Source organism: Caballeronia zhejiangensis (assembly GCF_022879815.1).
GTDB lineage: Bacteria > Pseudomonadota > Gammaproteobacteria > Burkholderiales > Burkholderiaceae > Caballeronia > Caballeronia zhejiangensis.
This window is the reverse complement of the sequence record NZ_CP084283.1, coordinates 1635782-1693084: the sequence shown is the minus strand read 5'-3', so window position 1 is coordinate 1693084 and position 57303 is coordinate 1635782. Positions and strand designations below refer to the sequence as shown.

The window sequence follows — 57303 nt, the reverse complement described above, 5'->3', positions numbered from 1 at the left end:
GACATGCGCCGGCCTTTCCATCGCCGGATTCGTGCTGCGCTGGATCTGGATGCTGACGAATTCGCGCCTCCTCGCCGCGCGCGCGACGAAAATCCTGCCGCATATCGTCGATACGCTTTTGCTCGCGAGCGCCATCGCGCTGGTCGCGATCATCGGCTTTTCGGCGAACGCTGCGTGGCTCGGCGCGAAAATCGCGGGGCTCGTCGTCTATATCGTGCTCGGCACGTTCGCGCTCAAGCGCGGCCGCACGAAGGGCGCGCGCGCCGTTTATGGCGTGCTGGCGATCGTCGTGTTCGCGTTCATCGCGTCGGTGGCGCGCACGCACGATCCGCTCGGCTTCCTGCACGCGTTGGCATGATCCGCGAGGCCGTCGCCCGCGCTCCGATAAAATCTCAGTTTTCACCGATACAGCAGCACCGCTCCCATGACTCAAGACGAACTCAAGCAACTGGTCGGTCAGGCCGCCGCCGACTACGTGAACGCGAACGTGCCGGAAGGCGCGATCATCGGCGTCGGCACCGGATCGACGGCGAACTGCTTCATCGACGCCATCGCGAAGTCCAAGGCGCGTTATCGCGGCGCGGTGTCGAGTTCGCTCGCGACCACGGCGCGGCTCGAATCGCACGGTTTCAAGGTGTTCGATCTGAACGACATCGAAACGCTGTCCATTTACGTCGACGGCGCCGATGAAATCGACGCGAGCGGCGCGATGATCAAGGGCGGCGGCGGCGCGCTCACGCGCGAGAAAATCGTCGCGTCGGTGGCGGACGTGTTCGTGTGCATCGCCGACGCGAGCAAGCGCGTCCCGGTGATGGGCACGTTCCCGCTGCCCGTCGAAGTCGTGCCGATGGCGCGCACGGCGATCGGCCGCAAGCTCGCGGCGCTCGGCGGCGTGCCGATCGTGCGCGTGACGAAGGACGGCTCGCCGTTCATCACGGACAACGGCAACGAAATCCTCGACGTGAAGGGCCTGTCGATCACCGATCCGCGTGCGCTCGAAGCGCAGATCAACGCCTGGCCGGGCGTCGTGACGGTCGGTCTGTTCGCGGCGCGCGGCGCGAATATCTGTCTGCTCGGCACGGAGAACGGCGTCGAGCGCATCGACTACAAGTAAGTCACGCGCGCACCAAGCGAAAGGCCCGGCGATCCGAAAATCGCCGGGCCTTTCGCGTTTTTACGCCGATCAATACGCGTTGCGTCCGATGAATCCCTTGAACATCGTCATCGCGACGATCTTGATGTCGAACCAGAACGACCAGTTGTGAATGTAGAAGAGGTCGAACTTCACGCGGCTTTGCATCTTCTCGACCTTTTCCGTCGCGCCGCGATAGCCGTTCACCTGCGCCCAGCCGGTAATGCCGGGCTTGATGCGGTAGCGGAACATGTAGCCGTAGACGAGATCCTTGTACAGATCGTCGTGCTCGATCGCGTGCGGGCGCGGACCGACCACCGACATATGCCCGAACAGCACGTTCAGGAACTGCGGCAGCTCGTCGAGGCTCGTGCGCCGCAGGAACGCGCCGACCTTCGTCACGCGCGGATCGTTGCGCGTCGCCTGCGTCACTTGACCGTGCTCGCGATGCACGCCCATCGAACGGAACTTGTAGATGCGAAACGGCCGTCCGTCCGCGCCCTTGCGATGCTGCGTGAAGAACACCGGACCCTTCGAGGTCGTCTTCACGGCGATCGCGATCGCGATCATCAGCGGCGAGAGCGCGAGCAGCGCGGCCGCCGCGAACAGGCGGTCGAAGAGCATCTTCGGCCACATCTGCAGCGTGCTGATCGGAGACGTCGTCAGGTTGATGGTCGCGAGCCCGGCGACATCCGTCATCGAATGATTGAAGAGCGAAATGCTGCGCGTGTCCGGAATCAGCCGCAGATTCACGAAATCGTGCCGCAGCGCATGCACGAAGCGGTAGATCGTGTGCTCCTGCGACAGCGGCAGCGCGAGCCACACTTCGTTGATTTCCTCGGCGCGCACCTTTTCGACGAGTTCGTCGAAATCGTTCAGCACCGGCAAACGATTGCCGCCCATGCCGATCGCGGTCGTCGGCGTGGGCATGCCGCTGATGCCGCTCGCGTGCAGTTCCTCGTCGCCGGTCGTATCGAGAATGCACACCGGAGTAAAGCCCTGTTCGGGCGTGCTGCACAGGTGCGCGAGCAAGGTCCGCGAGAAACCCTGCGCGCCGACGATCGCCACGGTGCGCTGATTCAGGCCGCGGCCGCGCATCAGGCGCAAGGCCGAGTACACGATCAGCTTCGAAGCGATGATGAGCGCGCCGGAAATGAGCGTCGAATACGCGAACCAGAGTCGCGACACCGTATCCATGCGATGTAGCGTGAAGGCGAGCAGCAGGGCGCCCGCGACGACCGCCATCCACGCCAAAGTGACGCGCGCCAGCATCATGGCGAACGGCTTGCCGCGCCAGGTTTCATACACGCCGAAAGCAGGGAAGAGCAGGAGGGCGAGTGCGGAGTTGAACGCGATCAGAAGCCTTTCGATATCGCTGACGAAATCCAGCGACGAAAAGCGTACGTCATGCGCGATCAATCCGCCCGCGATGATGAGACAGACATCCAGAACACGCGCCAGCCATGAGAACAGATCGAGGTTTTTTTCTTGCATTAATCCTAGCCGTTAGACACTTGAGGCCGATATCGCCTCGGTTGCACGAAGACGCGGAAGTAGTCGGTCGAACTCCCGCTTGACGAGCCCGTAGCACTCGCATGCGCGTGCTTCCAGACCCTCGCGATCCACGACCTTGATGCAGCCGCGGCTGTGATGAATGAGACCCGCGTCGTGAAGCTTGCCCGCCGCTTCGGTCACGCCTTCGCGGCGCACGCCCAGCATGTCCGCGATCAGTTGCTGCGTGACCTGCAATTCGTTCGACGCCGTGCGATCGATTTCGATCAGCAGCCAGCGGCAAAGTTGCTTGTTCAGCGAGTGATGCCGGTTGCATGCCGCCGTCTGCGCGACCTGCGTGAGCAGCGCCTGCATATAGAGCAGCATCAGGCGGCGCAGGAAGTCCGAGCGGCCGAACTGCTCGCGCAACGCTTGCGCGCTCATGCGATACGCGAAGCCCGGGCATTGCACCTGCACGCGGGTCGGCATCGTTTCGCCGCCGGTCAGAACCGGCACGCCAGTCATGCCTTCGCGTCCCACCGCGGCAATCTCGACCGAACCGCCGTCTTCCATCGTGTGCAGCAGCGAGATGATCGCGGTCGTCGGGAAGTAGACGTGGTGAATCCGTTGGCCGGAGTCGCACAGCAGTTGCTCGGTGCGCAATTGCACGAGTTCCAGATGCGGCGTGAGCGCCTGCCATTCGTGCGCAGGAAGCGCGCCAAGCAGATGATTGCCGTGCAGGTCGGACTGGAGGGTCAGCATGATTGTTCTCTCTCGTAACTTTCGCGCGTTGCGCTTCAATTTTTATTTACTGATGTGACCGTTTTCGAAGATTGCCGCTTGCGCCGGTTCCTCGAGGAAGGATGACATCAGCCCCGTAGCCGCCCGTTTCGTACTTGAATTGCTTTTGGTTGATCGCACTGGTCTGGGTTGCGTGCTTCTATTAGCGAGGACTGTGCCAATGCGGGCAATCGCAATGCTGGCGGGGCCTCATAACTCGTGCACTTTTTGTGATGCAGCGCAGCGCTGCGTTTTTGTTTCAGTCTTGAACATCGGTGGTCTTAGGAATACGTGCGTGCCCCGATGAGTTTCATCAGCGCATACCCCTCGAGTGGCGGTTGAGGATTTTTTGACCACGGTGCGACAGGCCTCACGGGTCGACATCCCTTCGACATACCACCTTCTTTCGTAGGGACAATGGAAAATGATTCATCCGTGTTCCATCGGCTCCGTGGGCTGGCGAACGCGTGTTTATCCGAGCGCTGTTTGATTCCCCACGAAGCCTTGCCGGATAAGGCTTTGCCGGCATCGGGAAAAGTCTTCCGCGCGGCGTTGCGTGAAGCGGAAACGTTGCGCCCGTTGCACGAAGTGAAATCTGCGTGTGCGATTCCTCGCGCATAAGCGCCTCAATAGCGCGGCTTTCGGCGAGGAGTAGCCCACATAGGCCTTGTAGCGGCCCTCTCGCGAGTTCGGCACGCGACTAGCCGCCGTGAAACGTTTGCGCGTCATTCATCGGATTCATGGTCGGGCGCAGCGCATTTCAGTCGTGCACGCGATGCCCTGAAATGTTTCATCGAGGACAATCTCATGCGGAACTCATTAACGCGGAGAAACCGGCGCGCAGAAATTCTCGCGGCGACATCACGAGGTCATAAAAACCCGCATAAGACGCGAACGTAAGCGAGTGAAAAAACCCTTGAAACAAGGGTTGAAATGTGTCTTTTTAAACAGTCGCTGCCGAGATGAAAGCGCGTGCGAATCGCGGTTCGACATCAACGTTCAGCACACGATATCCGCAAGCGGAGGAATCACGCGTTCGTACGCATCCTCGATCACGTCGAACGATGTCTCGCACAGCTCTCGTCGTCCGCGCGAAAGGGCGCGCGCGAGGCGGCACTGCATCACCATGGTTTCGCTCGCGATCTTGCGCGCGCCCGCATACGTCTGCACGGGAATGTCGAAGCCTTGTTCGCGCATCCACTGCAGATAATGCGCGAGCAATTCGAAGTTCGCGCCGAGTTGCCTCATCACGTTGAACGCGTAATGACGCGCATACGATTCGCCGCGCGCAATCATCGTATCGAGATGCTCGGGAAACGCCGCGCGCCAACGCGTGATCGGATTGTGCATCGGACGCCGCAACAGATGCGCGCACAGCAGATCCGCCGATACTTCCGCGAGCGGCGTGCCCGACAGCGGCTCGCGCACGCGCTTGACAAACTCGACGTGCGGAAAAAGCGCCGGCTCGGGCGTCGCATTCGAGCGCAGCACGCCGTCGTAGTCTTCGCCGTCGAGAAGGTGATAACCCGTGTGATGAAAGTAGCCGAGACGCCGCGCATCGCGATCGATCACATCGATGCCGATGGTCGTCTTCGCATGTTCGCGGCGATACGAAGCCGTGCGCGTGTCCGGCAGATAGAATGCATCGACTTCGACGAGCACGATATTCGCGCGGCGCGTCTGCACGAGCGCGCGCTCTTCGAGCGAATCGAACACGGAAAGCTCCTGCACTTGCAGGCCGTAGAGTTTTTCGATGTCTTCGAACGGCAGCTTGCCGAGCGTGAACTGATCGGCTTCGAAGTCCTGAGCGACGGCGAACGCGAGCGCAGCGCGCGGTTCGAGCCCGTTGCCGTGCAGAATTTCGATCCACAGATCGACGGGCGCGACCGCTTCACGCCAGATGCGCTCGCCGCGATGCAGCGCGTGCGCGTGATGCCGCCGCGCACGCATGCGCAAGGGATCGAGTGACACGACGCGGGAACGACTTGCTCCTGAATCCGTCACACCGCTCGTATGGAACGCGCTCATGCCGTGACCTCGGGCCGGAAAGGCCGGCGTTCGATACCGCGTGCGCAATGGAGCGAATGTGCTTTTAATCGTGCGTCTCTATCGCGTTCGATGGCGGTATGCATTGTGATTTTCCCATGAAGGTGCCGTATTACGCGAGTGCTATCGACGCCATGCGACGCGCGCGCGGCAGCCCGCAACCCGGGCTGCAGCGCGGTCGCATTGATCGTCGGAAAGGCGTCTTTTTCCCCGGGACGCCTTTGTGCGTGTGGTCGAGCTTATTTGAAAGGCGCGCGCGTCATGGGTCGGTGCGATGGCGCACTGAATTCAGGCGGGTCGGCACGTAACGTTCAATCGTCGCAACGCCGGTAATTGCCGGTAAAGCATGGAGATAATCGATGAACTGGAAAACGCTGGATTTCGAACAACTCACTGCGCGGGAGCTTTATCTGATTTTGCGCGCGCGCAGTGCGGTGTTCGTCGTCGAACAGTCGCATGTCCATCTCGACCCGGATGGTCGCGATGAAACCGGCACGCACGTATTCGCCGCCGAGGACATGAGCCGTTCGATGCCCGTGCTCGCCTATGCACGCATCAACGAGGGCGACGCGGATGATCCGGAAGTCGTGGTGGACAAGATCTTGACGAGCCCGCTGCGTCGCGGCGACGGCACCGCGCACGCCCTGATCGAACGCGTGCTCGCGGTGACCGCCGAGCGTTGGCCCGGCCGCCGCGTGCGGCTGACCGCGCCGGTGAGCCTGCGCGGTTTCTACGAGGCGTTCGGCTTTCGCAAGACCGAAGGGCCGTTTCTCGAGCACGGCATGCCGTACATCGGTCTGACGAGAAAGGGCCGGCAATCGCGCGAAGCATCGGGCGCGAGCAAGGCTCCGTTCGCCGCGAGCGACAACGCCACGACGTACGAGTTGCTGTAAGCGCCACCAGAGACGCGCAGCGTGCGCCGCAACCGCGCGCGCGGCGAAAGAACCAACGCGGCAGTCAGCAGCATCGAAGGCGTGGACCGTCCGGGCATCGAGGCAATAACAAAGCGATAACAACGCGATAACAACGCGATCGGCGCGGCGCAGGCCGCTTCGAGACGCGTCCTCGAAACAATAAGATCGACGCCGCCGGCATGGGCCGGCGAGCGCACAAACAGCCTATCTCATGCGAATAGTCCATCTCGCCAATCACGCGCAGACGATCGGCAACGGCACCGTCAACATGATGGTCGATCTCGCCTGCATGCAGGCGCGCATGGGGCAGGACGTCGTGGTCGCATCGTCGGGCGGCGGCTTCGAGCCGCTTTTGCGTCGCCACGGCATCACGCATGTTTCGCTGCAGCAGTCGCGGCAACCGTGGCGCGTGCCGTCGATGATCGCGGGATTCAATCGTCTCATCGATCGTTTCGATCCCGACATCGTGCACGCGCACATGATGACCGGCGCGCTCATTTCGCGTTTCGGCAGCATGCGGCGGCGCTTCGCGCTCGTCACCACGGTGCATCACGAACTGCAGAAAAGCGCGGCGCTGGTGCGCGTGGGCGATCGCATGGTGGCCGTGAGCCGCGCGCTGGCGCTCGATCTGGAGGCGCGCGGCATCGGGCCGGCGCGGTTGTCGACCGTGCTCAACGGCGCCGTCGGCGCGCCGCGGCTCATCACGCGGCCGCCCGCGAAACCGGTGCGGCTCAAGCATCCGAATATCGTCTGCGTGGCGGGGATGTATCGCAGGAAAGGGATTGCGGATCTTCTGCAGGCGTTCGCGCAGGTGCGCGAGCAGTCCGCGAGCGAGCGCGAATTCATGGCGGAGCCGCATCTGTATCTCGTCGGCGAAGGCCCCGATCGCGGATCGATGGAAGCGCTGGCAGCCGAGCTCGGCATCGCGGAGAACGCGCACTTCACGGGTTTCGTCGCCGATACACGGCCGTATTTCGCGAGCGCCGATGTATTCGCGCTGCTCTCGCGCCAGGACCCGAGTCCGCTCGTGATCGCGGAGGCGCGCGAGGCCGGCTGCGCGATCGTCGCGACGCGCGTGGGCGGTATCCCCGAAATGCTCGACGACGGCGCTGCGGGTCTGCTCGTGCCTGCCGGCGACATCGGGCAGGCAGCGGCAAAACTGCGCTGGCTTCTGCTCGACCGGCAGGCGCGTGGGCAACTGGCGGCGCGCGCGCGTCACGGCCTGCACCAGCTTTCCGTCGAAAGAGTCTGCGACGAGTACCTCGCGGTGTATCAGCAAGCGCTTACGGAGCGCGAAGCATTGAAGCGCCGGCAGATCGATCTCGACGCGCGCACACCCCGAACGACAGATGGCGCGATTTAAGCATAGGGCTGACAAATCGCCCCGCTTGCACCGCGCCACGGTACTTTCGTCCAAACCATCCGATCATACAAAAGGCAAAAGCGAGCCGGCTTCCGTTCGCGTTCGCACAGAAAGCCTACGAGATGCTTGCTCAAATGGGTGCATGATCGGTCCGATGGCAACAGCGGGCCGCGAAAGAACGCACACGCCGCGACGCGACGCAGCCATTCTTCAGTTTCCCTGATGAATGCCTGCGCGCGCGCGGCGCGAGCGCAAGAGATGCACGTGAAGCGGTAAGAAGTAAAAAACGAAACAGTGACGTCGAAGCCAGAGGGATTACCCTGTCAGGAAATTCCCAACTGGCATTCGAAGCAACGAAGACGCAACGTATCAAGCACGACGAATGGACCTGTCGGGAACCCGTCGTGCCTTTCGCAGCCCGGGAAGCGAAAGCGATGCGCTCATACACACGGCTACGGAACAGGCGAGAAGGGGAGAAGCGAGATGGATGACAACAAAGAGCGATCGCTGGTGGCGAAGGTCATGGACGGACTCGTCTCAGGGATCGTCGAGCAAAAATATGGCGCGATACTGCCACCGCAGGACATCCTCTCGAAGGAGTTCGACGTGAGCCGCACCGTCATGCGCGAGGCGCTCTCGATGCTGCTCGCGCGGCACATGCTGGACGTGCGGCCGAAAACCGGCACGCGCATTCGTCCGATGAGCGACTGGCGTCTCATCGACGAGGACGTGGTGAGCTGGCGCTTTCGCGCCAAGCCGGATCAGACGTTTTTACGCGATGTAATCGAATTCCGCATGCTGATCGAGCCGCGCGCCGCAGCGCTCGCCGCCGCGCGCGCGACGCCCGACGAAATCGCCGGGATTCGCGATGCATTCGACACGCTGTCGCGTCTGCAGGTCGGCGAGCCGGAATATCAGGCGGCTGACGAAGTGCTGCATACGCGCATCGTGGCGGCGAGCGGCAACCAGTTCTTTCGTCAGATGACGGCGATCGTGCGCGGCGCGCTGGTGACGGTCAATCCGATCGTCGACGGCATCGAGTCCGTGCGCGAAGCGACGCTCGCGGCGCAGAAGAGCGTCGTCGAGGCGATCGAGGCGAAAGATCCCGCCGCCGCCGAAGCCGCGACGCGCGCGCTCGTCGACCTGGCCGCGGAAGAAGTCGGCCGCGCGTTCTCGCTGGAGCGCGTGAACAGTCAGCCTGCGTCGCCGAACGTGAACGCGTCCGCGGGTGCGTAGCGGGTCCTCGAACGCATCGGACGATCGAATGTATCGAGCCGGGACATGTCCCGGCTTTTTGCCGTCTGAGCCCGCCGCGCGCAGTCGTCATGCGACGCAATCAGGCACAATGCGTCGCACGACGAATCTGGCGCACGGAGGCAGGCTTGAGCAATACGAATATCGATGAAAAGACGATCCGCTGGGGCATCGTCGGCGCGGGACGCATCGCGCGGCGCTTCGCCGACAGTCTCACGCACGTCGAAGGCGCGCGGCTCTCGGGCGTGTGGTCGCGCCGCGAAGAACCGGCGCGCGCATTGGCCGATGCATTCGATGCCCGCGCATTCACCGATTTCGACGCGCTGCTCGCCAACATCGACGCGCTCTACATCGCGACCTTGCAGGACAGCCATCCGGGGTACGCGTTGCGCGCGTTCGCGGCGGGCAAGCCCGTGCTGTGCGAAAAGCCCGCGGCCGTGAATGCGCGCGAGCTGCAACGCATGATCGACGCGGCGCGCGCGGCGAACGTGTTGTTCATGGAAGCGATGAAGCCGCCGTTCTATCCGCTGTATCGCCGCTTGCGCGAGCATGTGCAAAGCGATCCGATCGGTGAAATCGGTCTCGTTCGGGCCGGCTGCTCGATGGCGAACGTGCCGCTCGATCATCCGTCGTTCTCGCTGGACGCGGGCGGCGGCGCGCTGCTCGATATCGGCATTTACGAGGCGTTTCTCGCGGTCGACTGGCTCGGCGAGGCGCTCGCCGTGCAGACCATCGGACGGCTCGGCGCGACCGGCGTCGACGTCTTCGCGAGCCTGAACGTGCGCCACGAACGCGGCATCGCGCAACTTTTCTGCGGACTCGATCTGCAAGGCCGCGGCGATGCGCTCATCGGCGGCACGCTCGGCACGGTGACGATCCACGAGAACTGGTGGAATCCATCGCGCGCGACGATCGCTTATACGGACGGAAGAAAGGCCGAACTCGACGAGCCGTTCTCGGGCGGCGGCCTCAACTACGAAACCGCGCATTTCTGCGAGCTGCTGCGCGCCGGCGAAACCGAGAGCCCGGTCATGCCGCACGCAACGTCGATGCGGATGATCGCGATCATCGACGCCGCGCGGCGCGATTTGAATCTCAGGTTTCCGTTCGAAACCGACTAATGCGAAAAAGCCGCTTTTCAGCGGCCTGTTTGCGATCAGTGCCGCCCCGGCAGCGCGAGACGCCGCTCGAAAATCCGCTGCACGAATTCGAGCACGCTGCAAAGAATCCAGTAGACGAACGCCGCCGCGAGATAAAGCGGCAACGGCTGATAGGTCGCCGCGATCACTTCCTGCGCGCTGCGCAACAGTTCGGTCACCGTGATGACCGACACGAGCGATGTGTCCTTGATCAGACTGATGAGACTGTTCGACAGGCTCGGCACCGCGATGCGCAGTGCCTGCGGCCCGATCACGTAACGCAGCGTCTGCGCGCGCGACAGTCCCAGGCTATAGGACGCGAGCCACTGCCCGGCGTGGATGCCGAGAATCGCGCCGCGCATGCTTTCCGACAGATACGCGGCCACGTTCGCCGACAGCGCGATCACGCCCGCGGGCGTCGGTTCGAGGGAGATGCCGAGGCTCGGCAGGCCGTAGTAGATGACGAAGATCTGCACGAGCAGCGGCGTGCCGCGCATCACGCTGACATAGCAGCGTCCGATCGCCACGAGCGCGCGGTTCTGGCTGATGCCCATCAACGCCAGTACGACGGCCGCGATGAGGCCGAAGAACATCGAGTAGAGCGCGAACTTGATCGTCAGCAGCGCGCCTTGCGCCAGCACGGGCGCCGATTGAACGAGCAGGGATGTCGTGGACATTTAAGAGACGCGTTGACTGAAACGGTGCTGAAGTGAAACAAACCGGCACATATTAAACCGAGCCGGCAAAAGAGAAGGGCGGCACCGTTACGATGCCGCCCTCGCGACGCCGGAAACGGCGCGTCTTATTTCGCCGGCTTCGTCACGTCGATGCCGAACCACTTGTCCGAAATCTTCGAGAACGTGCCATCGGCTTCGAGCTGGGTCATGGCGTCGTCGATCGCCTTGGCGAACTTCGGATTGCCCTTCTTGAACGGAATGCCGGACGGGTTGCCCGCGCCGACATTCGCGCCGGTGCGCAGCGGCAATTGCGAATTCTTCAGCAAGTACGCGAGCATCAGGCGGTCGTTGAGCGCGGCGTCCAGACGCCCGGCGGCGAGATCACGCAGATACTCGGGCGCGCCCGGATACGTCTTCACGTCGATGCCCGGCACCGACTTCGCCATGTCCATATAGTTCGTGCCGAGGCCGACGCCGAGCTTCTTGCCCTTCAGTTCTTCGAGCGACTTGAACTCGCGCTTGTCGTCGCTGCGCTGGATGAGTTGCGCGTTCGAGTACGTGTAGGCGGGCGAGAAATCGAGCGTCTGCTTGCGCGCATCGGTGATGCCGACCTGGTTGACGATCACGTCGAACTTGCCCGCCTGCAGGCCCGCGATGATGCCGCTCCATTCGGTCGTGACGAACTCGGGCTTCACGCCGAGCTTGGCCGCGACGGCCTTGGCGATATCGACGTCGAAGCCGACCAGTTCACCGTTCGGCGCTTTCGAGTTGAACGGCGGGAAGGTGCCTTCGAGACCGACGCGCAGCGTGCCGCGCTGCTTGACCTGATCGAGCAGATCTTCGGCGTGGGCGGCGGTCGTGACGGCCGTGAATGCCGCGCCGATCAGGCTGGCGGCGACGAGCTTCTTGAGCGTGGACAGTTTCATCGTGTTGTTTTCCTCTTGATGGGCACAGCGTCTTTTTTCGATGCGGCGATCATAGTGAAAACGCAATCGCTGCGTAATATCGTTTGCTTATGTCTATATGCCGGATTGGGGCGTCACGCGAGCGCTTCGACGCACTCTTTCACGAGCGCGGGACCGCGATAGATCAGCCCCGTATAAATCTGCACCAGCGACGCGCCCGCCGCGAGCTTCGCGCGCGCGTCGTCGCCCGAGAAAATTCCGCCTACGCCGATGATCGGCACGTCGGTCCCGACCTCCGCGCGCAGCTTGCGGATGACCTCGTTCGACGCGTCGAAGACCGGACGCCCGGACAGGCCGCCCGTTTCGTCGCCGTGCTTCATGCCGGTCACGGCGGTGCGGGAAAGCGTGGTGTTGGTCGCGATCACGCCGTCGATCTTGTGAGCCAGCAACGTGCCCGCGATCGACTTGATCTGCTCGTCGTCGAGATCGGGTGCGATCTTCAGCGCGAGCGGCACGAGCTTGCCGTGCAGATCGGACAGCCGCGCCTGCTTTTCCTTGAGCGCGCCGAGCAGCGAATCGAGTTCGCCCGCGCCCTGGAGCTGCCGCAGGTTCTTCGTGTTCGGCGACGAAATGTTGATCGTCACATAGCTCGCGAACGGATAGACGCGCTCGAGGCAATACAGATAGTCCTCGGCGGCGCGTTCGATCGGCGTATCGGCGTTCTTGCCGATGTTCAGTCCCAGCACGCCGCGATAATGCGCGGCCTTGACGTTCGCGACGAACTGATCGACGCCGCGATTGTTGAAGCCCATCCGGTTGATGAGCGCGTTCGCCTCGGGCAGCCGGAAGATGCGCGGGCGCGGATTGCCCGGTTGCGCGCGCGGCGTCACGGTGCCCACTTCGATGAAGCCGAAGCCGAGCGCCGCGAGCCCGTCGATGCACGCGCCGTCTTTGTCGAGCCCCGCCGCGAGTCCGACCGGATTGCGGAACGTGATGCCCATGACGGTGCGGGGCGAATCGGGGCCGCGCTTGGCGAGCATGCCGGCGAGCCCGGTGCGGCCAGCCGCGCCGAGCATGCGCAGCGTCAGATGATGAGCGTCTTCCGCGTCCATCTTGAAGAGATGCGAACGCGCGATCGGATAGAGGGAACTGAACACGAAATGAAAGCCGGCGACGGCGAATTTTTTTAAGACCGCTATTTTAGCCGTTTCGGACGGCGTGCCGGTCCGGGCGCGCGGGAGGGACTTCGGCGGCTATTTCGGCTGGCTCGGGCCGTTGATGCGCCCGGGCATCGGCAGCGCGCCCGCGGAGTGAGTGTTCGCGGGATCGAGCAGCGTCCAGCGGCCGTCGATCAGACCTTCCAGCGGCCGGAAATTGGCCTTGTACGCCATTTTTTCGCTTTCGCGGATCCAGTAGCCGAGGTAGACGTGCGGCAAGTCGAGACTCTTCGCCTGCTCGATCTGCCAGAGGATGTTGAAGGTGCCGTAGCTCGTCTTCGGCAGATCGGGTTCGAAGAACGTGTACACGGACGACAAGCCGTCGCCGAGTATGTCGATCATGCTGATCATGCGCAGTTCGCCGGGCTCGTCCGGATGTCCCGGATGCGCGGGTTCGCGAAACTCGACGAGCCGCGAATTGATCCGGCTTTGCAGCAGGAACTGCTCGTACTGATCGCGGCTGTCGCGGTCCATGCCGCCGCCCGCGTGACGCGCCGACTGATAGCGCATGTAAAGCGCGTAATGCTCTTCGTCGTAATGCAGCGGCGCGACGCTCGCGATCAGATTGCCGTGCAGCTTCCAGACGCGCCGCTGCGCCCGGTTCGGCACGAAGCGCGCGACCGGCACGCGCACCGGCACGCAGGCGCGGCAGCCGTCGCAATACGGTCGATACGTGAAGACGCCCGAGCGCCGGAAGCCGGCCTTGACGAGTTCGGTGTAGACGTCGGAGTTGATGAGATGGCTCGGCGTGGCCACCTGCGAGCGCGCAACACGCCCTTCCAGATAGCTGCAAGGGTAGGGCGCTGTTGCATAGAATTGCAGCGCGGAAAGCGGTGACAGCGGCAGCTCGTTCGGATGTGTCACGTTGGCGGCTCTCGCAGGCGTCGTCTCGTCGTTGCCGGCCGGCGCGCGAGATCGTCTTCAGGCGCGCGGCGGCTGCATTGCATGTGTCGCTCGGGCATCACGCGCGTAACGTTTAGCGTGCCAGCACGTCGAGAAGGACGGATTTGTCGAAGCGCCAGCCGATCGCCGGTTCCGCCGTCGCCCGTCTCAGATGCGCGACGAACGCGCGGCGCGCGATCTCGCGGCCGCCCAGCGACGCCAGATGCGACGTGTTCTGCTGGCAGTCTATCATCTCAATTTGATTGCGGCGCAAGTGTCCGACGAGCGCCGCAAGCGCGATTTTCGACGCGTCGGTCTTGTGCGCGAACATCGACTCGCCGAAGAACATGCGCCCGAACGACACGCCGTACAGTCCGCCCACGCGCACGCCGTCGAACCACGTCTCGACGCTGTGCGCGTTGCCTGCGCGATGCAAGGTCGTGTAGGCATCCACGATATCCGACGTGATCCACGTTCCGCGCTGGCCGTCGCGTGGCGTGTCGGCGCAGGCGCGCATCACGGCGGGAAAATCGTCGTCGACGCGGATCTCCCAGACCGGATCGCGCACCACGCGCTTCAAGGTCTTGCGCAGCGAATCCGACACCTTGAACTCGGCCGGAAACAGCACCATGCGCGGATCGGGACTCCACCACAGCACGGGCTGGCCGTCGGAATACCACGGGAAGATGCCGCGCCCGTAAGCATCGATGAGCCGCGACGGCAGAAGATCGGCGCTCGCGGCGAGCAGGCCCGGCGCGCCGCTCGCCGCGCCGAGCGCGCGCTCGACGGGCGGGAAGGGATCGTCGTCGGCGAGCCAGGGAACCATGTTCTCGGGAGGGCGGCGTTCAGTGAGATTCGTCGGACAGCGGCGGAATCAGCCGTCGCGCAGCGTGCGGAAGATGTCGCCCGTATGCAGCGTGAAGTTGCCGGCGGCGCGATCGGCGAAGAAGAATCGCAGCGTCTGTCCGACCGTCGGAAAGGCGATCTCGTCCCACGGAATCTCGCTTTCCTCGAAGAGCTTCACTTCCAGACTCTCCTCGCCGGGATCGACTTCGATATCGAGCAGCCGCGCCAGATAGAACAGATGCACCTGATGCACGTGCGGCACGTTGAGCAGCGTGAAGAGACTTTGAATCTCCACGCGCGCGCCCGCTTCCTCGAGCGTCTCGCGCGCGGCGCCTTCGCTCGTCGTTTCCTGCATTTCCATGAAGCCCGCGGGCAGCGTCCAGTAGCCGTAACGCGGCTCGATCGCGCGACGGCACAGCAGCACCTTGTCGTCCCACACCGGCACGGTGCCCACGACATTGCGCGGATTCTGATAGTGAACGGTGCCGCAGTTGTTGCAGACGAAGCGCTCGCGGTTGTCGCCGGGCGGAATGGCGAGACCGACCTCGTGGCCGCAGAGGGAACAGAATTTCATGGAAATGGACGTGGGAAGTGTGCTGCGAGTGTATCACCGCACCGCCGCGGCTTTGAGGCGCGCGAATGGATTGCGGTATCGGTCGCGGCGCATGTCCGGCGTGCCCGGCGGCGAAGGTGCGACGCCTGCCTTCTCGCTACAATAGTTGACCGGAATTGCAATGTCCCTTTCACGATCAGGCCGCCGCGCGCGTCCCAACCGAACGCCATGTCATCCACGCCAGCCGCTTCAAGCCGTCCTCCGATGCTCGCCACCGCCGACGCGCTCGGCCGTCTGCTCGACGCCGCGCGTCAGGTCGACGCCCGCGAGCGCGTCGACACGCTCGATGCGCTGAACCGCGTGCTCGCCGCCGACGTGACCTCGCCGCTCGACGTCCCGCCGATGCACACCAGTTCGATGGATGGCTACGCGGTTCGCATCGCCGATCTCGCTGGCGCGAGCGAAGGCGCGCCGGTCACGTTGCGGGTGTCGCAGCGCATCCCGGCGGGGCACGCGGCCGAGCCGCTCGCGGCGGGTACGGCCGCGCGCATCTTCACCGGCGCGACGGTGCCGCCCGGCGCGGATGCCGTCGTCATGCAGGAAATGGCCCAAGCGTCGGACGACGGGCGCGTCGCGTTCGGGCAGGCGCCCACGGCGGGCGAGTGGATCACGCAACAAGGCGCGGATATCCGGCGCGGCTCGGTGATCCTGCCCGCGGGCACGCGCCTGACGCCGCAGGCGCTCGGGCTCGCGGCGTCGGTCGGATGTGCGCAGCTCGAGGTCGTGCGGCGCGTGCGCGTCGCGATCTTCTTCACCGGCGACGAACTGCGCATGCCGGGCGAGCCGCTCGAACCCGGCGCGATCTACAACTCGAACCGCTTCACGCTGCGCGCGCTGCTCGCGAAGCTCGGCTGCGAGGTGACGGATCTCGGCATCGTGCCGGACCGGCTCGATGCGACGCGCGAAACCTTGCGGCGCGCGGCGGCGGATCACGATCTCATCCTGACGTGCGGCGGCGTGTCGGTCGGCGAGGAAGATCACGTGAAGCCGGCGGTCGAGGCCGAAGGACGCATTTCGATGTGGCAGATCGCGATGAAGCCGGGCAAGCCGCTCGCGTTCGGCGCGGTGCGGCGCGGCGGCGCGGTTGGCGATGAGGCGTTTTTCATCGGCTTGCCGGGCAATCCGGTTTCGAGTTTCTGCACGTTCCTGCTGTTCGTGCGGCCGTTTCTGCTGCGGCTCGCGGGCGTGACGAACGTCGCGCCGCGCGTCTATTCGATGCGCGCCGACTTCAGCCAGAAAAAAGGCGATCGCCGCAACGAATTCCTGCGCGCGCGCGTGAACGCGTCGGGCGGCCTCGATCTCTTCGAGAATCAGAGCTCGGCCGTGCTGACATCGACCGTCTGGGGCGATGGTCTCATCGACAATCCGCCGAATCATGCGATCGGCGCGGGCGAGATCGTGCGCTTCATCCCATTTTCAGAACTGACGCGGTAGAGAAATGAAGATCGATTTGAGATTTTTTGCGAGCGTGCGCGAGGCGCTGGGCGTCGCGAACGAGACGGTCAGCGTGCCGGACACGGTGGTCAATGTCGGCGACGTGCGCGCGTGGCTGCGCATGCGCGGCGGCGTGTGGGAAGAGACGCTCGCGGAAGGCCGTGCATTGCGCATGGCCTGCAATCACGTGATGACGAGTCCGTCACAGCGCATCACCGAGGGTTGCGAAGTGGCGTTCTTTCCGCCTGTGACGGGTGGCTGAGATGAACACGCGTTCGAAAATCCGCGTGCAGGAAGCCGATTTCGACATCAGCGCGGAAGTGGCCGCGTTGCGCGCCGACAATCCGAAAGTGGGCGCGGTCGCGTGTTTCGTCGGCACGGTGCGCGATCTGAACGAAGGCAGCGCCGTCGAGACGATGGAACTCGAGCATTACCCCGGCATGACGGAAAAATCGCTCGAAGCGATCGCCGATCAGGCGCGCGAGCGCTGGCGCGGCTCGGACGTGCTGATCGTGCATCGCGTGGGCAAACTCAAGCCGCTCGATCAGATCGTGCTCGTCGCGACGACGGCGATGCATCGCGCGGAGGCGTTCGAATCCTGCGCCTTCGTGATGGACTATCTCAAGACGCAGGCGCCGTTCTGGAAGAAAGAGAAGACCGAAGCGGGCGAACGCTGGGTCGACGCGCGCGAGTCCGACGATACGGCGCTCGCGCGCTGGCAGACCTGACCGGCGTCATTTTTCGTCGGCCGACTTGCCGATGAACTTCGCGGGAAACGGCTCGGCGTCGGGACGCTCGGGGAAGCGCGGCTCGGGCGCGCCGCCCGTGCGCTGCCGCTTCAGCGCCGCGAGGAGTTCCTGCTGCTCGACGGGAATCTCGTAGTCCCAGCCGAACTTGCTCAACTGCAAGCTCTGCGCGATGCGCAGCGCGGGTTCCATGAACTGCACGGCCGCGGCCGGCTCATAGCGCGACTCGACCGTGTTGAGAAACAGCGACAGCCAGCGCGCGAAGTGTTGCGGCTCGATATCGTCGATCGGGCGATGCGCTTCCTGCACGTTGCCGCGATATTGCTTCGATCCGAGCACGAGACTCGACCAGAAGGTGGTCATTTTGGCGAGATGCTCGTCCCAGCGGCCGGCGAGCGCGCGCGAAAAGATCGGCCCGAGGAGCGCATCGTCATCGACGCGCCGATAGAAGGCTTCTACCAGCGCGCGGACATTGGCTTCGCTGGGTGCGCGTTCGCGAGGGGCATCGGCGGAAAGGTGTTCGGTGTTCGTCATCTTTGAAACAGTGAAGGCGGATCAGATATTTTCCGGCGAAGAATGTAAAGATGCCGCAAAATGGCGCATCCATGCGGCCGATTCGTCGACGCGCGTCTCAAGCCGTACGAAAAGCACGCTTGTACGGATTCCGTGCATTTTGGTACGACGCGGGCGAGCGGTGCGCCGATGGTAAGTCAGCCACGTCCGCTCGTGTCATCGTCCCTCGTCTTGACGCGGACTCCTTGACGATACGCGCGTTTCGTCGAAATCCCGAGGCGCTTTTGCATCCACTTTCTCCGCGCGAGATCATGCGACTCACCGATTACACCGATTATTCGCTGCGCGTCCTGCTCTATCTCTCGGTTCGACCTTCCGGCCTTTCGACGATTCAGGAAATCTCGGATGCATATGGCATTTCGAAGAACCATCTGATGAAAATCGTCCAGCAGCTTGGCGAACTCGGGTGGGTCGAGACCGTGCGCGGCCGCAACGGCGGACTGAAACTTTCATCGCGGACGAACGACCTCACGATCGGCGACATCGTGCGCAGAACCGAAAGCGATTTCGCGCTCGTGGGCTGCCTCGTGAATCAGCCGGCGGATCGGCAAGCCTCGTCGCACGCGCGCTGCGTCATTCAGCCGGCCTGCCGGTTGCGCGGCGTGCTGGCAGCCGCGCGCGACGCCTTTCTCGCCGAACTCGACAAGCACACGGTCGGCGAGCTCGCTCAACCCGCGAACGATCTGGCGGCTCTGCTCGGCATCGTCAGCATCGCGCCGATTGCGGTGGGTGCGCCCGGGGCGCTTCGCGCGCCTTCGTGATTCCAGCCGGCACGCGTTGAACGAAACCCGGACGCCGTAGGTCAATTCAGAGCCTGGGCGGTTGGCTGCCGCCATTGTCGAAGAGCAAAAAGAGCACTTTCCGGCCCAAACGATGCTTGAAAGTGACAAAAAGCGCCTCATTTTGGTCGTATTCAGAATCGGAGCTTTTAAAAAATGAGAATCGACAAACTCACCACCAAATTTCAGGAAGCGCTGTCCGACGCGCAGAGCCTCGCGGTCGGGCGCGACAACCAGTACATCGAACCGGTGCATTTGCTGGCCGCGCTCATCGCGCAGCAGGACGGCTCCGCGCGCTCGCTGCTGTCGCACGCGGGCGTGCAGGTTCAGGCGCTGCAAACGGCGCTCAACGAAGCGATCAACCGTCTGCCGCAAGTCCAGGGCACCGACGGCAATGTTCAAGTCAGCCGCGAACTCGCGGGCCTGCTCAACGCCGCCGACAAGGAAGCGCAGAAGCTCAACGACACGTACATCGCGAGCGAGATGTTCCTGATCGCCGTCGCGGATGACCGTGGCGAAGCCGGCCGTCTCGCGAAGCAGCACGGCCTGACGCGCCGTGCGCTCGAAGCCGCGATCAACGCCGTGCGCGGCGGCGCGCAGGTCAATAGCCAGGACGCGGAAAGCCAGCGCGAGGCGCTCAAGAAATACACCGTCGATCTGACCGAACGCGCCCGTGCGGGCAAGCTCGATCCGGTCATCGGCCGGGACGATGAAATTCGCCGCTCGATCCAGATTCTCCAGCGCCGCACGAAGAACAATCCGGTGCTGATCGGCGAGCCGGGCGTCGGCAAGACGGCGATCGTCGAAGGACTCGCGCAGCGCATCGTCAATGGCGAAGTGCCGGAAACGCTCAAGGGCAAGCGCGTGCTCTCGCTCGACATGGCCGCGCTGCTCGCGGGCGCGAAGTATCGCGGCGAGTTCGAGGAGCGCCTGAAGGCCGTGCTGCACGACATCGCGAAGGACGAAGGGCAAACCATCGTCTTCATCGACGAAATTCACACGATGGTCGGCGCGGGCAAGGCCGAAGGCGCGATGGACGCCGGCAACATGCTCAAGCCGGCGCTCTCGCGCGGCGAGCTGCATTGCATCGGCGCGACGACGCTCGACGAATACCGCAAGTACATCGAAAAGGACGCGGCGCTCGAGCGGCGTTTCCAGAAAGTGCTCGTCGATGAACCGTCGGTCGAGGCGACCATCGCGATTCTGCGCGGCTTGCAGGAGAAGTACGAACTGCATCACGGCGTCGAGATCACCGATCCGGCTATCGTCGCGGCGGCGGAGTTGTCGCATCGCTATATCACGGACCGCTTTTTGCCCGACAAGGCCATCGATCTGATCGACGAAGCCGCGTCGCGCATCAAGATGGAAATCGATTCGAAGCCCGAAGAGATGGACAAGCTGGATCGTCGTCTCATTCAGCTGAAAATCGAGCGCGAGGCCGTGAAGAAGGAGAAGGACGAGGCGTCGCAGAAGCGTCTGCAACTCATCGAAGAGGAAATCGACCGGCTCAATCGCGAGTATTCCGATCTCGAGGAAATCTGGACTGCCGAGAAAGCGGCGGTGCAGGGCAGCGCGCAACTGAAGGAAGAAATCGAGAAAGTGCGCGCGGATATCACGCGTCTGCAGCGCGAAGGCAAGCTGGAGAAGGTCGCCGAGTTGCAATACGGCAAGCTGCCGGAACTCGAAGCGCGTCTGAAGCAGGTGACGCAGGCCGAATCGCAGGAGCAGAACAACCCGACGCGTCCGCGTCTTCTGCGCACGCAGGTCGGCGCCGAGGAAATCGCGGAAGTCGTGTCGCGTTCCACCGGCATTCCCGTTTCGCGGATGATGCAGGGCGAGCGCGAGAAGCTGCTGCAGATCGAAGCGAAGCTGCATGAGCGCGTGATCGGCCAGGACGAGGCGATCGGCGCCGTCGCGGACGCGATTCGCCGCTCGCGTGCGGGTCTGTCGGATCCGAATCGTCCGTATGGCTCGTTCCTGTTCCTCGGGCCGACGGGCGTCGGCAAGACGGAACTGTGCAAGGCGCTCGCGGCGTTCCTGTTCGATTCGGAAGATCATCTGATCCGCATCGACATGAGCGAGTTCATGGAGAAGCACAGCGTCGCGCGTCTGATCGGCGCGCCGCCGGGATACGTCGGTTATGAGGAAGGCGGCTATTTGACCGAGGCCGTGCGCCGCAAGCCGTACAGCGTGATTCTGCTCGATGAAATCGAGAAGGCGCATCCGGACGTGTTCAACGTGCTGCTGCAAGTGCTCGACGACGGGCGCATGACGGACGGTCAAGGCCGCACCGTGGACTTCAAGAACACGGTGATCGTGATGACGTCGAACCTCGGCTCGCAGGTCATTCAGGGCATGGTCGGCGAGCCGCAGGAAAGGGTGAAGGACGCCGTGTGGGAAGAAGTGAAGCTGCACTTCCGGCCGGAATTCCTGAACCGTATCGACGATGTCGTCGTGTTTCATGCGCTCGATCGCACGAACATCGAGTCCATCGCGAAGATTCAGCTGGCGCGTCTGCACGAGCGGCTCGCCAAGCTCGATATGGACCTCGACGTCTCGGATGCAGCGCTCGCGCAGATCGGCAAGGTCGGATACGACCCGCTGTTCGGCGCGCGCCCGCTGAAGCGCGCGATCCAGCAGGAGATCGAGAATCCGGTCGCCAAGCTGATTCTGGCGGGGCGGTTCGGGCCGAAGGACGTCATTCCCGTCGATGTGCGGGAAGGCCAGTTCGTGTTCGATCGCGTGGTGCATTGAGGGCGGTTCGGTCGTAGCGGTAGCGCGGCGGCGGTCGGGCGAAAAAGGCAACGGAGCGATTCGTTGCCTTTTTTGTTTCTATAATCCGTGCGATCGCACGGATTTCCGCGCGGAGCACGTGCGATGAATGAAAATCCATTCGTTTGCATGGATTATCGTGATCTCATACAATGACTCGGTTTTGTCCCTGCGATCGCACGGATTCAAATTATGGAAATCGATATTCGAACGGCGAGCGAAATCGGCGTCGCAGTGCGTGCGGCGCGCAAAGCGCAACGGCTTCGCCAGGACGATGCGGCCGGCAGCATCGGCGTCAGCGAGAGCTTTCTCGGCAAGGTCGAGAAGGGCGCTGAGAGCGTGCATTGGGGCAAGCTGTTCCAAGTGCTCGAAGGCTTGGGCGTGCGCGTGACGGTCGATATCCCGGACGAAGCGGGTGAGCTTTTCGCGGGAGAGGCGGTCAAGCGTTACGTCCGCGTCGAGCGCGCCGAGAAACGTCGTCGCGCACGAGAGGACGCGGATGAGTCCTGAGACCATCGCGACGCTCGAAGGCCGCCGCAATCTGATCGCGAGCATCAACGACGTCGAAGTGGGCGTGCTCAACGCCGACGACGACATCTGGTCTTTCTCCTATCTGCCGGCGTGGCGCGACAGCGTGGACGGTTATCCGCTGAGTCCGGCGCTGCCGCTGCAACCGAACGCGTTGTGCGACGGCAGCACGCGCCGCTCGGTGCAGTGGTACTTCGACAACCTCCTTCCGGAAGAAGGCCAACGCACGCTGCTCGCGCGCGACGCGGCCATTCGCAACGAAGCCGATGCCTTCGCGCTGCTCGCGCACTACGGTGCCGAATCGGCGGGTTCGGTGACGCTGCGTCCACCCGGTGCAAGCGACGAGCAACCGCCCGCCGAGCGCTTGCTGCCCGACGAAGCGTTGCAGGCGCGGATCGACGCGTTGCCCCGCCTGCCGCTCACGCACGACGCACTCAAACGCATGTCGCTCGCCGGCGCGCAGCACAAGCTGGCGGTGGTGTTGCGCGACGACGCGTTGTTCGAGCCGGCAGGCCGCACACCGTCGACGCATATCCTCAAGCCGAATCATCAGGACACCGATGACTATCCGCACTCGGTCATCAACGAATGGTTCGTGATGAAGCTCGCCGACAAGCTGCGCCTCGGCGTTCCGGGCGTGCATCGGCGCTACGTGCCTTCTCCCGTGTATCTCGTGGATCGCTTCGACCGCGAGTCGCGGGCGGGACAATGGCGCCGGCTGCATAGCATCGACGCTTGCCAGTTGCTCGACCTCGCGCGCACGTTCAAGTACGAGCAGGGCAGCGTCGAGCAACTCGCGACGCTGGCCGCGCGTTGCCGAAATCAGGCGTCCGCACGCACGCGGCTCTTTTCGTGGCTCGTGTTCAATGTGCTGGTGGGCAATTCGGACGCGCATCTGAAAAACCTGAGTTTCCTCGTCTCGCGCCAAGGTATTCAGCTTGCGCCGTTCTACGACCTGCTGAGCGTAGCCGCATACGCGACGCCGTCGTATCAAAAGGACGCATGGCCGAAGCGGGCATCGTTCGCGTGGGACATCCTCGGCGCGCGCTACTACGACGACTTCGATCGCGCGTTGATGCTGCGGGCGGGCGAAGTGCTCGGTATCGCCAGGACGACGGCCGAACGGCTGCTGGATGCGCTCGCAGGTTCGATCGTGCGCGCGGCCGCCGATCTGTACGCGCGCGTCGAAGAGAAAAACGCGGCGTTGCTCGCCGAGCGGCCGGGACTCGCTGCGACGCTCGGCGGCGAGCTGATGTGTCTGCGTGTGATCCGCTACACGATCATCGAGGACATGACACGCAAGCTTGCAGCCGCCTGAAACGCAAAAGCCCCGCTCGGTTCAACGCCGGCGGGGCTTTCGATTCAATGCGTGAAAGCGCGTTCAGCCTTGCTTGGGCTCTTCGCTCTTGCCAAAAAGACCTGCGAGGCCGCCAAGCGAGCCCAGAACGCCGGTCAGATCGAGCTGGCCTTCGGGCGGCACCTCACCGTTCGGCGTTGCGCGATCGACGATATGCGGCAGCACCGCCGCGAGCATGCCGGACAGTTGGTCGCCCGAGACGCCTGCTTTCTGCGCGAGCGCGCCGACGTTGTCCTGCCCGAGCACGTTCGTGAGCGTGTCCGGGCTGATGGGCTTGTTCTCGCCCGTGCCGATCCACGACTGGACCACGTCGCCCGCGCCGTGTTGCTGGAAGCGCTGGATCAGGCCCATGAGGCCGCCGGGCTGGCTGTTGACGAAAGCGAGCGCCGCTGCGATCAGCGCGGCCTGGCCGGACTGAGCCGGTTGGCCGCCCGGTTGTTGCGACGAATTGCCGAGGGTGGAGGCGAGGATATCGAGTAGGCTCATGACGGTCTCACTACGAGAGGTTGCGGGGTGGGTTCGCCTGTGCCGCCGCATTCGGCTCGGAACCGGTCGCGGCGGCGCGGGCATCGGCCGCGAGCGGCCGTTCGACGATGGTCATACGAAGGCAAGTTTCCTTCGACAAGGTTCCCCGAAGAATCACTGACTGGCAGCCGCGGCGCTGGCGGCCTTATCTTTCTTGCTGCGTTTCGATTGTGCGGGCTTCGCTTCGCTCGCGGCGGAAGGGCTCGACGCACTCGCTGCTGCCGACGCTACGCTGTCCTTTTTCGATTTTTTCGACGCCTTCGTTCCCGATGCTGGCGCGGCAGGCGTCGTGGCCGGCGTCTGCGCCGTCGTGGCTGCGGGCGAGGTCGCGCCGGTGGCCGCGGTCGACGATTTGACCGTCGAGTTCGGCGCGGCGCTGCCGCCTTGCGTCGACGGCGTCGCGGGCTTCGACGGTTTGCCTGTCGGCGGCAGCGACGAGCCGCCGATCGTCAGCCCATTCTGTTCCAGATTCGTCACCGATTTGGCGCCGAGACCCTTGACGCGAGTCGCGAGATCGTCGGCGTCCTTGAAGGGGCCGTTCTTCGTGCGCTCGTCGATGATCGCCTTCGACTTCACCGGCCCCAGACCCTTCACCGATTCCAGCGCGGCTTGATCGGCGGTATTGACATCGACCGCGGCGAACGCCGCTCCCATCGACAGCACGAACGCAAAGCACAGCATCAGCAGCTTTTTCAGCATGACGGCACTCCAGGCTTGAGAGAAAGGATGAATCGATAAGTTCGGGCCAATCGGGAAGATGCCGTTAAGGATAGGGCAAAAAACCGTCCCGAACGATGGCGCCCGCATTGTGCACGACCCCGCCGCGCGCACCGCGCCCGCGCACAATCTTTAACGTTGCAAAACGCTGCACGGATGACGTCGCTGTTTTAGCGGGCGTGCGCGCATCACTTCGATGTGCGCGCGGACGTCTTCGCGAAAGCGCCGCGGACCTCGAAGCCGACTTTATCGACGACTTCGCCTTTTGCATCGACCAGTTCGAGCACATGTCGGCCCGGCCACGGCAGCCATGCCGCTCGGGCGTCGTGACCGTAGGGTTTGCCGTCGAGCCGCCACGCGAGGCGCGCGCTGCCGTCCACGCGGGTGAACCACACGCGCTGACGCGCCGGCGGAATGTCAGGGTCGAGCGCGAAGATCGTGCCGTCCGTCGGTGCGCCGATGCGTGCGGCCCGCGCGTCGGCGTTCGCGCCGCGCGCCGCCTGCGCCGCGTTCGCCGTGAGACCGATGGCGCTCATCTGCGTGCCGCGCACGAACCACTCGCTGCGCGCCGGTTCGATGTCGTTCTGATACGTGACGCGCGTCGTCACGACGCCCGATGGCGCTTGCGGCGCGCGGCTATCCGATCGCCGGTTCAGATAGTTGACGATCGCGTTCCACGCCGGCGCCGCGCCCGTCACGCCGGAAACGTCCCACATCGGCGCGCCGTCGGCATTGCCGACCCAGACGCCCACGGTGTAGCGCGATGTGAAACCGATCGCCCAGTTGTCGCGCATGTCCTTGCTGGTGCCGGTTTTCACGGCGCTGAAGGTGCGCGTGGCGAGCACGCTGTCGAAGCCGAACGTGCGCGTGCGTGCGTTGTTGTCCGCGAGGATGTCGGTGACGATGAAGCTCGCTTCCGGGCTGAAGACGCGCGTGCCCGCCTGCGCCGGCCGATGGTCCGCGAGATCGAAGAAGGGCTGTGCGACGCCGCCGTTCGCGAGCGTGCGATACGCGTTGGCGAGCGTCGCCAGCGTCACGTCCGCGCTGCCGAGCGCGAGGGAAAAGCCATAGTAATCGCCTGCTTGCGACAAAGGCAGCCCGAGCGCGACGAGCGTCTTCGCGAAGCGATGCGGCGTGACCATCACGAGCGTACGCACCGCCGGCACGTTGAGCGACGAGCCGAGCGCGGTTCGCACGCTTACCCAGCCCTTGAAGTCGTGATCGTAGTTTTGCGGAATGTAGAGGCCGCCGCCGGTCGCGAGATCGAGCGGCGCGTCGTCGAGCAGCGTGGCGGCGGTGACGCGCTTTTCGTCGATCGCCTGCGCATACAGAAAGGGCTTGAGCGTCGAGCCGGCCTGACGTGCCGCGAGTACGGCGTCGACTTCCGGCGCGTTCGACAGGCCGCCCGCCGAGCCGACCCACGCGAGCACGTCCCCCGAACGATTGTCGATCACGATGGCCGCCGCGTCGTGCACATTGCGCGGATGCGCGCGCGCGTTCAGTTCGGCGAGCGTGCGGGCGAGCGTATCGCGGGCGAAGCGTTGCAGGCGCGCGTCGAGCGTGGAGCGCACGCGCGCGCCGGCCTTCGGATGCACTTCGCCCGCGATGCGTCGCGCGAGATGCGGCGCGAGTGCGTCGTCGCCCTGAGCGAAGGCGGGCGCGGACGCGGTGCGGGTCAACGTGAGCTGCACGTAGCTGTCGAGATTGATGCACGGATCGACGCTCTGCGCGACGCCGTGCAGCGTCTGCATGTCGCGCAGAATCACGCACGCGCGCGCGGCGACCTTCGCAAAGGGCGCGTTCGGCGCGCGCACCAGCGCGGCGGCGAGCGCCGACTCGCGTTCGTCGAGACCGGAAGGGGCCTTGCCGAACAGCGTCTGCGATAGCGCCGACAACCCGACGATCTCGCCGCGAAACGGCACGAGATTCAGATACGCCTCGAGAATCTGATCCTTGCGCCAGGTGCGTTCGAGCCACAGCGCGCCGATTGTCTGCCCGGCCTTTTCGCCGATCGAACGGCGGCCGGCGCGCTTGCCGTCATCGTCGATGAGACCGGTGAGTTGCATCGTCACCGTCGATGCACCGCGCGTACGCGTGTTCCACAAATTGCCCCACGCGGCTGCCGCGGCGCCGCGCCAGTCGACGCCCGCGTGCTGGTAGAAACGCCTGTCCTCCGATACGACGATCGCTTCGCGCAAGGCGGGCGACACGTCGGACAACGCGATCCAGTCGCCGCGCCGCGCGCTCTTGTCGACGCGCGTGCGCGCGAGCGGCTCGCCGTCGCGCGAGAGCAGCACCCAGTCGGAGCTGCGCCAGTTCGCGCGCACTTCGTCGAAGCCCGGCTGCGCCTGCGCCGGCATCGATAGCGCGCATGCGATCAGAAGGCAGGCGGCGCGTTTCATCGGATCACTTCGCGGCGAGCGGCTTGACGACCACCGGCGCATTCGGCAGCGCGCCGAACGCCGACGGCGCGTAGAGCGCTTCGACGCGCGTCGGCGGCAGGCCGAACGTGCCCGGATTGTTCAGGCGGATCGTGTATTCGACGCTCAGCTTGCCCTTCGGCAGATAGTCGTAATACGCGCGATAACCATCGAAGCCACGCTCGACGAACGCGGGCCACGCGCCGTCATCCCGCTTCTCGCCTTCGGTCGCCGCAGCCGAATCGCGTCCGAGACCGGAGCCGAGGATCGTCGCGCCCGCGGGAATCGGATCGTTGACGACGACCCACGTCATGTCGCTTTGCGCGTCGATGTCGAGATGCACGCGGACGATATCGCCGCGCGAAAGCACGCCTTTCACGGCGGGATCGATCGGCGTGACGGTTTTCGCGATGCGATAGCCCGCCGCGAACGGCGCCTTCAACGCGACAGCCGCGAGACTTTCGATCGTCGCCCACGGCTTGCCCGTGCCGTCCTGCGAGAGCGTGAGCGAACCGCTGCTCCACGGCAGCATCACGCTGCGCGCGTTCGCGTTCTTCGTCGCGGGCGTGGCCGAGGCGGGCGCGGGCGTGGACATGACAGCGGCGCTCCAATTCACGCTTTGCGCCGATGCGCCCAGCTGGATCGACGCGTGACCCGTCACCGGCGTGCTCTCGAAGAGTTGCGAGAATCGGCCGACGGCGAGCGCGCCCCACAGATTGGCGGTCGTCGTTTGCCACGCGCCGTGCTTCTGCAACGCGAGCAGGCCCGCGACGACGCGCGGCATTTCGTCCTTCCAGCCGGGCGCATCTGCGAAGATGAGCGCGGTGCGCGCGGCGTTGGTTTCCGTGCCGGTCATGAGCCACCAGAGATCGTCGTCGCGCTCGGTCGAGAACGTGAGTCGCGTGCCCTGATACGTCAGACGCGCGCGAATGATCTGCTCCGCCTGCGCACGCTTCTCGTCGCGATTCGGAATGCCGTCGACGCGCGACAGGATTGCGTAGTAGTCCAGCACCGCGGATGTCGGCCACTGATCCGGCGCGACCGTGATCGAGCCGAGCATGCGCGGCTGTGCAAGGCCATAGCGCGAGAGCGCTTCGATCGCGGCGAGCTTCCTATCGTCGAGATCGTTGCGCGGCGCCCAGAACTTGCGCTCGAGCTTGCCGTCGACGAAATTCGCGAGGCCCGCCGCCATCTGATTGCGCAAATCGTCGGGCAGCGCGAAACGGCGATCCTGTTTCGCGGCTTCATCGGTGACGGCGAGCAGATAGGCCGTGAGGGCGGGGCTGCCGGTCGGGCGCTCGTCGTCGGCGGGCGGGAAGTAGTTCGCGAGGCCGTCGCGATCGAGATACGACGGCATCCGCGCGAGCACGCCTTGCCAAAGCGCTGCGTCCATCAGGCCGAGCGCGCGCGAAGTCTGCTGTTCGAGGCAACTGTACGGATAGCGCTCGAACCAGCGACGCACGCCGGGCAGTCCTTCGGCGAGCTTCGATTGCAACGACACCGCGATGCCGCCGCGCACGGCGCCGTCGCTCGACTTGATTGCATCGGCGGGCGGCGCGACGGGCAGCGTGAGCGTGCCGTCGACTTGCGCGAGGGTCGCCTGCTGGACATTGACGGGAATCGCCGCGACGACTTTCTGCGTCAGTTTGACGGCATCGCTCGCCCTGGGTCCGGCCTGTTCGGACGCGGTCACGTTCCATTCCAACGCTGCGGATGAATTCGCGCCGAGCACATCGGGCGTCGTGACCTCCCACGCGACTTCCTGCGACGATTCCGGCGCAAGCTCGACCGTGCGCGCATCGAGCGCCAGCGCGCCGGCATGCGGCGTGATGACGACGCGCATCGTCCGCGCGGTCGTGTTGCGCAGCGTGAACTGCGCGCGGAACGAATCGCCGACACGCACGAGCGGCGGCAATCCCGATATCAGTTGCAAGTCCTGCGTGCTCTGAATCGATGCGCTGCCGGTGCCGAACTGTCCCGCGCCGACCGCCGCCACCGCGACGATGCGAAAGCGCGTGAGCGCGTCGTTCAGCGGAACGTCGATGGTCGCTTCGCCTTTGGCATCGAGCGTGACGCGCGGATTCCACAGCAGCAGCGTGTCGAACAGTTCGCGCGTCGCGCTGTGTCCGCCGCCGCCGCCCGCAGGCACCGCCTTGCGCCCGAAGTGCCGCCGCCCGACGATCTCCATCTGCGCGGTCGCCGTCTGCACGCCGTACGCGCGCCGTTCGAGCATCGCGTCGAGCACGTCCCAGCTTCGATTCGGCATCAGTTCGAGCAAGGCTTCATCGACGGCCGCGACGGCGATCTGCGTGCCCGCGGGCGCGGGCTTGCCATCGGGCAGCGCGACTTTCACCTTGACGTGCGCCTTGCCTCGCACGGTGTACGACTTCGCATCCGGACTCACGCTGACCGCGAGCCTGTGCGCCGCCGTGCCGACCTTGATCGACGCCAGCCCGTAGCGGAACGCGGGCTTGCTCAAATCGACGAGCGGCGTCGGCGCCTGATACTGACGGCCTTCGTACCAGAACGCGCGCGCCCATTCGACCGGCGCCTTCCATCCCCAAGTGAAGAAGGAATACCACGGCACTTCGCGGATGCGTCCGCGCAACGCGAGCACCGATATGTACACGTTCGGCGCCCACGACGCTTCGATTTTGAGCTCGACGCTCGGATCGGTGCCGTTCAGTTCGACGACGCGCGTCTCGACGATGCCCTCGCGCTCGACGGCGACGAGCGCCGTCGCGGAGCGGAACGGCATGCGGACCTGGAAGCGCGCGGTTTCGCCGGGCTCGTAACTCGTCTTTTCCGGCAGCACGTCGATGCGGTCGGTGTTCTCGCCGCCGAACCACAGCTCGTCCGCGCGCGTGACCCACACGGACGTACTCGCGTTGGCCGCGCGGCCGTCGCCGTCTTTCGCGATCGCGATGACATCGACGTTGCCGGCATCCTTCAGCTTCGCATCGCACGAGACGATGCCGTGATCGTCGCTCTTGCCGCTGCACAGCGTGCCGAGATCCTTGATCTCCGTGTGGTTGTCGTAAGCGTAGAAGCCGCCGACCATGCGCTTTCTCGAGCTCGACATCACGCGAGCGACGGCCTTGATCTCCACCGACACGCCCGCGCGCGGCTTGCCCTGCAGATCTAGCGCGATCGCCTGCACCGGCAGCGCGCCGCCGACCGATACCCAATGTCCCGCTTTCACGCCGACCGCGACGTCGGCGGGCCACAGCGTCGTGCCGCCGCTGATCGTCTGAATCTCGCCGTTCGGATCGGCGAAGCTCGCTTCGAGCGTGAGACGCTTCGGCGATTCGAGCGCCGGCAGCGGCTTGATCGTGACCTTGCCGGCGCCTTCGCGATCGAGCGTGACGCGCAGCTTGTCGGCGACGAGCTTCGTCGTCGCGTGGTCTTCCTGCTCGCTGTCTTCGTCTTCGTCTTCGGCCGGCGCGCTCGCGCCGTCGTCCGTCGGCTTGCGGTAAGGCGCGAAAGTGAACGCTTCGTATTGCGAAGCGAAGGGCGGCGCGGCATCGCGCACGAGCGCGGAAACCTGCACCGGCAGATTCGATGCCGGTCCGCCCTGCACGTATTCGAGCCGCACCGCGACCGGCGCTTCCTGCGCCGCGACGAGACCGGACGCTTTGGCCTCGCCGGCCGTGATCGAGCCTTTGAACACCGGCAGGCGGAATTCCTCCACGCGGAAGCTGCCGGCTCCGTACGACTGCGTCACCGGGTTGTCGTTGTCGTTGGCGTTGCCGCTATCGTCGTCGGATGAAGCTGTGCCGTTGTCGAGCGACACGCTGTATTCGCCGAGCTTCGCGGCGGCGGGCACGGCGAAGGTCGAATCGGCGCTGTGATCGGCGGCCCATTTGAGCGGCAAATGCCACGTCTGTCCGCTGCCGACGTGCCGGATCGTCACGCGCGTTGGATAGCTCTTCGGAAACGCGAAGCCGCCGAGCGTTTGCACGCGCAGCAGGTGCTTCATGGATACGGTTTCGCCCGCGCGCAGCAGCGTGCGGTCGAACACCGTATGCGCGCGCGTCGTGCGCGCCGCGCTCATGTCGGTCGGCACGTTGAAGCGCCACGATTCGATGCCGCGATCCCAGTCCGATGTCACGAACGCCATGTCCGGACCGCTCACGGGATCGTTCACGCGCGCGGACACGAAAAAGCCGCCCCACGCGAGACTGCGCTCGTTGCATCGGCGCACGGACGCGAGCGGCTTGCCGATTTTCGCGATGCCTTGCGCATCGGTTTTCGCGGTGGCGATTTCATCGCCGTTGCAGTCGGTGACGCGCACGTCGGCGTTCGCGACGGGCTTGCCCTTGTCGAGCGTCGTGACCCAGACGACGCTGTTCTCGCGTCCCTCTTTGAAATGCACGCCGAGATTGGTGACGAGCACTGACGTTCGCATGTACATCGCCTGATTCTTGTCGAGCAGCGATGCGCCGAGCGCCGGCGAACTCAGTTCGACGACATAGAAGCCCGGCTTTGTCAGCGGAATGCCGACGACTTCGAACGGACGCAGCGCTTTCGGATCGGCGGCGGGCAGGGCGAGGGTTTCGACGCCGCGCTGTTTCGCGAGCATCGACAGCGAACGAATGTCGATTTGCGGATCGTTCGACACCGAGCCGTCCCTGTTCGGGATGATGACCGGCTCGATACCGTTGTTCAGCATCGCGGGCATGAGCTTTTCGATGGACGAGCGCGACATCGAGACGCCGTCGAACATGTCGACGGCGCGCATCCACTCGCGGATGTCCGTGTCGGCGTCGAGCTTGAGCTTCGTGATCTGCGACGTGCCCGAATGGAGCCCTTGCACATGCAGGTCCGCTTCGACATGACGCAGCGTGACCGGCAGCATCGCCGGCATGCCGGGTTCCGCGAATCGCTCGATGATGCCGAACGTGCCCGACGAGAATTTCGCGAGCGGCGGCATCGCGGCGGTCGCGGTCTTGAGCGGGAAAAGGTCGGCGTTGGCGAGCGTGCGGCCGCTCACGTCTTTCAGATTCGCGGGCGCCTCGATGGTGAGACTGGCGCGCTCGGGCAGCGGCGCGGCGAACTCGATGCCGCTGACTTCCGCATCCTTGTCGCTAGGATCGAAGTGAGGCGCGGCGCTTCCTTTCGGACCGCGCAGTGCGAACTTCTGCGCATCGGCGCGGCTGATCGGCGCGGAGAACGTGAGGCGCATCGGCCGCAGCGGCGTGCACGGTGCGTTGGCGTTTTCGCGCTCGCAGGAGAAACCGGCGGTGAAGGGCTTGCGCACGTCGAAGTTGAAGCGCTTCTCGACGTCATTGGCGATGCCGCTCGATCCCGTCACGCCCGTGCCGTACACGAGCTGCATTTTCGTCGCGGACGGCAACGTTTGCTGGCACGCGAGCGTCAGTACGCGATCGCTCTCTTTCTCCAGGCGGAAGTGTTTGAGCAGCGCGGCGCGCGTGGCGTCGTCGACGGCGCGGACCGGAATGCGATTGCCGAGCGCGCTCGATTCGCACCAGACATGCTGCAGCACGGACGCCTGCGTCGCCGGGCCGTTCAGACGCAGCACGAAGGCCTGATTTTCTTCGATGTCGCCGTAGCCCGGCATGATGCGTGTGACGAACGGTCCGCCCGTCTGGAACGCGAAGTGGCGCGGGCCGGAAAGCGCGTTGCCGGCCGTGGATTTGAGGGTGTCCGAGAGATCGAGCGCGCAGCGCACGCCGGGCGGCAGATCGTGCTCGAAGTCGAAGGCCCAGGTCTTGGCGTCGATCCAGCGGCCCGAGCCCGCGGTAGCCGATGCGCCCGCGCCGCTACAGGCGATCTTGCCGGGCGCGGCGGCGGCCGCATTGCCGAAGGCGGTCATCGGTTCGTCGAACTTGGCGACGACCTGCCGCACTTGCGCGACCTTGCCTTGCGGCGACACGCTCGTGATGCGCGCGGCATCGGCCCGATGAAGCGCGGCGCTTAATCCCAACGCGGCGATCAGCGTGGTTGCGGCCAGAATCCATTTTTTTTGTGACGTTGTTATGCGGCTCATCCACTCGCTCCGAGTTTTCCTCGACGCGAAATTCTACTGGAGCCTTACGTCGATCTTTCGTCGGCTGCGCTCGGGCGACGCTTTTTAACGGAAGATCAATCTGCGTGCACGTTCGGCAGATGCCGCGAACTCACGCGCCGCCAATACACGAACAAGCCGACGCCCGCGACGCCGAGGCTCGCCGAATTCGCGATCCAGAAGCCGCGCGCGCCCTGCAGCCATTCGGGCACGCCGCCGCCGACATCGAAGCCGAGCAGATAACCGCCGCCTAGCCCGATGCCCCATAGCGCGATCGCGTAGATCACGGTCGGCACGAGCGTCACCTTGTATGCGCGCAGGATGAACGCGGTGGTGATCTGCAGCGCATCGCAGAAGTGATAGAAGAAGATGATGAGCACGAGCGGCATCGCGGCCGCGATCACGTTCGCATCGGGTGTGTACGCCGCGATCACGAGCGGACGCGCCGCGAGCAGGAGCACGCCGTACACGAGCGCGAGCACGCACGCCATGCCGATGCCGTGACGCGAGATGGAGCGGGCGTCGTCGTAGCGTTGCGCGCCGAGCGCCTGCGACACGAGCGTCGACGACGCGATGCCGATCGCGAGCGGCGTCATGTACAGCACCGCGCCGAGATTGCCCGCGATCTGATGACCGGCGAGCGTCGTCGTGCCGAAGCGCGAGATAAAGAGCGCCATGAACGTGTACGACGTGACTTCGATCAGATACGAGAGGCCCATCGGAATGCCGAGTCGCATAAGCGCGAGCTGACGCCGCCAGACCGGCCAGCAGAAGTGCGAGAAGATGGCGAACGGGCGGAAGAACTCGACCTTGAGGAGCACCGTCATGCCGACCGCCGCCAGCACCCAGTTGATGAGCGTGCTCGCGAGCGCGCAACCCGGACCGCCCAGCGCCGGCACGCCGAATCCGCCGAAGATGAACCACGTGTTGAGCGGAAACTTGAGCAGCAGGCCGCCGACCTGCAGGAACATCACGAGGCGCGGCTTGCCGACCGCGTTCGTGAGCGAGCTATAGACGCGAAACGCGAGGCTCGCGGGCAGGCCGAACGACAGAATGCGCAGATAGTCGACGGTGCGGTCGTGCAGCGCGGGCGGCGTCTTGGCGAGCGACAGAAGCGGCTCGGGATGGAACAGCAGCACGAAGCCGATCACGGCGAGCGCGGCGGCGAGCCAGAACGCCTGACGCGTCTCTTCGCCGATTTCGCTTTCGCGGCCCGCGCCGAAGAGCTGGCCGGCGATCGGCTGCAGTGCGACGAGAATGCCCGTCAGGCCGATATACACCGAGATATAGACGGAACCGCCGAGACCGAGCGCGGCGAGATCGGTGGCGGAGAAGCGGCCGACCATCGCGGTGTCGATCACGCCGAACGCGATCACCGCGAGCTGGCCGATCAGCACCGGCCAGGCGAGCGCGGCGATCTTGCGCACATCGCTCAGCATGCCGGTCGTACTCGCGGAAGTCGGTATCGCGCGCATCGTATTACTGCGCGCGGCGCAGGCTCTTCGGGCGCAGCGGTTTCTTCGCCGGCGGCACGGGACGCTCGATGCGCACGTAGAGACGGAACCGCTCGTCGCGGTCGGCGACGCGCCGGCCTTCCCAGACGAGCTTCCACTGGAACGCCGACATCGACGACGGCTCGCCGTAATCGGCCGGATCCTGGCGCAGGATCACATCGCAATCCTCATCGAACGCGAAATGCATGCCGCCGAAATACGCGAAGGTGGCGATCTGCGCGTCGCCGAGGCGTACGGGCGAGATGCAGGTGTAGTCGGGCGGCAGATGATCGGCAATTTGCTCGGCCACGTCGCGATACGTCCGGCTGTAGTTCACGACCGGCAGCCACAGCGTCATGAGTAGGACCCACATGAGCGTGGTGCCCGCACTCGACAGCACGACGCTGCGCCACAGCACCTTCGGATGACGGGCGAGCCGCCAGCGCGCGAGCAGGAACCAGCAGACGGTCACGGCCACCGCGCACACAAAGGAAATCAGCTTGAACTCGGGATGGAAACCCGGAGCGAGACGCGCGAGATTGCGGGCCATCGCCGAGGGGAAGCCGAACATGCCGGCGGTCCACACGAGCCACACCAGCGAGCCGATGATCGTGAAACTCAGCATCGCGAACCAGTCGATCGCGTTGATCGCGCCGCGCTTGAGGGTAGGCAGCGCGAACGTCGCGAGCACCGAAAGCGGCGGCAGAAGCAGCATGAAGAGCCGGTTGGTCTCGTGCGCCTGCAGCACGACCAGCACGAGCAGCGGCCCGATGATCGACAGCGGCACCCCGACGTGCGGCGAGCGGCGCAGTCCGCCCCAACTGACGAACGCCCACACCGCGAGCGGCCACGCGGGCCACGTGAAGAGCGGCAGGTTCTTGATCGCGTAGCCGAATATCGAACCGGGCGTGCCGGAGAAGAACGAGAAGCTGTTGCGCCACCATTGGCGCAGCCACCATTCGCCGTCATCCGGGAAGTAATGCAGTGTCGGCAGCACCCATGCGCCGATCAGCAGGATCGCGACCGGCAGCCCGAAGATCAGGAGCGGCGCGGAGCGGATTTGTTTGACGACGATCGTCATCGCGAGCGTGCAGAGCAACAGCGCGAAGACGAGCACCGGCGAGCTCGACAGGCCGACTACGCCAAGCGCCGCGCCCCACACGAGACCGCCGTGGATCGGCTTGTCGAGGCTGCGCACGAGGCCGTAGAGGAGCATCGCGGTGCCGGCGAACTGCGCAAGCTGCGGCGTGGTCTCGTGGCCGCGCTCGGCGAGTCCGAAGCACGCGAGCAGAATCAGCAGTGCGCCATCGGCGAGCGTGCGGCCGTAGTCGCGCGGCTCCGGTTCGCCGCCGAACGCATATTTGAAGGGCTGGGCCTCGTCGCGCCGGCCGAGCAGATAGGCCGAATACCAGACGAACGCGCAGGCGAGACAGAAGAGCAGGCCCGTGACCACGCGCGATGCGTTGCTCGCATCGACCCACGGACTCAAAAGCCGAATCGCCGATGCGCCGAGCCAGTACATCAGCGGGCCGTCGGCGGTCGGCGCCTTGCCGACCAGGTTAGGCAGCAGCCAGTCGCGCGCGTCGCCATTGGCCATCGTCCACATGACGCCGAAGCCGCCCGCATCTTCGTTCTTCCACGGATCGCGGCCGAACAGTCCGAACGACGCATAGGTGATGCAGATGGCGAGCAGAAGCCAGCGCGGCAGGGCGCTGGTGGCGGAGGCGGTCAGACGAACGACAGATCGCATGCGTGAAGGCTTGATGGAGAGCGGCCCGCTGATTCGCGCTGGATGCGCGACGGGGCCAAAGCAACCGGCATTGTAGTCGCGCGGCGGCGTAAAGGGCGGTTCATCGAAGCTCGCCGTAACCCGCGCAACAATGCATGCCGGATGCAGCAAGGGCGGTGCGGTGGCATGCGCCAAGCTGCCGGCGACAAAAAAGGGCAGCCGAAGCTGCCCTTTTCGCTGAAGCCGAAGCCCGACTTACTTCTTGGTGGAGAAGCGCGCGAACTTGTTGTTGAACTTCTCGACGCGGCCCGCCGTGTCCATGATCTTTTGCTGACCGGTGTAGAACGGGTGCGATTCCGACGACACTTCGATTTTCGCGAGCGGGTAGGTCTTGCCGTTGAATTCGGCGGTTTCGCGCGTCTGGATGGTCGAGCGGGTCACGAACTTGAAGTCGTTCGACATGTCGACGAACAGGACTTCGCGGTAATCCGGGTGAATGCCTTCTTTCATGGTCTTTCCTGGTATCTGGCGGTAGCCAACCCGTTGCACTCGTTTTTTAGTGCCGCGCGAGTCACTTGCCTAGGGTCGAAAAACGGCGATTATGCCAGAAAATCAGTCGGTTGACATCTTTTTCGGAGGCCGCGGCGCAACTCATGCAGCCGGCGCGACGAGCGCCCCAACGCCCGCCGGGTCTTGCCGGTAATAGCGCGCGAGCAGCCGGTAAAGCTCGGGATATTCGGCTTCGAACAGCTTCGGCGTCACGAAAAGCGCCTCGCTGCACACCGCGAAGAATTCCGACGGATGATCGGTCGCGTAAGGATCGATCAGCGAGTCGCGTTCGAACCGCGCCCAGCGGCGCTCCGGCACCGCATCGACGCGTGCGCAGAACTGGTCATAGGCGTTGTCGAAAATGTCGGACCACGTGGTCGAATCGAGCGGCGCGTGCCAGCGCCGGTAAAGCGGCGGATGACCGTCGGCCTCGCCCGTCACCATGTCGATCTTGTGCGCGAATTCGTGGATGACGACGTTGTAGGCGTCCGATCCGTCGGCCATCTGCGCGTCTTCCCACGACAGGACGACCGGGCCGCCTTCCCACGCTTCGCCGCTCGCATCGTGCTCGACTTCGTGCACGACGCCGTCTTCGTCCTCCACGGTTTTGCGGATGATGAACTCGCCCGGATACACGATCACACCGACCCAGCCGCGATACAAATCGAGATCGAGATTGAGCACCGGCAGACAGGCCTGCGCGGCGATCGATACGATCATCTGATCCGTCAGTTCGAGATCGTGCGCCGTCGAGAATTCCTTCTGCGCGATGAAAAGGCTCGCGGTGTCGCGCAGACGCGCGAGGTCGCTGGCGTCCAGATGTCCGAAGCACGGATACGTGTCGAGCGTGCGTTGCCAGAGCGCGTCGTCGATCGCGTATTTGCGCAGCGCGCGCTCGCGGCGTTGCGCGCCGAACCAGCGGGAGAAGAGGTTGGCCATGCGTTGAATCGGAAGACTGGACTAGTTGCGGATTGTACGCACGGCCCCAATAAAAAACCGCCTGACGATGCAGGCGGTTTTCTGTTCCGAAGCAGCGAAGCGGGACGGGGATCAGCCTCCGCCGCGGCGCATCATGTCGAAGAACTCGGCGTTGTTCTTCGTCTGACGGATCTTGTCGAGCAGGAATTCCATCGCTTCGACTTCGTCCATGTCGTGAATGAACTTGCGCAGCACCCAAACCTTCTGCAGCAGATCGGGCTTGATGAGCAATTCTTCGCGACGCGTGCCCGACTTGTTCAGATTGATCGACGGATAGACGCGCTTTTCCGCGAGGCGGCGCTCGAGGTGCACTTCCATGTTGCCGGTGCCCTTGAACTCTTCGTAGATCACGTCGTCCATGCGGCTGCCCGTTTCGATGAGCGCCGTGCCGATGATCGTGAGCGAGCCGCCTTCCTCGATGTTGCGCGCGGCGCCGAAGAAGCGCTTCGGACGCTGCAGCGCGTTGGCGTCGACACCGCCCGTCAGCACCTTGCCCGATGCCGGCACGACCGTGTTGTAGGCGCGCGCGAGACGCGTGATCGAGTCGAGCAGAATCACGACGTCATGCTTCATTTCGACGAGACGCTTCGCCTTCTCGATGACCATTTCGGCCACTTGAACGTGACGCGCGGCCGGTTCGTCGAATGTCGATGCGATGACTTCGCCGCGCACCGAGCGCTGCATTTCAGTGACTTCTTCCGGGCGTTCGTCGATGAGCAGCACGAACAGGATGACGTCCGGATGATTCGCCTTCACCGCATGCGCGATGTGCTGCAGCATCACGGTTTTACCCGACTTAGGCGATGCGACGAGCAGGCCGCGCTGGCCCTTGCCGATCGGCGAGATCATGTCGATGATCCGGCCCGTGACGTTTTCCTCGCCGCGCATTTCGCGTTCGAGCGGCAGCGGCTTGTTCGGATGCAGCGGCGTGAGGTTCTCGAACATGATCTTGTGTTTCGAGGCCTCGGGCGGCTGCCCGTTGACTTTGTCCACCTTCACGAGCGCGAAATAGCGCTCGCCGTCCTTCGGCGTGCGGACTTCGCCTTCGATCGTGTCGCCGGTGTGCAGATTGAAGCGGCGGATTTGCGACGGGCTGATATAGATGTCGTCCGTGCTCGCGAGATACGACGTCTCGGGCGAGCGCAGAAAGCCGAAGCCGTCGGGCAGCACTTCGAGCGTGCCGTCGCCGAAAATCGTGTCGCCGCCCTTGGCGCGCTTTTTAAGAATCGCGAACATCAATTCCTGCTTGCGCAGGCGGTTCGCATTTTCGATTTCGAGGCCGTTGGCCATCTCGATCAGTGCGGAGACGTGCTGAGACTTGAGCTCGGATAAATGCATACGGATTTCCCGCCGGGGAGAGAGGTGCGACAGAAAGATTTGGGAGAAGAGGTGAGCGGAACCGCTCGAGACTTAATACTTCTTGAACTCTTGTGATTCTAGCATAGCACACGCCACAGCGGCCTCGGGTGGGCTTTGGGCGGGGCTTGTCGGCCGATGTTGTCGCGTGACAACATCGGCTGCATCGGCACCACGCCTTGGCGTGTCGTCGATGCAGACGCGAGCGACGGGAGATGCCGCCGCTCGCCGGTGATGCCGTTACAGGTTGCTGTCGAGGAACGCGGTCAGTTGCGACTTGGACAATGCGCCGACTTTCTGCGCGGCCACTGCGCCGTTCTTGAAGAGAATCAGCGTGGGAATGCCGCGCACGCCGAACTTCACGGGCGTCGACTGATGTTCGTCCACGTTGATCTTCGCGATCTGCAGGCGATCGCCGTAATCCTTCGCGACTTCGTCGAGGATGGGGGCAATCATCTTGCACGGACCGCACCACTCAGCCCAGAAATCGAGCAGGACAGGTTTATCCGACTTGACGACATCCTGTTCGAAAGAAGCGTCGCTGATGTGCTTGATTGATTCGCTCATTGTCTGAATACCTCTATTGAATCGAGGCCCGCGTTTGAATGCTCGCCACGATACACCAAAACCGAAAAAATTTTCGTCACCAACGGGCCGGACTTCGGCCCGCGCGCCGTGCGCCAGAATGAACCGCGAACGGCGGCGAATGATCCGCGGAAGGGCGAAATGCACCACTTCCAAGTAATTCACGTGTCATCTTAGCCTAATTCGCTATCCGTTGCCGGATGCTGATAGGGCGCATCTGAGGCCGAAAATACGAAGCACAAGAGGGGCTCGGAAGGGCGTGCGTTTCGCCGACGCCTTCCGGCTGCGCCCGACCCCGTGGTACAATTCAACGTGACGGGCCTCCTCGCATGGTGGCGCGGTCAACCTGGTCAGGTCGGGAACGAAGCAGCCACAGCCGCTTTCCACCAGTGCCGAGGGTCGGGCTCGTCACCTTCCGCTTTTCTTCCGTAGGTCTCCCTGCTGGTTTTCCTGGCTTATTCGTGTTCCGCACGCCATGGCGCGTGGCGCGTTCGTGCGCCCGATCACCCCGCTGGAGCGGCGTTTGCGCAAGGTCGTTGCTGATACAATTTCGCGCATGACCTATCAAGTTCTCGCACGCAAATGGCGGCCGAAATCATTCGAGTCGCTCGTCGGCCAGGAGCACGTCGTCCGTGCGCTCACGCACGCGCTCGACGGCGGCCGCCTGCATCACGCGTATCTTTTCACGGGCACGCGCGGCGTCGGCAAGACGACGCTCTCGCGCATCTTCGCGAAGGCGCTCAATTGTGAAACCGGCGTGACCTCGAAGCCGTGCGGCGTGTGCCGTGCGTGCCGGGAAATCGATGAAGGCCGCTTCGTCGATTACGTCGAGATGGATGCGGCGAGCAATCGCGGCGTCGACGAAATGGCGGCGCTGCTGGAGCGCGCCGTGTACGCGCCCGTCGATGCCCGCTTCAAGGTCTACATGATCGACGAAGTGCACATGCTCACGAACCACGCCTTCAACGCAATGCTGAAGACGCTGGAAGAGCCGCCGCCGCACGTGAAGTTCATTCTCGCGACGACCGATCCGCAGAAGATTCCGGTCACCGTGCTCTCGCGTTGCCTCCAGTTCAATCTGAAGCAGATGCCGGCGGGGCACATCGTCTCGCATCTGGAGAACATTCTTCAGCAGGAGAACATCCCGTTCGAGCCGCAGGCACTGCGTCTCTTGTCGCGCGCGGCGGACGGCTCCATGCGCGACGCGCTTTCGCTGACCGATCAGGCCATCGCGTATTCGGCGAACGAAGTCACCGAGGATGCCGTGCGCGGCATGCTCGGCGCGCTCGATCAAAGCTACCTGATCCGTCTCATCGACGCGCTCGCCGGCGGCGACGGCCCCGGCGTGCTCGCGATTGCCGACGAAATGGCGCTGCGCAGCCTGTCGTTCTCGACGGCGCTGCAGGATCTGGCGAGTCTTCTGCATCGGATCGGATGGGCGCAGTTCGCACCGACGTCGGTGCTGGACGAATGGCCTGAAGCCGCGGACATCCGCCGCTTCGCCGAGATGCTGTCGGCCGAGCAGGTTCAGCTTTTCTATCAGATCGCCACGGTCGGGCGCAGCGAGCTCGGTCTCGCGCCGGACGAGTACGCCGGCTTCACGATGACGCTCCTGCGCATGCTCGCGTTCGAGCCGGCGGGCGGATCGGGCGGCGGCGTCGCCGTGGGTGCGCCTTCGGGCGCGAAGCCCGCGCGCAGCGCCGCGCTCGTGGGTGCGATGGCCGAGCGCGCCGTCGCGCCTGCGCCTGCGTCGGTTGCTAAAGCGCCGGCGCCCGCCGTCGAGACGGTGGTCGTGAAGGCGGTCGAAGAACCCGTCGTCGAAAAGAGCGAGCCCGTGCCGGTAAAAGCCGCGCCGATGCCGAGCGCCGCGCGACAGGCCGTCGATGAAGCCGCGCCTGCCGCGCCGAGCACGTCCGACGAAGCCGCGACATCGCGCGCGGCAAGCGGCGCGAGCGCGGCGCTTGAAGTCTTGCGCAGCGCGGGCATGCGCCTGTCGTCCGATCGGGGCGCGCGTGGCGCGTCTGCGCAGACGGCGGCTCCCGCTGCGCCCAAGCCCGTCGCGAAACCGGCCGCGCAAGTTCCGGTGCCGACGCCGCGCCGCGCTCCGGCTGCCGCATCCGCCGCGCCCGAGCCGAAGCCCGAGCCGAAGCCCGCGGCCGGCAACGCGAGCAAGTCGAACGTCGTGCCGCCGTGGGAAGAGATGCCGCCCGACGACTACGCGCCGGCCGGATCCGAAGACGCTTATTTCATGCCGCCCGACGACGGCTTCGTGCCAGCCTTCGACAGCGGCCCGGACGACATGCGCTTCAACGCCGAGCCCGCCGCGAAACCGGCGCCCGTCATCGACACGGCGCCGTTGCCGCCCGCCGTGCCGCTCGATGCGCTCGGCGTGTCGATCGAATGGGCGGCGCTCGCCGTCGATCTTCCGCTGAAGGGCGTTGCGTATCAGCTTGCGTTCAACAGCGAGCTCACCGCCTGCGATGCGAATTCCGTGACGCTTGCGGTTCCGGTCCAGATGTACACCGACGCCACGCATGTCGGCAAGCTCAAGGCCGCGCTCGCCGAAAAGCTCGGCCGCGCGATCGAAGTCAGCGTGAACGTCGCGCCCGCGCGGCGCACCGCTGCCGCGCTCGACGCCGCCGAACGCGCCCGCCGTCAGCAGGAAGCCGAGCAGGAGATCAAGCAGGATCCGTTCGTGCAATCGCTGATCCGCGATTTCGGCGCGAGCATCGTGCAGGGTTCGATCAAGCCGATTGCCGCATCGGGCGCGAATCCATCGTGAACTGAAGCGCGCGGCGCGGTTTTCGACTTCGCGCCGCCGCACCGAATATCGGGCGCGCGCATCGCGCGTGCTTTTGCCACACGTTTTCCAGTAAGGAGCCGAACCATGATGAAGAACCAACTCGCCGGGCTGATGAAACAGGCTCAGCAGATGCAGGAAAACATGAAGAAGATGCAGGATCAGCTCGCGCAGATCGAGGTCGAGGGCCAGTCCGGCGCCGGTCTCGTGAAGGTGACGATGACCTGCAAGAACGACGTTCGCCGCGTGCAGATCGACCCGAGCCTGCTCGCCGACGACAAGGACATGCTGGAAGACCTCGTCGCCGCCGCGTTCAACGACGCCGTGCGCAAGGCGGAAGCCACCACGCAAGAGAAGATGAGCGGCATGACCGCCGGCATGCCGATGCCGCCGGGTTTCAAGCTGCCGTTCTGATCGCGCGCGCCGGAGCGGATTCGGCGCGCTTCGATGTCAAATGAAGGACACATGAAACAACCTTCCGCCCTGTCGGCGCTCGTCGAAGCGCTGCGCGCGCTGCCCGGCGTCGGACCGAAGTCGGCGCAGCGCATGGCGTATCACCTGATGCAGCACGATCGCAAAGGCGCCGAAAAGCTCGGCAATTCGCTGCTGTTCGCCACCGAGAATCTGAAGCACTGCGAGAAGTGCAACACGTTCACGGAAAGCGATATCTGCGAAGTCTGCAGCGACGAAGAGCGCGATCCGGCTTTGCTGTGCGTCGTCGAGACGCCTGCCGACCAGATCATGCTCGAACAGACGCTCACGTATCGCGGGCTCTATTTCGTACTGATGGGACGGCTCAGCCCGCTCGACGGCATCGGTCCGAAGGAGATTCACTTCGAGCGGCTCATCAATCGCGCGCTCGACGGCGTTGTGCGGGAAGTGGTGCTGGCTACCAACTTCACCAACGAAGGCGAAGCGACCGCGCACTATCTCGCGCAAACGCTCAAGAGCAAAGGGCTCAAGGTGACGCGGCTCGCGCGCGGCGTGCCGGTCGGCGGCGAGCTCGAATATGTCGATGCCGGCACGATCGCGCGCGCGATGCTCGATCGCCGTTCCGTATGAAAGGACTCCAATCGATGACAGAAACCGAAGCGCTCGCGCTCGCGACGCATCGTCACTACAAGGGCGGGCTGTATCGCGTGATCGGCGTCGCGCGGCACTCGGAAACCGAGGAAGCGATGATCGTCTACGAGCATCTTTGGCCGCATGAACGCGGCTTGTGGGTGCGCCCCGCGGCGATGTTCAACGAGACGCTCGCCGACGGCACGCCGCGCTTCAAGCCGCTCGATATTCCGCTCTGAGAAAACACACAAAGGAGACACGACCATGAGCGCAACGACGGGACCACTCGCGGGCGTGAAGGTACTGGAACTGGGCACGCTCATCGCCGGCCCGTTCGCCGCGCGCTTCATGGGCGAGTTCGGCGCCGACGTCATCAAGATCGAGGATCCGAACGGCGGCGACCCGCTGCGCAAGTGGCGCAAGCTCTATCCGGAAGTGGGCGGCACGTCGCTCTGGTGGGCCGTGCAGGCGCGCAACAAAAAATCCGTGACGATCAATCTCAAGGCCGACGAGGGCAAGGAGATCGTGCGGCGGCTCGCGAAGGAAGCCGATATCGTCGTCGAGAATTTCCGGCCCGGCTTGCTGGAGAAACTCGGGCTCGGTTACGAGGTGCTGTCCGCCGACAATCCCGGTCTCGTGATGGTGCGCCTTTCCGGTTACGGTCAGACCGGTCCGTATCGCGATCGTCCGGGCTTCGGCGCAATCGCGGAATCGATGGGCGGTTTGCGTCATATCACCGGTTATCCGGATTTGCCGCCGCCGCGCATCGGCATTTCGATCGGCGATTCGATCGCCGCGCTGCACGGCGTGATCGGCGCGCTGATGGCGCTGCATCATCGCCAAGTGAACGGCGGCAAAGGCCAGGTCGTCGACGTCGCGCTCTATGAAGCCGTCTTCAACATGATGGAAAGCGTCGTGCCGGAATACGGCGTGTACGGCATGGTGCGCGAGCGCACGGGCGCGTCGCTGCCGGGCATCGTGCCGTCGAACACGTATCCGTGCCGCGATGGCAGCATCGTGATCGGCGGCAACAGCGATCCGATCTTCAAGCGCCTGATGAACGCGATCGATCGCGCGGATCTCGCGGACGATCCCGCGCTCGCGTCGAACGACGGACGGGTGCCGCGCACGCAGGAAATCGACGACGCTATCGCCGCTTGGCTCTCGACGCGCAGCATCGACGAGGCGCTCGCTGTGTTGAACGCCGCCGACGTGCCGGCCGGGCGCATCTACAGCGTCGCCGACATGTTCACCGATCCGCAATACCTCGCGCGTCAGATGCTGCAGCGTTTCCCGTGGCAGGACGGCCGCGAGATCACGCTGCCGAACGTGACGCCGAAGCTCTCCGAAACGCCGGGGGAAACGCGCTGGCTCGGGCCGCAACTCGGTGAACACACGGATGAAGTACTTCAAACGCTCGGGTATGATGCCGACGATATTGCGCGGCTGCGCGCGGCCAAGGTGATCTGAGCCTCGAGCCGAACAGCGCCGACAACGATAAAACCAGGAGACAGACAACGATGAAACGCAGAACGTTCATCGCGAGCGGCGCCGCGCTCGCGGGCGGGGCAATGTCGGGCATGCCGCTCGCAATCGCACAGAACAAGCTGGAGCAGAGCAAGGTATCGGTCGCGGTCGGCGGCAAGAATCTCTTCTACTATCTGCCGCTCACGATCGCCGAGCGTCGCAACTACTTCAAGGACGAAGGGCTCGACGTCGAAATCGCCGATTTCGCGGGCGGCGCGAAGGCGCTTCAGGCGGCGGTCGGCGGCAGCGCGGATGTCGTATCCGGCGCGTTCGAGCACACGTTGCTGCTGCAGGCGAAGAATCAGTACTTCCGCGAATTCGTGCTGCAAGGGCGCGCGCCGCAGATCGTGCTCGCCGTGTCCAAGAAGGCGATGCCGAACTACAAGTCCGTCGCCGATTTGAAGGGCAAGAAAATCGGCGTGACGGCGCCGGGCTCGTCGACGGCGATCATGGCGAGCTTCGTGCTCGCGCAAGCGGGGCTGAAGGCGACCGACGTGTCGTTCATCGGCGTCGGCGCGGGCGCGGGCGCGATCGCCGCGCTGCAATCCGGCCAGATCGACGCCATCGCCAACCTCGATCCGGTGATGACCAAGCTCGATCGCGCGGGCGATATCCGCATCGTGTCGGACACGCGCACGCTCGCGGACACCGTGAAGGTGTTCGGCGGCAACATGCCGGCGGGTTGCCTGTACGCGTCGCAGAGCTTCATCACGAAGAATCCGAACACGACGCAGGCGCTCACCAACGCGATGGTACGCGCGCTGAAGTGGCTGCAGACGGCCTCGGGCAAGGATCTCATCTCGACGGTGCCGGAAAGCTATCTGCTCGGCGATCGCGCGCTGTATCTCGATTCGTGGCAGCACGTGAAGGAAGCGCTGTCGCCGGACGGCCTGATGCCCGCCGACGGTCCCGCGACCTCGCTCAAGACGCTGCAAGCCTTCGACGAAACCGTGAAGGGCAAGCCGATCGACCTGTCGAAGACCTGGACCAACGATTTCGTCAAGAAGGCGCTCGCGAGCGTCAAGGTCTGACCGATGTCGTCGCCATCGAACCATGCGCTCGCGCTCGAGGACGTCACCTGCACGTTCGCGTCGCGCGAGAGTCGCCGTGATCGCTACACGGCGGTCCGCGATACGAGCCTCGCGATCGCGCCAGGAGAATTCGTGTCCGTCGTCGGGCCGACCGGCTGCGGAAAATCGACATTGCTCAACGTGTCGGCGGGATTGCTGGAACCTTCGTCGGGCACCGTGAGCGTGTTCGGCGAAAAGCTGAAGGGCATCAACCGGCGCGCGGGCTACATGTTCCAGGCCGATGCGCTGATGCCGTGGCGCTCCGCGCTCGACAACGTCACGGCCGGCCTCGCGTTTCAGGGCGTGCCGAAGGCCGAGGCCGACAAGCGCGGCGAGGAATGGCTGAAGCGCGTGGGCCTCGGCGGTTTCGGCGACCGTTATCCGCATCAGTTGTCGGGCGGCATGCGTAAGCGCGTCGCGATGGCGCAGACGCTCATCCTCGATCCCGACATCATCCTCATGGACGAGCCGTTCTCCGCGCTCGACATCCAGACGCGCCAGCTCATGGAAAACGAGTTGCTCGATCTGTGGGCCGCGAAACGCAAGGCCGTGCTTTTCATCACGCACGATCTGGACGAGGCGATCTCGATGTCCGATCGCGTCGTCGTGCTGGCGGCGGGGCCGGGCACGCATCCGATCGGCGAATTCGCGATCGATCTGCCGCGCCCGCGCGATGTCGCCGAGATCCGCTCGCATCCGCGCTTCGTCGAACTGCACGCTCAGATCTGGGGCGTGCTGCGCGAAGAAGTGCTGAAGGGTTATCAGCAGCAGCTGAAGCCCGCCGCCGCCGAATAAGACGATACGACCATGTGGAACAAGCTGCGCCCGAATCGGGCGAATCTCATCGTGTGGCAGTGGCTGTTGCTGCTCGCGTGCTTCGTGCTGTGGTACATGCTGACGAGCCCGACGCTCTTGCCGCCTTTCTATTTCGACGACGCGAACAAGGCCGCCTTTTTCTTCGGCGAGCCGCAGAAGGTGCTCATACGCATCTGGGAATGGTTCACGAGCGGCGAGATTTACATCCATCTGTGGGTGACGCTGATCGAAACGGTGCTGGCGTTCGTCATCGGCACGGTGACGGGACTCGGCGTCGGTCTCTGGCTCGCGCTCGCGCCGATGACGAGCGCGCTCCTCGATCCCTACATCAAGGCCGCCAATTCGATGCCGCGCGTGATCCTCGCGCCGATCTTCGCGGTGTGGTTCGGTCTCGGCATCTGGTCGAAGGTCGCGCTTGGCGTGACGCTCGTGTTCTTCATCGTGTTCTTCAACGTGTATCAGGGCGTGAAGGAAGTGAGCCCGGTCGTGCTCGCGAATGCGCGCATGCTCGGCGCGAATCGCAAGCAGTTGCTGCGGTATGTCTATCTGCCGAGCGCGACCAGCTGGGTGTTTTCGAGCCTGCACACGTCGGTGGGGCTCGCGTTCGTCGGCTCGGTGGTCGGCGAATATCTCGGCTCGGCGCGCGGTGTCGGTTATCTGATCCTGCAGGCCGAAGGCACCTTCGACATCAACACGGTGTTCGCGGGGATTCTCGTGCTGACCGCGTTCGCGCTGGTGCTCGACGGTCTCGTCGCGCTGGTCGAGCGCCGGCTCATGAAATGGCAGCCGAAGAGCGGAGAAACCGAGAAGCTTTGACGCCCCGGTTGTGCGCGTGCCAACACGCCGTCAACGAAGCCGACCGTTTTCGGAATGCCCGTCATGGCACGACACGGTCGACATCGCTATCATGCTGTCCTGGACAGGCCGTTGCACGACGTCCGTCGTGCGATCCCGCGGGACCAACAATGAAACTGCGAACTGACGGTTCGATTGCGGTGGTATTGCCATCGCCGATCGGCGACAGCCTCATCGGGCTCGTTCTCGTCGACAATCTCATCCGCAACGGATATCGCCCCGTCGTGTTCGGCTGGGTCGTGGAGCAACTCGCCGACTGGTTTCCCCATGTGACGGTAGGGCGTCGCGACGCCTGGCAGGGCGCGTTCGACACCGTGATCGAGCTTCGCCCGACCGACTACGCATCGACGCTGAGCCGCTCGGGCCAGACCATCTGTCTCGCCACGCTGCCGGAATACGGCGGCTCGAAGCACATGGTCGACCGCATCGTCGATATCGCGAAGAACGTGCTCGGTCTCGCCGACGTGACGCGCGCGAACGGTCTCGTCGTGCCGTCCGGCGTCATGCGCGGGCGCTTCGCGAATCGCGTCGTCATTCATCCGACCGGCAGTCATCCTGAAAAGATGTGGGGCCGCGAGAAGTTTCTTGCGCTCTCGCGTGCGCTGACGCGGCGGAGATTGCGCCCGAGCTTTCTCGTCGCGCCTGCGGAGTTCGGCGTCTGGGGCGATATCGCTGAAGAAGGGTGCGAGGTCAATGCGCTGCCGCAACTGGGCGAAGTCGCGGCATGGATCGCCGAATCGTCGTGGTTCATCGGCAACGATTCGGGGCTCGGGCATCTCGCGTCCTGCATCGGCGTGCCGACGCTCTCTCTCTTTATGCGCCAGGGCCTTGCGCGCTCGTGGCGTCCGGGCTGGGGCCCGGGCGCGGTCGTGGTGCCGCCGTCCTTTCTGCCTTTCGGCGGGCTTCGCGAACGCTTGTGGCAACGCCTGCTCACCGTGCGTCGCGTGACATCCGCGTTCAGGACGTTGCATGGCAACCATGCGCGCGCGGCGCAACACTACGCGATGGCCGATTTCGCCGACGCCAAAGCGGCTCAGCCGACCCAAGCAACGCGCATCGGCATGCTGCCGCGCGCGCAATCGCGACGCCTATAAGCGGACGCCTTCACGCCGCGAAGCGCGAATAGACGCGCCAGCAGCGAAGCGCGCGCCACACTTCGCTCGCATTGGTCGCGCCCTTCAGCATCGCGCGAACATACCCCGACTGCAGAAACTGCCGCGCGAAAGGCTTGCGCAGTTCGTCGTCGGTCAGGCGCTTTCTGAGCACATGCAGGAGATGACCGCTTTCGCGGTTGGCTTGGCGTAGCAGAATCCGGCTGAGACTTCGGTCGGTTTGCGGATCGAGCGCGGCGGTCACGAGCGCGTCGATCACGCGCAGATAACCCGCCGCGCGGCGCGCGACAGCGGCCGGCGAGGGCGAGTTCGTGATCGATTCCGGATTGCGTCGATAGCCGTACAACGGTTCGCGCACGAAACCGACGCGCTGTGCGTGAAGCCCGAGCTGCAACGCCCAGATGATGTCCTCATGCACCACGCCTTCCTCGAAACGCAGGCCGTGTCTCACGACGACATCGCGCCGCACGCATTGCAGCCACACGCAGACGACCCAGTCGTCGTTCGGCACGGTCCGTTTCAGCCACGCCGTGCCGTCGCAGATGTCGCCCCACGGCTGGCCTTCGTACATCGGTCGAGGATCGGCGGGCGGCGGCAAGTCCTCGAAGCTGAATCCGTTGCCGATCACGAGATCGAGCCGATGCCGGCGGCCGTGTTCGATCCACGTGCGCAACGCGCCGGGCTTCATCCAGTCGTCGCCGTCCGCGAACGCGATCCACTCGCCGCGCGCGAGCGTCAGCCCGACATTGCGCGTCGCCGATACGCCGCGATTTTCCTGCGCTACCACACGGATGCGCGCATCGGCCGCCGCCATCGTTTCGAGCATGGCGAGACTGTCGTCTGTCGCGCCGTCACAGATCGCGATGACTTCGAGATCGACGCCTTGCTGATCGAGCACCGAGCGCAGCAGCGCTTCGAGCCAGGCTTCGCAGTTGTAGACCGGCACGATGACGCTGACATCGGGGCATAGACTCGCCATGGCTCTTCGCGGAGTGCGTGAAAGCGCGCAATGGTAGCAGTGCGCGCGTTATGGCTCGATCACGATCTTGCCCGTCACGCGCCGGTTCATCATGTCGTCCAGCGCTTGCGGCGTTTCGTCGAGCGAGTAGCGTTTCGTGACGACAGGGCGCAGCTTGCCCGCTTTGATCCACTCGACCATCGTCGCGAATTCCCGATCGGCGAGCGCGTGTTCGCGCTGCATGTGACCGCCCCAGAACACGCCGACGATGCTCGCGCCTTTCAGCAGCGCCAGATTGAACGGCAGCTTCGGAATCTCGCCGTTCGCGAAGCCGACGACGAGATACCGTCCGCGCCAGCCGATGCTGCGAAACGCGGGTTCGGCATACGTTCCGCCGACCGGATCGAAGATCACATCCGGCCCGTTGCCGTCCGTCAGCGCCTTGATACGCTCGCGCAAGTCTTCGTGCGCGTAATCGATGACCTCGTCCGCGCCATGTTCGCGACAGAACGCGAGCTTCTCCGCGCTCGATGCCGCCGCGATCACGCGCGCACCGACGATCTTGCCGATCTGGATCGCCGCGATGCCGACGCCGCCGGCCGCGCCCAGCACGAGCAGCGTGTCGCCGGCCTTGAGCTCGCCGCGATCGACGAGCGCGTGATACGACGTGCCGTAGGCGAGCGAGAACGCGGCGGCCTCGGCGAGATCGACGTCATCGGGCAAGACGATGCAATCGGCGGCTTTCGCGCGCGCCTGTTCGGCGAACGCGCCTTGCGCGGTGTAGGCGGCCACGCGCATGCCGGGCGCGAGATGCGTGACGCCCGCGCCGGCTTCGCGCACGATGCCCGCGAACTCCGCGCCGGGCGTGAACGGCAGCGGCGGCTTGAACTGGTATTTGTTCTGGATGATGAGCACGTCGGGAAAGTTCACGCTCGCCGCTTTCACGTCAATGACGACTTCGCCTGCTTCCGGATGCAGGTCGGGCAGCGTTTCGATCGAAAGCGTGTGGGGCAATCCGTGTTCGTTGCATCGTACGGCGCGCATGTTTTCTCCTGGTTGAACTGGGCTCAGTGTATGGCAGTTCGAGTCGTCGTCGCGCCACTTTCCTCGGTTACAATCGTCGGATGCGAATCCTACTCAGCAACGACGACGGTTATCTGGCGCGCGGCATCAATGTGCTGCACGATGTCCTGCAGCCGCTCGGCGAAGTGACGGTGATGGCGCCGGAGCAGAACTGCAGCGGCTCGTCCAACTCGCTTACGCTGTCGCGGCCCTTGAGCGTTCATCAGGCGCCGAACGGTTTCAACTTCGTGAACGGTACGCCGACCGATTCCGTGCACATCGCGCTCACGGGCATGCTCGACGAGCAGCCTGATCTCGTCGTGTCGGGCATCAACAACGGGCAGAACGTCGGCGAGGACACGCTGTACTCGGGCACCGTGGCGGCCGCCACCGAAGGCTTCATGTTCGGCATTCCGGCGATCGCATTCTCGCTCGTCGGCCGCGACTGGCTTCATCTCGACGACGCCGCGCGCGTGGCGGCCGAGATCGTCGCGCATTTCCTCGAACATCCGATGCCGGGTCATCCGTTGCTGAACGTGAACATTCCGAGCCTGCCTTACGATCAGTTGCGCGAATGGAAAGTGACGCGCCTCGGCAAGCGTCATCCTTCGCAGCCGGTGATCCGCCAGACCGATCCGCGCGGCAACCCCATCTACTGGATCGGCCCGTCAGGCGATGCGCTCGACGCGAGCGAAGGCACCGATTTCCACGCGGTCGCGAACGGCTTCGTGTCGATCACGCCGCTGCAACTCGATCTCACTCATACGAAGCTCATGGCGGAGACGCGCGAATGGGCGCGCGCCGGGAGCGCTCGCACATGAGCGACGAGCGCGCCAAGCGCTTTCCGCTGGCGCTCGCGGATCTTGTTCGCGAGCCGCGCAAACCCGCGGCCCGTCCGCAGGATTCGCGCGGCAAGCCAGCCGCCGCTTCCGCGCTGAAGCCGACGCCGACGCCGACGCCGACGCAGCCGGCAAGGCCTGGACAATCGCGCGCGGCGAACGCGACGATGAAAAATCCCGCGACGGCAGCGGCGTCCGCGAAGCCGGCCACGTCCGTTTTTCCCGTGCGTTCGGGCGCGAAGACCGCAATTGGCGGGGCGAAACCGGTTCCGTCGGCGAGCAAGAGCGCGGCGCAGACGCATCATTCGGCTCATCCGGCGCGCGCGAATTCACTGCGTCCGGCGCCGCGGCCCGGCGAGCGCGACCTGAACGCCGCCGCGATCGCGACGAAAAAAGGCGCGCCCAATGTTGCGCTGGCAAGCACGCAGACACTCACATCGGAACGGGTGCGCGAGCGCATGGTCGAACGCCTGCGCTCGAACGGCGTGACCGATCCGCGCGTGCTCAATGCGATGTCGGTCGTGCCGCGCCACATGTTCGTCGATCCGGGACTCGCGGCGCAGGCTTACGAAGACGCCGCGCTGCCGATCGGCCATCACCAGACCATCTCGAAGCCGTCGGTCGTCGCGCGCATGATCGAACTGGTCGCGACCGGGCGCGCGTTGAACAAGGTGCTGGAGATCGGCACCGGTTGCGGTTATCAGGCGGCCGTGCTGTCGCAAGTCGCCACTGAAGTTTATTCGATCGAACGCGTGCGTCCGTTGTCGGAGCGCGCGAAGCTCAATCTTCGGCCGTTGCGCGTGCCGAATATCCGGCTGCATTACGGCGATGGCCGCCTTGGCTTGCCCGCGGCCGCGCCGTTCGACGCGATCGTCATCGCGTGCGCCGGCCTGGACGTGCCGCAGGCCTTGCTCGATCAACTGGCGGTCGGCGGCAAGCTCGTCGCGCCGGTCGGATCGCAGGCCGCGCAGTCGCAGGTGCTGACGCTCGTCACGCGCGTGTCGGCAAGCCAATGGCGGGAAGAGCAGCTCGATCGCGTTTTCTTTGTACCCTTAAAATCCGGAGTGATTTGACACCGATGAGTATCCTGCGTGCTTTGCGAGAAGGAAGTGCGGACCAAGCCTTAAGCGCGGCGCAGCGCGGCGTGTGCGTGCTGGCGTTGTCCGCGCTGGCGGCGTGTTCGACGCGCATGGACATGGCGCCGGTCGTCGACAGAACGGGCGCGCCCATCGGCACGACGGCAGCGCAGACGCCGGACAACGGCCCGCCGCCGCCGGGCTATTACCGTGTGAAGCCGGGCGACACCCTATATCGGATCGCACTGGAAAACGGTCAGAATTATCACGACATCGCAGCGTGGAACAACCTGACCAACCCGAACCAGATCGAAGTCGGCCAGCTGATGCGCGTGGCGCCTCCGGGCGCGAATGTCGCGGCGGCGACGCCCGGTGTGGCGACCGCGCCGATCGTGGGCGGCGGCGTGCAGACGCAGCCGTTGAATGGCGCGAACGCGTACGCGAGCCCGCAGCCGGGTGCGACCGCGCAGCCGCCGTATTACGGCGCCAACTCGGGTATGGGCGCGGCGCCGGGAACGGCCGGCGCGGCGGCGGGCATGGCATCGGCGCCTGGCGTGCCGGGCGCGGATGCGAACGCGGCGGCGCCAGCGGCCCAGCCGGCGTTCATCTGGCCGGCGCGCGGTCCGATTCTCGGCACATTCAACGAAGCGAGCAACAAAGGTTTGAACATTGGCGGTGCGGCGGGAGATCCGGTCAACGCGTCGGCGGATGGCCGAGTGGTTTACTCCGGAAATGGGCTGCGCGGCTACGGCAATCTCATTATCATCAAACACGACGCAACTTTTCTGACAGCGTACGCACATAACCGTGCTTTGATGGTAAAAGAGGGAGACGCGGTAACTAAAGGGCAGAAGATCGCTGAGATGGGGAACAGCGATTCGGACCGCGTGATGTTGCATTTCGAAGTTCGCCGGCAGGGAAAACCTGTTGACCCACTGAAGTATTTGCCGCCGCAATAAAGCGAAACCATCATGCCAAAAACGAAGCGCCGCCTGCCGCAAGCCGAGACTGAGACGATCAGCCGACCTTTGCAAGTGTCGGTGGAAGACGGTGCTTCGACTCAAGACGAGGACATCGACAATGTCGATGTCGACGTCGATTCGGACGAAGAAGGCAACAGCCGCGGAAAAAGCAGCGACGAAGCAGCGGAAGGCGCAAACGATTCCGCGCCCGACGCCGACGATTTCCGCTCGCTTTTGCAGGCCGAGCTCACCGCCGACACGATCCAGCATTACCTGAACCGCATCAGCGTGAAGCCGCTCCTGACCGTCGAGGAAGAGCAGCGCTATTCGCGACTCGCGAAAGCCGGCGAATTCGACGCGCGCCAGGTGATGATCGAGCGCAATCTGCGGCTCGTCGTCAGTATCGCGAAGGGATATCTCAATCGCGGCGTGCCGTTGCTCGACCTGATCGAGGAAGGCAATCTCGGCCTCATGCACGCAATCGAGAAATTCGATCCGACGCGCGGTTTCCGGTTTTCGACCTATGCCACTTGGTGGATCCGCCAGAGCATCGAGCGCGCGATCATGAACCAGGCGCGCACGGTGCGTCTGCCGGTTCACGTCATCCGCGAGTTGAACCAGGTGCTGCGCGCGAAGCGCCATCTGGAAAAAAATTCCGCCAATTCGAATGACAGCGTCGCGCCCGAACGCCGCGACGCGAGCATCGACGATATTGCGTATCTCACCGGCAAGACGCCCGAGGAAGTCACCGATATCCTCGCGCTCAACGAACACACGGCTTCGCTCGACGCGCCGCTCGACCTCGATCCGGGCAGCAGCCTGCTCGATCTCCTTTCCGACGATCAGAGCCAGTCGCCGGACGCGGAAGTGCAGCATCGCGAACTCGAATCGCTCACGCGACTGTGGCTCTCGCGTCTGTCCGACAAACACCGGCACGTGATCGAACGGCGTTTCGGGCTGAACCACATCGAGCCCGCGACGCTCGAAGAACTCGCCGACGAAATGGGCCTCACGCGCGAGCGTGTGCGCCAGATCCAGCAAGAGGCGCTCGTGCGTCTCAAGCGCTTTTTCGCATCCAACGGCGTTCGCAAGGACGCCGTGCTTTAACGCTTCGGCGACGCCCTTCGGCTTGGGGCGTCGCGCTCCAGGATTCAATGACACCGATTCTCGTTTTCGACATCGAGACAATCCCCGATGTCGACGGCATTCGCCGTCTCGAAGATTTGCCCGACGATCTCTCCGACCGCGAGGTCGCCGAACATGCGTTCGAAGCGCGCCGCGAGCGCGTCGGCAATGATTTCTTGCCGCATCATCTGCAGCGTGTCGCGGCGATTTCGTGCGTGTTTCGCGACAACAACGGCTTTCGCGTGCGCTCGCTCGGCACGACGGCCGACGGCGAGGCCGCGCTCATCCAGTCGTTCTATCGCGTGATCGAGAAATACACGCCTCAGCTCGTGTCGTGGAACGGCGGCGGCTTCGATCTGCCCGTGCTCCACTACCGCGCGCTCGTGCACGGCATCGCCGCGCCGCGCTACTGGGATCTCGGTCAGGACGACCGCGAGTTCAAGTTCAACAACTACATCAGCCGCTATCACATGCGGCACATCGACCTGATGGACGTGCTCGCGATGTATCAGGCGCGCGCCAATGCGCCGCTCGATGCGCTCGCGAAGCTATGCGGCTTTCCCGGCAAGCTCGGCATGGACGGCGGCAAGGTCTGGGAAGCGTATTGCGACGGCCATATCGACGAAATCCGCAACTATTGCGAGACCGATGTCGTCAACACGTATCTGATGTACTGTCGTTTTCAGATGATGCGCGGCGGCTTCACGCCCGACGAGTACGCCGACGAAATCAACTTCGTCAAGAATGCGCTCGCGCAGGAGACTTCGCCGCACTGGGCGGAGTATCTGGCGGCGTTCGTCGAATGAGAGCGTGACGTTCGTCTACAATCTCGCCTTTGCCCCACGATAAGTCAGGAAGTACGCAGGTGTCCGAAGCCGCTCGAAAAACCCAGCATCGCCGCCGCGCCGCGCCGGCGAAATCCGTCACGCCCGATCCGAACTTCGTCGCGCCCGAAATCGAAATCGAGTCGCTCGACATGGAAGCGCGCGGCGTCGGTCGCACGGTCAACGAAAACGGAGAGCCGGGCAAGGTCATCTTCGTCGAAGGCGCGTTGCCGGGCGAACGTGTCAGCTATTCGAGCTACCGCAAAAAGCCGAGCTTCGAGCAGGCGCAAGTGGTGAGCGTGCTGCGCGAGAGCGTGATTCGCGCGAAGCCGAAGTGCCAGTTTTTCGGCATTTGCGGCGGCTGCTCGATGCAGCATCTAGATGTTCGCGCGCAAATCGCCGTGAAGCAGCGCGTGCTCGAAGACAACCTGCAACATCTGTCCAAACTGCGCGCCGAAACCATGTTCCGGCCGATTCACGGGCCGTCGTGGGGATATCGATATCGCGCGCGCCTGACCGTGCGGCACGTTGAAAAGAAGGGTGGCGTGCTGGTCGGCTTTCACGAGCGCAAGAGCAGTTACGTCGCCGACATGACGAACTGCGAAGTGCTGCCGCCGCATGTTTCCGCGATGCTCGTGCCGCTGCGCCATCTGGTGGCGGGCCTGTCGATTCGCGATCGCATGCCGCAGATCGAGCTCGCGGTCGGATCGGACGTCACGGCGCTCGTGCTGCGCATTCTGGAGCCGCTGACCGAAGCCGACGAAGGGCTGCTGCGCACTTTCGCCGATGCGCACGGCGTCCAATGGTGGCTCCAGCCGAAAGGACCGGACACGGTTTATCAGTTCTATCCGCTCGATAGCGAGCTCGCTTACACGCTGCCGGAATTCGATATCCGCATGCCGTTCAAGCCGACCGACTTCACGCAGGTGAATCACCAGATCAATCGCGTGCTGGTGAGCCGGGCGCTCAGCCTGCTTGCTCCGGAGAAGTCCGATCGCGTGCTCGACCTTTTCTGCGGCATCGGCAATTTCACGCTGCCGCTCGCGCGGGTGTCGCGTGAGGTTGTCGGGATCGAAGGCAGCGAAGCGCTGACGGCCCGCGCGTTGGAGAACGCGAAGGCGAATGGCGTCGATGGCCACACGTCGTTCGCGTGCCGAAATCTCTTCGAAGTGACCGCCGACGACCTGCGCGCGCTTGGCCGCTTCGACAAGTTTCTCATCGATCCGCCGCGCGAAGGCGCGCTCGCCGTGTCGAAGGCGCTCGCGGACATCGCCCAGAGCGGCGATGGACCGTTGCCCGAGCGCATCGTCTATGTGTCGTGCAATCCGGCGACGCTCGCGCGCGACGCCGGCCTGCTCGTGCACGAAGCGGGTTATCGGATGAAGGG

General features: G+C 64.4%; 50 protein-coding genes and 1 other RNA gene (2 of these 51 only partly in view). 29 read left to right on the top strand and 22 right to left on the bottom strand.

Features of this window, described 5'->3' with window-relative positions:
- Both LDZ23_RS08105 and rpiA read left to right on the top strand, forming a co-directional pair.
- A protein-coding gene (locus LDZ23_RS08105) for a SirB2 family protein (RefSeq protein WP_008349269.1) crosses the window boundary here: on the top strand, positions 1 to 358 show its 3' portion. Its footprint begins 38 nt before the window's first position; only the last 358 of its 396 coding nucleotides appear in the window; its start codon lies off the left edge, out of view; its stop codon occupies positions 356 to 358.
- A gap of 66 nt (positions 359 to 424) precedes the next feature.
- Complete coding sequence (rpiA, locus tag LDZ23_RS08100) at positions 425 to 1114, top strand: ribose-5-phosphate isomerase RpiA (RefSeq protein ID WP_008349271.1); 690 nt, start codon at positions 425 to 427, stop codon at positions 1112 to 1114.
- Positions 1115 to 1183: 69 nt separating this feature from the next.
- Here rpiA and LDZ23_RS08095 read toward each other — a convergent pair whose 3' ends face one another.
- The 3 genes from LDZ23_RS08095 to LDZ23_RS08085 all read right to left on the bottom strand — a co-directional run bounded on the left by LDZ23_RS08095 (position 1184) and on the right by LDZ23_RS08085 (position 5431).
- On the bottom strand, positions 1184 to 2605 hold the full coding sequence (locus LDZ23_RS08095; RefSeq protein WP_034473220.1) for an undecaprenyl-phosphate glucose phosphotransferase: 1422 nt from the start codon (positions 2603 to 2605) through the stop codon (positions 1184 to 1186).
- A gap of 33 nt (positions 2606 to 2638) precedes the next feature.
- On the bottom strand, positions 2639 to 3385 hold the full coding sequence (locus LDZ23_RS08090; protein ID WP_008349275.1) for a Crp/Fnr family transcriptional regulator: 747 nt from the start codon (positions 3383 to 3385) through the stop codon (positions 2639 to 2641).
- A 1017-nt stretch (positions 3386 to 4402) separates the two neighbouring features.
- Entirely contained in the window at positions 4403 to 5431 is a 1029-nt protein-coding gene (locus LDZ23_RS08085) for a DUF1839 family protein (RefSeq protein ID WP_051079023.1), read from the bottom strand.
- Between the two features lie 377 nt (positions 5432 to 5808).
- Here LDZ23_RS08085 and LDZ23_RS08080 point away from each other — a divergent pair, with 377 nt between their 5' ends.
- The 4 genes from LDZ23_RS08080 (at position 5809) to LDZ23_RS08065 (ending at position 10101) form a co-directional block, all read left to right on the top strand.
- Positions 5809 to 6342 (top strand): GNAT family N-acetyltransferase, encoded by a 534-nt coding sequence (locus tag LDZ23_RS08080; RefSeq protein WP_008349278.1) that lies wholly within the window; start codon positions 5809 to 5811, stop codon positions 6340 to 6342.
- A gap of 232 nt (positions 6343 to 6574) precedes the next feature.
- Positions 6575 to 7726, top strand: coding sequence for a glycosyltransferase family 4 protein (locus LDZ23_RS08075; protein ID WP_034473186.1), 1152 nt, complete (start codon positions 6575 to 6577; stop codon positions 7724 to 7726).
- Between the two features lie 483 nt (positions 7727 to 8209).
- On the top strand, positions 8210 to 8962 hold the full coding sequence (locus tag LDZ23_RS08070) for a FadR/GntR family transcriptional regulator (RefSeq protein ID WP_008349281.1): 753 nt from the start codon (positions 8210 to 8212) through the stop codon (positions 8960 to 8962).
- Positions 8963 to 9108: 146 nt separating this feature from the next.
- A complete protein-coding gene (locus LDZ23_RS08065; RefSeq protein ID WP_034473219.1) occupies positions 9109 to 10101 on the top strand; it encodes a Gfo/Idh/MocA family protein in 993 nt (330 codons plus the stop codon).
- A 35-nt stretch (positions 10102 to 10136) separates the two neighbouring features.
- On the opposite strand, the gene LDZ23_RS08060 is transcribed toward LDZ23_RS08065, so the two are convergent.
- The 6 genes from LDZ23_RS08060 to LDZ23_RS08035 all read right to left on the bottom strand — a co-directional run bounded on the left by LDZ23_RS08060 (position 10137) and on the right by LDZ23_RS08035 (position 15220).
- Positions 10137 to 10796 carry an amino acid ABC transporter permease gene (locus LDZ23_RS08060; protein WP_034473185.1) on the bottom strand — a complete coding sequence of 220 codons (660 nt, stop codon included), beginning with the start codon at positions 10794 to 10796 and terminating at the stop codon, positions 10137 to 10139.
- A gap of 125 nt (positions 10797 to 10921) precedes the next feature.
- Positions 10922 to 11722 (bottom strand): cystine ABC transporter substrate-binding protein, encoded by an 801-nt coding sequence (locus LDZ23_RS08055; RefSeq protein WP_008349288.1) that lies wholly within the window; start codon positions 11720 to 11722, stop codon positions 10922 to 10924.
- Between the two features lie 113 nt (positions 11723 to 11835).
- The gene (locus tag LDZ23_RS08050) at positions 11836 to 12858 is read right to left on the bottom strand and encodes a quinone-dependent dihydroorotate dehydrogenase (RefSeq protein WP_034473184.1); all 1023 of its coding nucleotides are present in this window, start codon (positions 12856 to 12858) and stop codon (positions 11836 to 11838) included.
- Between the two features lie 96 nt (positions 12859 to 12954).
- Entirely contained in the window at positions 12955 to 13782 is an 828-nt protein-coding gene (locus tag LDZ23_RS08045) for an arginyltransferase (protein ID WP_033536383.1), read from the bottom strand.
- 112 nt (positions 13783 to 13894) lie between these two features.
- Entirely contained in the window at positions 13895 to 14626 is a 732-nt protein-coding gene (aat, locus tag LDZ23_RS08040) for a leucyl/phenylalanyl-tRNA--protein transferase (protein WP_008349292.1), read from the bottom strand.
- A 48-nt stretch (positions 14627 to 14674) separates the two neighbouring features.
- The gene (locus tag LDZ23_RS08035; protein WP_008349294.1) at positions 14675 to 15220 is read right to left on the bottom strand and encodes an NUDIX hydrolase; all 546 of its coding nucleotides are present in this window, start codon (positions 15218 to 15220) and stop codon (positions 14675 to 14677) included.
- 243 nt (positions 15221 to 15463) lie between these two features.
- Here LDZ23_RS08035 and LDZ23_RS08030 point away from each other — a divergent pair, with 243 nt between their 5' ends.
- The 3 genes from LDZ23_RS08030 to moaE are packed head-to-tail and all read left to right on the top strand — an operon-like array spanning position 15464 to position 17421.
- A complete protein-coding gene (locus LDZ23_RS08030) occupies positions 15464 to 16693 on the top strand; it encodes a molybdopterin-binding protein (protein WP_034473182.1) in 1230 nt (409 codons plus the stop codon).
- A 4-nt stretch (positions 16694 to 16697) separates the two neighbouring features.
- Positions 16698 to 16955 carry a molybdopterin converting factor subunit 1 gene (gene moaD / locus LDZ23_RS08025; RefSeq protein ID WP_034473180.1) on the top strand — a complete coding sequence of 86 codons (258 nt, stop codon included), beginning with the start codon at positions 16698 to 16700 and terminating at the stop codon, positions 16953 to 16955.
- 1 nt (position 16956) lies between these two features.
- On the top strand, positions 16957 to 17421 hold the full coding sequence (moaE, locus tag LDZ23_RS08020; protein WP_034473179.1) for a molybdopterin synthase catalytic subunit MoaE: 465 nt from the start codon (positions 16957 to 16959) through the stop codon (positions 17419 to 17421).
- A gap of 6 nt (positions 17422 to 17427) precedes the next feature.
- Here the strand turns inward: moaE and LDZ23_RS08015 are convergent, their stop codons facing one another.
- Positions 17428 to 17973, bottom strand: a complete 546-nt coding sequence (locus LDZ23_RS08015; protein WP_034473178.1) for a group III truncated hemoglobin — start codon at positions 17971 to 17973, stop codon at positions 17428 to 17430.
- A gap of 290 nt (positions 17974 to 18263) precedes the next feature.
- Between LDZ23_RS08015 and LDZ23_RS08010 the strand changes: the two genes are divergently transcribed.
- The 4 genes from LDZ23_RS08010 to LDZ23_RS07995 all read left to right on the top strand — a co-directional run bounded on the left by LDZ23_RS08010 (position 18264) and on the right by LDZ23_RS07995 (position 23409).
- Entirely contained in the window at positions 18264 to 18773 is a 510-nt protein-coding gene (locus LDZ23_RS08010; RefSeq protein ID WP_034473177.1) for an Rrf2 family transcriptional regulator, read from the top strand.
- 174 nt (positions 18774 to 18947) lie between these two features.
- Positions 18948 to 21545, top strand: a complete 2598-nt coding sequence (clpB, locus tag LDZ23_RS08005; protein ID WP_008349306.1) for an ATP-dependent chaperone ClpB — start codon at positions 18948 to 18950, stop codon at positions 21543 to 21545.
- 210 nt (positions 21546 to 21755) lie between these two features.
- A complete protein-coding gene (locus LDZ23_RS08000; protein ID WP_008349308.1) occupies positions 21756 to 22073 on the top strand; it encodes a helix-turn-helix domain-containing protein in 318 nt (105 codons plus the stop codon).
- A complete protein-coding gene (locus LDZ23_RS07995; protein WP_051996632.1) occupies positions 22063 to 23409 on the top strand; it encodes a HipA domain-containing protein in 1347 nt (448 codons plus the stop codon). Before LDZ23_RS08000 ends, LDZ23_RS07995 begins: the two co-directional genes overlap by 11 nt.
- 63 nt (positions 23410 to 23472) lie before the next feature.
- Here the strand turns inward: LDZ23_RS07995 and LDZ23_RS07990 are convergent, their stop codons facing one another.
- The 10 genes from LDZ23_RS07990 to trxA form a co-directional block, all read right to left on the bottom strand.
- Positions 23473 to 23934 carry a YidB family protein gene (locus tag LDZ23_RS07990; protein ID WP_008349311.1) on the bottom strand — a complete coding sequence of 154 codons (462 nt, stop codon included), beginning with the start codon at positions 23932 to 23934 and terminating at the stop codon, positions 23473 to 23475.
- A 153-nt stretch (positions 23935 to 24087) separates the two neighbouring features.
- Entirely contained in the window at positions 24088 to 24672 is a 585-nt protein-coding gene (locus LDZ23_RS07985) for a ComEA family DNA-binding protein (protein WP_034473175.1), read from the bottom strand.
- Between the two features lie 206 nt (positions 24673 to 24878).
- Positions 24879 to 27092 (bottom strand): penicillin-binding protein 1C, encoded by a 2214-nt coding sequence (pbpC, locus tag LDZ23_RS07980; protein ID WP_244807389.1) that lies wholly within the window; start codon positions 27090 to 27092, stop codon positions 24879 to 24881.
- Positions 27093 to 27096: 4 nt separating this feature from the next.
- Entirely contained in the window at positions 27097 to 33120 is a 6024-nt protein-coding gene (locus LDZ23_RS07975; RefSeq protein WP_244807388.1) for an Ig-like domain-containing alpha-2-macroglobulin family protein, read from the bottom strand.
- A gap of 95 nt (positions 33121 to 33215) precedes the next feature.
- Positions 33216 to 34577, bottom strand: a complete 1362-nt coding sequence (locus LDZ23_RS07970) for an MATE family efflux transporter (RefSeq protein WP_034473747.1) — start codon at positions 34575 to 34577, stop codon at positions 33216 to 33218.
- A 40-nt stretch (positions 34578 to 34617) separates the two neighbouring features.
- Entirely contained in the window at positions 34618 to 36381 is a 1764-nt protein-coding gene (locus tag LDZ23_RS07965; protein WP_008349322.1) for an ArnT family glycosyltransferase, read from the bottom strand.
- A 234-nt stretch (positions 36382 to 36615) separates the two neighbouring features.
- Entirely contained in the window at positions 36616 to 36870 is a 255-nt protein-coding gene (locus LDZ23_RS07960; RefSeq protein WP_008349325.1) for a type B 50S ribosomal protein L31, read from the bottom strand.
- Positions 36871 to 37011: 141 nt separating this feature from the next.
- Positions 37012 to 37848: a M90 family metallopeptidase gene (locus tag LDZ23_RS07955; protein WP_034473724.1), complete on the bottom strand. Its 837-nt coding sequence runs from the start codon at positions 37846 to 37848 to the stop codon at positions 37012 to 37014.
- A 111-nt stretch (positions 37849 to 37959) separates the two neighbouring features.
- Positions 37960 to 39225: a transcription termination factor Rho gene (rho, locus tag LDZ23_RS07950; protein ID WP_008349328.1), complete on the bottom strand. Its 1266-nt coding sequence runs from the start codon at positions 39223 to 39225 to the stop codon at positions 37960 to 37962.
- A gap of 258 nt (positions 39226 to 39483) precedes the next feature.
- On the bottom strand, positions 39484 to 39810 hold the full coding sequence (trxA, locus tag LDZ23_RS07945) for a thioredoxin TrxA (RefSeq protein WP_008349330.1): 327 nt from the start codon (positions 39808 to 39810) through the stop codon (positions 39484 to 39486).
- A 332-nt stretch (positions 39811 to 40142) separates the two neighbouring features.
- On the opposite strand from trxA, the gene ffs reads away from it, so the two are divergent.
- The 10 genes from ffs to LDZ23_RS07895 all read left to right on the top strand — a co-directional run bounded on the left by ffs (position 40143) and on the right by LDZ23_RS07895 (position 49052).
- Positions 40143 to 40241: signal recognition particle sRNA small type (gene ffs / locus LDZ23_RS07940), an RNA gene on the top strand.
- Between the two features lie 143 nt (positions 40242 to 40384).
- On the top strand, positions 40385 to 42610 hold the full coding sequence (locus LDZ23_RS07935; protein ID WP_034473749.1) for a DNA polymerase III subunit gamma/tau: 2226 nt from the start codon (positions 40385 to 40387) through the stop codon (positions 42608 to 42610).
- 105 nt (positions 42611 to 42715) lie between these two features.
- On the top strand, positions 42716 to 43042 hold the full coding sequence (locus tag LDZ23_RS07930; RefSeq protein WP_008349334.1) for a YbaB/EbfC family nucleoid-associated protein: 327 nt from the start codon (positions 42716 to 42718) through the stop codon (positions 43040 to 43042).
- Between the two features lie 51 nt (positions 43043 to 43093).
- Positions 43094 to 43690 (top strand): recombination mediator RecR, encoded by a 597-nt coding sequence (recR, locus tag LDZ23_RS07925; RefSeq protein ID WP_034473726.1) that lies wholly within the window; start codon positions 43094 to 43096, stop codon positions 43688 to 43690.
- A 14-nt stretch (positions 43691 to 43704) separates the two neighbouring features.
- Entirely contained in the window at positions 43705 to 43929 is a 225-nt protein-coding gene (locus LDZ23_RS07920; RefSeq protein ID WP_034473750.1) for a DUF1653 domain-containing protein, read from the top strand.
- Positions 43930 to 43954: 25 nt separating this feature from the next.
- Positions 43955 to 45160 (top strand): CaiB/BaiF CoA transferase family protein, encoded by a 1206-nt coding sequence (locus LDZ23_RS07915; protein WP_008349341.1) that lies wholly within the window; start codon positions 43955 to 43957, stop codon positions 45158 to 45160.
- A gap of 50 nt (positions 45161 to 45210) precedes the next feature.
- Entirely contained in the window at positions 45211 to 46248 is a 1038-nt protein-coding gene (locus LDZ23_RS07910; protein ID WP_034473728.1) for an ABC transporter substrate-binding protein, read from the top strand.
- 3 nt (positions 46249 to 46251) lie between these two features.
- Positions 46252 to 47082: an ABC transporter ATP-binding protein gene (locus LDZ23_RS07905; protein ID WP_008349347.1), complete on the top strand. Its 831-nt coding sequence runs from the start codon at positions 46252 to 46254 to the stop codon at positions 47080 to 47082.
- 12 nt (positions 47083 to 47094) lie between these two features.
- The gene (locus tag LDZ23_RS07900; protein ID WP_034473729.1) at positions 47095 to 47919 is read left to right on the top strand and encodes an ABC transporter permease; all 825 of its coding nucleotides are present in this window, start codon (positions 47095 to 47097) and stop codon (positions 47917 to 47919) included.
- Positions 47920 to 48068: 149 nt separating this feature from the next.
- Positions 48069 to 49052 (top strand): glycosyltransferase family 9 protein, encoded by a 984-nt coding sequence (locus tag LDZ23_RS07895; RefSeq protein ID WP_008349351.1) that lies wholly within the window; start codon positions 48069 to 48071, stop codon positions 49050 to 49052.
- Between the two features lie 10 nt (positions 49053 to 49062).
- Here LDZ23_RS07895 and LDZ23_RS07890 read toward each other — a convergent pair whose 3' ends face one another.
- Positions 49063 to 50049 (bottom strand): glycosyltransferase, encoded by a 987-nt coding sequence (locus tag LDZ23_RS07890; protein WP_034473730.1) that lies wholly within the window; start codon positions 50047 to 50049, stop codon positions 49063 to 49065.
- 48 nt (positions 50050 to 50097) lie between these two features.
- On the bottom strand, positions 50098 to 51072 hold the full coding sequence (locus LDZ23_RS07885) for an NADPH:quinone oxidoreductase family protein (RefSeq protein WP_008349355.1): 975 nt from the start codon (positions 51070 to 51072) through the stop codon (positions 50098 to 50100).
- A gap of 80 nt (positions 51073 to 51152) precedes the next feature.
- Between LDZ23_RS07885 and surE the strand changes: the two genes are divergently transcribed.
- The 6 genes in view from surE to rlmD are tightly spaced (at most 59 nt apart) and all read left to right on the top strand, a layout consistent with a single transcriptional unit that may run on beyond the window.
- Positions 51153 to 51911: a 5'/3'-nucleotidase SurE gene (surE, locus tag LDZ23_RS07880; protein WP_008349357.1), complete on the top strand. Its 759-nt coding sequence runs from the start codon at positions 51153 to 51155 to the stop codon at positions 51909 to 51911.
- Complete coding sequence (locus LDZ23_RS07875) at positions 51908 to 53002, top strand: protein-L-isoaspartate(D-aspartate) O-methyltransferase (protein WP_034473751.1); 1095 nt, start codon at positions 51908 to 51910, stop codon at positions 53000 to 53002. Before surE ends, LDZ23_RS07875 begins: the two co-directional genes overlap by 4 nt.
- Positions 53003 to 53007: 5 nt before the next feature.
- Positions 53008 to 53964, top strand: coding sequence for a peptidoglycan DD-metalloendopeptidase family protein (locus tag LDZ23_RS07870; RefSeq protein WP_034473731.1), 957 nt, complete (start codon positions 53008 to 53010; stop codon positions 53962 to 53964).
- Between the two features lie 12 nt (positions 53965 to 53976).
- Positions 53977 to 55074 carry an RNA polymerase sigma factor RpoS gene (gene rpoS, locus LDZ23_RS07865; RefSeq protein ID WP_008349362.1) on the top strand — a complete coding sequence of 366 codons (1098 nt, stop codon included), beginning with the start codon at positions 53977 to 53979 and terminating at the stop codon, positions 55072 to 55074.
- Positions 55075 to 55121: 47 nt separating this feature from the next.
- Entirely contained in the window at positions 55122 to 55898 is a 777-nt protein-coding gene (locus LDZ23_RS07860) for a 3'-5' exonuclease (RefSeq protein WP_008349363.1), read from the top strand.
- Between the two features lie 59 nt (positions 55899 to 55957).
- Positions 55958 to 57303 carry the 5' portion of a 23S rRNA (uracil(1939)-C(5))-methyltransferase RlmD gene (gene rlmD, locus LDZ23_RS07855; protein WP_034473733.1) on the top strand. 70 nt of this gene lie beyond the right edge of the window, so only the first 1346 of its 1416 coding nucleotides appear in the window; the start codon lies at positions 55958 to 55960; its stop codon lies off the right edge, out of view.

Excerpts from the sequence above, each read along its gene's own strand:
- LDZ23_RS08090 (WP_008349275.1), bottom strand. The coding sequence starts at position 3,385 with ATGCTGACCCTCCAGTCCGACCTGCACGGCAATCATCTGCTTGGCGCG.
- LDZ23_RS08030 (WP_034473182.1), top strand. The coding sequence starts at position 15,464 with ATGCTCGCCACCGCCGACGCGCTCGGCCGTCTGCTCGACGCCGCGCGT.
- LDZ23_RS07920 (WP_034473750.1), top strand. The coding sequence starts at position 43,705 with ATGACAGAAACCGAAGCGCTCGCGCTCGCGACGCATCGTCACTACAAG.
- LDZ23_RS08080 (WP_008349278.1), top strand. The coding sequence starts at position 5,809 with ATGAACTGGAAAACGCTGGATTTCGAACAACTCACTGCGCGGGAGCTT.
- LDZ23_RS07935 (WP_034473749.1), top strand. The coding sequence starts at position 40,385 with ATGACCTATCAAGTTCTCGCACGCAAATGGCGGCCGAAATCATTCGAG.
- rho (WP_008349328.1), bottom strand. The coding sequence starts at position 39,225 with ATGCATTTATCCGAGCTCAAGTCTCAGCACGTCTCCGCACTGATCGAG.
- LDZ23_RS07890 (WP_034473730.1), bottom strand. The coding sequence starts at position 50,049 with ATGGCGAGTCTATGCCCCGATGTCAGCGTCATCGTGCCGGTCTACAAC.
- moaD (WP_034473180.1), top strand. The coding sequence starts at position 16,698 with ATGAAGATCGATTTGAGATTTTTTGCGAGCGTGCGCGAGGCGCTGGGC.
- LDZ23_RS08070 (WP_008349281.1), top strand. The coding sequence starts at position 8,210 with ATGGATGACAACAAAGAGCGATCGCTGGTGGCGAAGGTCATGGACGGA.
- LDZ23_RS07990 (WP_008349311.1), bottom strand. The coding sequence starts at position 23,934 with ATGAGCCTACTCGATATCCTCGCCTCCACCCTCGGCAATTCGTCGCAA.
- recR (WP_034473726.1), top strand. The coding sequence starts at position 43,094 with ATGAAACAACCTTCCGCCCTGTCGGCGCTCGTCGAAGCGCTGCGCGCG.
- LDZ23_RS08035 (WP_008349294.1), bottom strand. The coding sequence starts at position 15,220 with ATGAAATTCTGTTCCCTCTGCGGCCACGAGGTCGGTCTCGCCATTCCG.
- LDZ23_RS07900 (WP_034473729.1), top strand. The coding sequence starts at position 47,095 with ATGTGGAACAAGCTGCGCCCGAATCGGGCGAATCTCATCGTGTGGCAG.
- surE (WP_008349357.1), top strand. The coding sequence starts at position 51,153 with ATGCGAATCCTACTCAGCAACGACGACGGTTATCTGGCGCGCGGCATC.
- LDZ23_RS07895 (WP_008349351.1), top strand. The coding sequence starts at position 48,069 with ATGAAACTGCGAACTGACGGTTCGATTGCGGTGGTATTGCCATCGCCG.
- LDZ23_RS08055 (WP_008349288.1), bottom strand. The coding sequence starts at position 11,722 with ATGAAACTGTCCACGCTCAAGAAGCTCGTCGCCGCCAGCCTGATCGGC.
- LDZ23_RS08000 (WP_008349308.1), top strand. The coding sequence starts at position 21,756 with ATGGAAATCGATATTCGAACGGCGAGCGAAATCGGCGTCGCAGTGCGT.
- LDZ23_RS07860 (WP_008349363.1), top strand. The coding sequence starts at position 55,122 with ATGACACCGATTCTCGTTTTCGACATCGAGACAATCCCCGATGTCGAC.
- LDZ23_RS08060 (WP_034473185.1), bottom strand. The coding sequence starts at position 10,796 with ATGTCCACGACATCCCTGCTCGTTCAATCGGCGCCCGTGCTGGCGCAA.
- pbpC (WP_244807389.1), bottom strand. The coding sequence starts at position 27,092 with ATGAAACGCGCCGCCTGCCTTCTGATCGCATGCGCGCTATCGATGCCG.
- clpB (WP_008349306.1), top strand. The coding sequence starts at position 18,948 with ATGAGAATCGACAAACTCACCACCAAATTTCAGGAAGCGCTGTCCGAC.
- LDZ23_RS07965 (WP_008349322.1), bottom strand. The coding sequence starts at position 36,381 with ATGCGATCTGTCGTTCGTCTGACCGCCTCCGCCACCAGCGCCCTGCCG.
- LDZ23_RS08015 (WP_034473178.1), bottom strand. The coding sequence starts at position 17,973 with ATGACGAACACCGAACACCTTTCCGCCGATGCCCCTCGCGAACGCGCA.
- LDZ23_RS07930 (WP_008349334.1), top strand. The coding sequence starts at position 42,716 with ATGATGAAGAACCAACTCGCCGGGCTGATGAAACAGGCTCAGCAGATG.
- LDZ23_RS07975 (WP_244807388.1), bottom strand. The coding sequence starts at position 33,120 with ATGAGCCGCATAACAACGTCACAAAAAAAATGGATTCTGGCCGCAACC.
- LDZ23_RS08085 (WP_051079023.1), bottom strand. The coding sequence starts at position 5,431 with ATGAGCGCGTTCCATACGAGCGGTGTGACGGATTCAGGAGCAAGTCGT.
- LDZ23_RS08010 (WP_034473177.1), top strand. The coding sequence starts at position 18,264 with ATGCGACTCACCGATTACACCGATTATTCGCTGCGCGTCCTGCTCTAT.
- LDZ23_RS07995 (WP_051996632.1), top strand. The coding sequence starts at position 22,063 with ATGAGTCCTGAGACCATCGCGACGCTCGAAGGCCGCCGCAATCTGATC.
- LDZ23_RS07970 (WP_034473747.1), bottom strand. The coding sequence starts at position 34,577 with ATGCTGAGCGATGTGCGCAAGATCGCCGCGCTCGCCTGGCCGGTGCTG.
- LDZ23_RS07985 (WP_034473175.1), bottom strand. The coding sequence starts at position 24,672 with ATGCTGAAAAAGCTGCTGATGCTGTGCTTTGCGTTCGTGCTGTCGATG.
- rpoS (WP_008349362.1), top strand. The coding sequence starts at position 53,977 with ATGCCAAAAACGAAGCGCCGCCTGCCGCAAGCCGAGACTGAGACGATC.
- moaE (WP_034473179.1), top strand. The coding sequence starts at position 16,957 with ATGAACACGCGTTCGAAAATCCGCGTGCAGGAAGCCGATTTCGACATC.
- LDZ23_RS07870 (WP_034473731.1), top strand. The coding sequence starts at position 53,008 with ATGAGTATCCTGCGTGCTTTGCGAGAAGGAAGTGCGGACCAAGCCTTA.
- LDZ23_RS07875 (WP_034473751.1), top strand. The coding sequence starts at position 51,908 with ATGAGCGACGAGCGCGCCAAGCGCTTTCCGCTGGCGCTCGCGGATCTT.
- LDZ23_RS07915 (WP_008349341.1), top strand. The coding sequence starts at position 43,955 with ATGAGCGCAACGACGGGACCACTCGCGGGCGTGAAGGTACTGGAACTG.
- LDZ23_RS07910 (WP_034473728.1), top strand. The coding sequence starts at position 45,211 with ATGAAACGCAGAACGTTCATCGCGAGCGGCGCCGCGCTCGCGGGCGGG.
- trxA (WP_008349330.1), bottom strand. The coding sequence starts at position 39,810 with ATGAGCGAATCAATCAAGCACATCAGCGACGCTTCTTTCGAACAGGAT.
- LDZ23_RS07960 (WP_008349325.1), bottom strand. The coding sequence starts at position 36,870 with ATGAAAGAAGGCATTCACCCGGATTACCGCGAAGTCCTGTTCGTCGAC.
- rpiA (WP_008349271.1), top strand. The coding sequence starts at position 425 with ATGACTCAAGACGAACTCAAGCAACTGGTCGGTCAGGCCGCCGCCGAC.
- LDZ23_RS07905 (WP_008349347.1), top strand. The coding sequence starts at position 46,252 with ATGTCGTCGCCATCGAACCATGCGCTCGCGCTCGAGGACGTCACCTGC.
- LDZ23_RS07955 (WP_034473724.1), bottom strand. The coding sequence starts at position 37,848 with ATGGCCAACCTCTTCTCCCGCTGGTTCGGCGCGCAACGCCGCGAGCGC.
- LDZ23_RS08075 (WP_034473186.1), top strand. The coding sequence starts at position 6,575 with ATGCGAATAGTCCATCTCGCCAATCACGCGCAGACGATCGGCAACGGC.
- LDZ23_RS07885 (WP_008349355.1), bottom strand. The coding sequence starts at position 51,072 with ATGCGCGCCGTACGATGCAACGAACACGGATTGCCCCACACGCTTTCG.
- aat (WP_008349292.1), bottom strand. The coding sequence starts at position 14,626 with ATGGTTCCCTGGCTCGCCGACGACGATCCCTTCCCGCCCGTCGAGCGC.